This window comes from Ruminiclostridium cellobioparum DSM 1351 = ATCC 15832 (assembly GCF_000621505.1).
Taxonomy (GTDB): Bacteria; Bacillota; Clostridia; order Acetivibrionales; family DSM-1351; genus Ruminiclostridium; species Ruminiclostridium cellobioparum.
Map to the genome: position 1 here is coordinate 115343 of NZ_JHYD01000023.1, position 44814 is coordinate 160156.

At 38.8% G+C, this 44814-nt stretch carries 37 protein-coding genes and 1 other annotated feature (1 of these 38 running past the window's edge); of the genes, 3 read left to right on the plus strand and 34 right to left on the minus strand.

Translation table 11 applies throughout. The annotated features are described in order from the left end of the window. From T344_RS0109155 to T344_RS30980, 3 genes are all read right to left on the minus strand, one after another. Positions 1 to 1026 carry the 5' portion of a 2-isopropylmalate synthase gene (locus tag T344_RS0109155; protein WP_027628452.1) on the minus strand. 531 nt of this gene lie to the left of the window's left edge, so 1026 of the gene's 1557 nt are visible here — the first part of the coding sequence; its start codon is at positions 1024 to 1026; the stop codon falls past the left edge of the window. Positions 1027 to 1167: 141 nt separating this feature from the next. Next, positions 1168 to 1392, minus strand: a binding site (T-box leader). 68 nt (positions 1393 to 1460) lie between these two features. After that, complete coding sequence (locus tag T344_RS0109160) at positions 1461 to 2141, minus strand: hypothetical protein (RefSeq protein WP_027628453.1); 681 nt, start codon at positions 2139 to 2141, stop codon at positions 1461 to 1463. Positions 2142 to 2265: 124 nt separating this feature from the next. Then, positions 2266 to 2577 (minus strand): hypothetical protein, encoded by a 312-nt coding sequence (locus T344_RS30980; protein WP_154669432.1) that lies wholly within the window; start codon positions 2575 to 2577, stop codon positions 2266 to 2268. A 330-nt stretch (positions 2578 to 2907) separates the two neighbouring features. Here T344_RS30980 and T344_RS31715 point away from each other — a divergent pair, with 330 nt between their 5' ends. Further along, positions 2908 to 3036: a hypothetical protein gene (locus T344_RS31715; RefSeq protein WP_004629594.1), complete on the plus strand. Its 129-nt coding sequence runs from the start codon at positions 2908 to 2910 to the stop codon at positions 3034 to 3036. A gap of 137 nt (positions 3037 to 3173) precedes the next feature. Here T344_RS31715 and T344_RS0109175 read toward each other — a convergent pair whose 3' ends face one another. The 11 genes from T344_RS0109175 to T344_RS31910 form a co-directional block, all read right to left on the minus strand. Then, positions 3174 to 7466 (minus strand): hypothetical protein, encoded by a 4293-nt coding sequence (locus T344_RS0109175; RefSeq protein ID WP_027628455.1) that lies wholly within the window; start codon positions 7464 to 7466, stop codon positions 3174 to 3176. 21 nt (positions 7467 to 7487) lie between these two features. Further along, positions 7488 to 9890 (minus strand): hypothetical protein, encoded by a 2403-nt coding sequence (locus T344_RS0109180; protein WP_027628456.1) that lies wholly within the window; start codon positions 9888 to 9890, stop codon positions 7488 to 7490. 8 nt (positions 9891 to 9898) lie between these two features. After that, complete coding sequence (locus T344_RS0109185) at positions 9899 to 11167, minus strand: S-layer homology domain-containing protein (protein ID WP_027628457.1); 1269 nt, start codon at positions 11165 to 11167, stop codon at positions 9899 to 9901. A gap of 530 nt (positions 11168 to 11697) precedes the next feature. Continuing rightward, positions 11698 to 13767: a recombinase family protein gene (locus tag T344_RS30310; protein WP_162178028.1), complete on the minus strand. Its 2070-nt coding sequence runs from the start codon at positions 13765 to 13767 to the stop codon at positions 11698 to 11700. Between the two features lie 180 nt (positions 13768 to 13947). After that, positions 13948 to 14232 (minus strand): hypothetical protein, encoded by a 285-nt coding sequence (locus tag T344_RS0109200; RefSeq protein ID WP_034860940.1) that lies wholly within the window; start codon positions 14230 to 14232, stop codon positions 13948 to 13950. 54 nt (positions 14233 to 14286) lie between these two features. After that, on the minus strand, positions 14287 to 14667 hold the full coding sequence (locus tag T344_RS0109205; protein WP_027628459.1) for a type II toxin-antitoxin system HicB family antitoxin: 381 nt from the start codon (positions 14665 to 14667) through the stop codon (positions 14287 to 14289). Positions 14668 to 14707: 40 nt separating this feature from the next. Continuing rightward, a complete protein-coding gene (locus T344_RS27910; RefSeq protein WP_051571711.1) occupies positions 14708 to 15292 on the minus strand; it encodes an HD-GYP domain-containing protein in 585 nt (194 codons plus the stop codon). A gap of 75 nt (positions 15293 to 15367) precedes the next feature. Next, positions 15368 to 19660, minus strand: coding sequence for a hypothetical protein (locus T344_RS0109215; protein WP_027628460.1), 4293 nt, complete (start codon positions 19658 to 19660; stop codon positions 15368 to 15370). 14 nt (positions 19661 to 19674) lie between these two features. Next, a complete protein-coding gene (locus tag T344_RS0109220) occupies positions 19675 to 22083 on the minus strand; it encodes a hypothetical protein (RefSeq protein WP_084331167.1) in 2409 nt (802 codons plus the stop codon). Positions 22084 to 22099: 16 nt separating this feature from the next. Continuing rightward, positions 22100 to 23380, minus strand: a complete 1281-nt coding sequence (locus tag T344_RS29680) for an S-layer homology domain-containing protein (protein WP_051571713.1) — start codon at positions 23378 to 23380, stop codon at positions 22100 to 22102. Between the two features lie 163 nt (positions 23381 to 23543). Then, positions 23544 to 23624 (minus strand): putative holin-like toxin, encoded by an 81-nt coding sequence (locus tag T344_RS31910; RefSeq protein WP_422784861.1) that lies wholly within the window; start codon positions 23622 to 23624, stop codon positions 23544 to 23546. Between T344_RS31910 and T344_RS31720 the strand changes: the two genes are divergently transcribed. Beyond that, positions 23599 to 23724 carry a hypothetical protein gene (locus T344_RS31720; protein WP_278246147.1) on the plus strand — a complete coding sequence of 42 codons (126 nt, stop codon included), beginning with the start codon at positions 23599 to 23601 and terminating at the stop codon, positions 23722 to 23724. The two genes, T344_RS31910 and T344_RS31720, sit on opposite strands and share 26 nt — an antisense overlap. A gap of 162 nt (positions 23725 to 23886) precedes the next feature. Here T344_RS31720 and T344_RS0109235 read toward each other — a convergent pair whose 3' ends face one another. The 12 genes from T344_RS0109235 to T344_RS0109290 form a co-directional block, all read right to left on the minus strand. Next, positions 23887 to 24552, minus strand: a complete 666-nt coding sequence (locus tag T344_RS0109235; protein WP_027628463.1) for a hypothetical protein — start codon at positions 24550 to 24552, stop codon at positions 23887 to 23889. Continuing rightward, positions 24545 to 24991, minus strand: a complete 447-nt coding sequence (locus tag T344_RS0109240) for a hypothetical protein (RefSeq protein WP_027628464.1) — start codon at positions 24989 to 24991, stop codon at positions 24545 to 24547. Before T344_RS0109240 ends, T344_RS0109235 begins: the two co-directional genes overlap by 8 nt. A gap of 73 nt (positions 24992 to 25064) precedes the next feature. Then, on the minus strand, positions 25065 to 25220 hold the full coding sequence (locus tag T344_RS31240; RefSeq protein ID WP_169738698.1) for a hypothetical protein: 156 nt from the start codon (positions 25218 to 25220) through the stop codon (positions 25065 to 25067). Positions 25221 to 25251: 31 nt separating this feature from the next. After that, positions 25252 to 25455: a hypothetical protein gene (locus T344_RS0109250; RefSeq protein WP_154669433.1), complete on the minus strand. Its 204-nt coding sequence runs from the start codon at positions 25453 to 25455 to the stop codon at positions 25252 to 25254. A 70-nt stretch (positions 25456 to 25525) separates the two neighbouring features. After that, entirely contained in the window at positions 25526 to 26653 is a 1128-nt protein-coding gene (locus T344_RS0109255) for a hypothetical protein (RefSeq protein WP_027628466.1), read from the minus strand. Between the two features lie 36 nt (positions 26654 to 26689). Then, on the minus strand, positions 26690 to 27625 hold the full coding sequence (locus T344_RS0109260; RefSeq protein WP_027628467.1) for a hypothetical protein: 936 nt from the start codon (positions 27623 to 27625) through the stop codon (positions 26690 to 26692). Further along, the gene (locus tag T344_RS0109265; RefSeq protein ID WP_027628468.1) at positions 27618 to 29150 is read right to left on the minus strand and encodes an ATPase, T2SS/T4P/T4SS family; all 1533 of its coding nucleotides are present in this window, start codon (positions 29148 to 29150) and stop codon (positions 27618 to 27620) included. The genes T344_RS0109260 and T344_RS0109265 overlap by 8 nt, the downstream gene beginning before the upstream one ends. After that, a complete protein-coding gene (locus T344_RS27920; protein ID WP_051571715.1) occupies positions 29143 to 29943 on the minus strand; it encodes a CpaE/TadZ family protein in 801 nt (266 codons plus the stop codon). The genes T344_RS0109265 and T344_RS27920 overlap by 8 nt, the downstream gene beginning before the upstream one ends. 28 nt (positions 29944 to 29971) lie before the next feature. After that, positions 29972 to 30664 carry a CpaB family protein gene (locus tag T344_RS0109275; RefSeq protein ID WP_027628469.1) on the minus strand — a complete coding sequence of 231 codons (693 nt, stop codon included), beginning with the start codon at positions 30662 to 30664 and terminating at the stop codon, positions 29972 to 29974. Next, positions 30649 to 31959 (minus strand): hypothetical protein, encoded by a 1311-nt coding sequence (locus tag T344_RS0109280; RefSeq protein WP_154669434.1) that lies wholly within the window; start codon positions 31957 to 31959, stop codon positions 30649 to 30651. The genes T344_RS0109275 and T344_RS0109280 overlap by 16 nt, the downstream gene beginning before the upstream one ends. A gap of 36 nt (positions 31960 to 31995) precedes the next feature. Then, positions 31996 to 32958 (minus strand): M23 family metallopeptidase, encoded by a 963-nt coding sequence (locus T344_RS0109285; RefSeq protein WP_051571717.1) that lies wholly within the window; start codon positions 32956 to 32958, stop codon positions 31996 to 31998. After that, positions 32955 to 35330, minus strand: a complete 2376-nt coding sequence (locus T344_RS0109290; RefSeq protein WP_027628472.1) for a CD3337/EF1877 family mobilome membrane protein — start codon at positions 35328 to 35330, stop codon at positions 32955 to 32957. The genes T344_RS0109285 and T344_RS0109290 overlap by 4 nt, the downstream gene beginning before the upstream one ends. A gap of 262 nt (positions 35331 to 35592) precedes the next feature. Between T344_RS0109290 and T344_RS0109295 the strand changes: the two genes are divergently transcribed. Continuing rightward, on the plus strand, positions 35593 to 36765 hold the full coding sequence (locus T344_RS0109295; protein ID WP_027628473.1) for an IS110 family RNA-guided transposase: 1173 nt from the start codon (positions 35593 to 35595) through the stop codon (positions 36763 to 36765). A gap of 119 nt (positions 36766 to 36884) precedes the next feature. Here the strand turns inward: T344_RS0109295 and T344_RS0109300 are convergent, their stop codons facing one another. The 8 genes from T344_RS0109300 to T344_RS0109335 form a co-directional block, all read right to left on the minus strand. Further along, the gene (locus T344_RS0109300; RefSeq protein WP_242842046.1) at positions 36885 to 39398 is read right to left on the minus strand and encodes an ATP-binding protein; all 2514 of its coding nucleotides are present in this window, start codon (positions 39396 to 39398) and stop codon (positions 36885 to 36887) included. After that, positions 39388 to 39861 carry a TcpE family conjugal transfer membrane protein gene (locus T344_RS0109305; RefSeq protein ID WP_027628475.1) on the minus strand — a complete coding sequence of 158 codons (474 nt, stop codon included), beginning with the start codon at positions 39859 to 39861 and terminating at the stop codon, positions 39388 to 39390. Before T344_RS0109305 ends, T344_RS0109300 begins: the two co-directional genes overlap by 11 nt. A gap of 15 nt (positions 39862 to 39876) precedes the next feature. Next, entirely contained in the window at positions 39877 to 40206 is a 330-nt protein-coding gene (locus tag T344_RS0109310; protein ID WP_027628476.1) for a TcpD family membrane protein, read from the minus strand. Positions 40207 to 40224: 18 nt separating this feature from the next. Next, positions 40225 to 41151: a conjugal transfer protein gene (locus T344_RS0109315; RefSeq protein WP_242842047.1), complete on the minus strand. Its 927-nt coding sequence runs from the start codon at positions 41149 to 41151 to the stop codon at positions 40225 to 40227. 234 nt (positions 41152 to 41385) lie between these two features. Beyond that, positions 41386 to 41823 carry a hypothetical protein gene (locus T344_RS0109320; protein WP_027628478.1) on the minus strand — a complete coding sequence of 146 codons (438 nt, stop codon included), beginning with the start codon at positions 41821 to 41823 and terminating at the stop codon, positions 41386 to 41388. A gap of 144 nt (positions 41824 to 41967) precedes the next feature. Next, on the minus strand, positions 41968 to 42543 hold the full coding sequence (locus tag T344_RS27925; protein ID WP_242842048.1) for a DNA cytosine methyltransferase: 576 nt from the start codon (positions 42541 to 42543) through the stop codon (positions 41968 to 41970). A 147-nt stretch (positions 42544 to 42690) separates the two neighbouring features. Next, complete coding sequence (locus tag T344_RS27930; RefSeq protein WP_027628479.1) at positions 42691 to 43017, minus strand: hypothetical protein; 327 nt, start codon at positions 43015 to 43017, stop codon at positions 42691 to 42693. A 279-nt stretch (positions 43018 to 43296) separates the two neighbouring features. After that, on the minus strand, positions 43297 to 44241 hold the full coding sequence (locus tag T344_RS0109335) for a DNA adenine methylase (RefSeq protein ID WP_242842049.1): 945 nt from the start codon (positions 44239 to 44241) through the stop codon (positions 43297 to 43299). Between the last annotated feature and the right edge of the window lie 573 nt (positions 44242 to 44814).

Sequence of the window (44814 nt, forward strand, 5' to 3'; positions counted from 1 at the left end):
ATTCCGAAATGCGTGGCGGCCCGACCTGGCCGTCAGGATTATATCCATTTTCTCCACTCCCACATCTTCCGGGGCAATGACTTCATAAACCGCTCTGTCTTTGAGCAGACCGTCCTGATGTATTCCCGAAGAATGTGCAAAAGCATTGTCCCCGGTTATTGCCTTGTTAACCTGTATGTCCAGTCCCGTCAGATTGCTCACCAGTCTGGAAGTTCTGCAAATTTCTTTTGTATTGATATCGGTGTGGGCATCATAGTAGGCAGACCGCAGTTTCATGGCCATCACCACTTCCTCAAGGGCCGCATTTCCCGCCCTTTCCCCAAGGCCGTTGATTGTACACTCGATTTTGTCGGCACCGTTCTTTATGGCGGCCAGGGTGTTTGCTGTGGCAAGCCCCGTATCGTTATGGCAGTGAACGCTCAAAATAACCTTGTCATTAAGATTTTTCAAACGGTAATTGAGCTTTCCTATGAGTTCTCCGAACTCTTCAGGCACCGCATAACCAACTGTGTCAGGAATATTGATCATAGTTGCCCCTGCTTTTACAACGGCCTCAATAGTTTTCCACAAATATTCGAATTCCGATCTGGAGGCGTCTTCCGTTGAATACTGGACATGGGGCATTAATGTTTTGGCATACTTTACGGCATCCACTCCCATTTCCATTACTTCCTCCATTGTCTTGTTAAATTTTTTATTGACGTGAACCTCAGATGTCCCGAGCACTATATGGATTAATGGATTTTGAGCCATTTTTATACTCTGGTATACCGCATCAATATCACTTTTTACCGCTCTTGCCAGAGCAGTAATCATGATGCTGCCGTTACCGATTTGTGACGCTATTTCTTTTATTGAATTGAAATCTCCCTGGGATGAAGCAGCAAAGCCGGCTTCAATGATATCAACATTTAATGCCTTCAGCTGGTGTGCCAATTCAATTTTCTCATGCAGATTCAATTTGGCTCCGGGAACCTGTTCTCCGTCCCGCAAAGTTGTGTCAAGTACAAGTATCTTTCTGCTCATAGAAAAACCTCCATAAAATGATTTAATATTTAGTTTCAGTCAGCTGCTCAAACCCGGAATTTGAACAGCTGTTTTTCGTCTTGAAAAGCCTCAATTATAGAATTTTTTTACTTTTCAGGACAACAAAAAGCCCCCTCTCAGTATAGAGACGAGGCTGACTCGCGGTACCACTCTAATTAATTCTTAAGAATTCGCTCTTTCGACGGCTATTACCATCTATCCCTGTAACGGTGGAATTCCGGCTTACCCTACTTGTCGGGCAGCAGTTCGTGGATGAGTTCAAAATCATCAAGACTGCCGGCTCGCACCAAATGCCGGCTCTCTGTAAGCTTTCAGATTTCTAATATTTCCAGTCATTACCTTTAACATTTATTAAATGATAACCTAATCGCTTAAAATTGTCAATAACCAAATTAAGGAGATGTGCCGGCTGGTTAAATCATTCTGGTTACACTGGCCGGAGTTATGCCGAAATTTTTCCAGTCAATATATCTTACATCTTCACTCCAGCCGTCATATACCTGAACAAAGGTTCTGTTGTTACAATGCTCCCTGCTGCTGCCGAACTCTCTATAACCGGTAACTGTTACGGTATGCCCCTCATAATCACCGCAAGCAATGTTCAGCAATACAGGATTCATGTCATCTATACTGTTTTTAATTGCCTTTAATTTTCCAATATATATATTATTTGGCTTGCTGCGCTCATAACCAAACTTTTTCCAGGTATCTCCAACCATTGTCTTTATTTCAAAGGGAGTGTATATGAATAAATCTCTCAAAATTCCTGATTTCTCCGGGTCATACCCGTGCTTTACTCCTATTTCCCTGACTATGGCATATATCTCATGGATATCTGATGGAATCTCATGAAACCCCAACGCTGAGTAATACTTCATAATCCTGGTTATGGAAGCCAGGGTGCAGTTATTCCGATTATCCGGCCCAAAAATAGTTTGCTTGAAATTTAAAATTTGCTCTATTTTTTTACTCTTTTTTTGTTCCCAGCCTGTCCCAAGCTCAAAAACTACATATCTTTCAAGATCTTCAATCCCTCCGTAGCCGTTAAACTCCTTATGCTGACCGTTCTGCTTCAGATTGCCTGCCTCCGACATATTTGGCCTGCGACCTCCCTTCGGTTATTCATTTATATACCTTCTGACGGAAAATGTGTTCCATACTTCATAATATGTAAAGAATAACATTTGGGTTCAAATTGAAAGTCATTGGCACCATAGGCTATTTTTTAATAGTTATGGTTTTAATAATAGCTTCAACTTCATTAAAATTCTGTTTCTTATCGGCACTATAAATAGTTATATAGTATTGATCATTATAACTGAACAGCACATAGTAAACCCTTTCTCCAAGAAAATACTTATCAGCAGTTATTTCTTTATTTATCTTAAAAGACTTGGGTTCAATATTCTTTTTATCAAATTCATCTTCATAACTCTTTACAAATTCCTTGCCTTTCTTACCCTTCAAACCGATAATTACCAGCATTGCCGGATTCTTTTTGACAACATTAAGTTCTTCTTTTGACAACAAAATGTTTATTTGTTCCGGCAGCGAATCATCAGTAAAATACCAGTTCCCGGGATAATTTAGTGAGAACTTAAATTCTGTATTAGTATATATTTTACTCTCTGTAAGTTTTTTGCTATTCGCCGGTAAGAAACCCGCAAGTATCAATGATAGTGTTAAAAAACAACATAATATTGCTTTTCTATAGAAGAGCATTTTTAATATACCTCTCTAACTTATTTATATTTTCATTTTATACTAATTATCAACAAGTGATAAGTCCTGAATAAAATTTATCTATTTACAGATTATATTACTGAATATCTTGGAAAATCTCTCTCAAAGGAGTTATTTATGTTTAAAGGAAAAAAGAACAAGAGTACCTCAAAACCCAATGCACAAAACAAAGCAGAGCAAGCAGCCATTCAGAATCCTGATAATCCAAAGTTCAGTGATAAGTTTAAAGGAAAGCTGGATGATTGATGATGATTTCTTATTGGACAAAAGACCATGTAACAGGTTACGTGGTCTTTTAATGTAAATTCAAACCGGTAAAATAATTTTATACTCACTTTATTCATGTTTATGCAGCTGTGGATTTATTTAAATTACTCCTGCTGTTACTGGCTTTGAACATATATTATGTCATCAATTGCCTTACCCCTGATGTAGAAAACCATCCGGGAAGTATTTCTTGAATCCCAAACGTCGATCCACTTCTCGTTACCGTAGATACTGTCCCCTTTCCTCATTTCCAAATCAAAGCTGACAAAGGACCTGTCATCTGTTTCGGGCGGTATTATCCATTCAAAACCGTAGGTATCTCCGGAATTACTTGTCAGTCTCACGACATCAGTGTGTATTGTACCCTTAACCCAATAGTTTATTTTAAAATACGCCGCATCGGGGTTCCCTTGTATGTCAATTTTGCCTTTAACTCTGTAACCGGCCTTAACAGAGTATCTCTGATATGGAACAAGCTCATAGTAATTGATCGGCATTTTCACTGTACCGATATCGGTATTTGCCTTTCTGGGATACCGGTCGATTACGCCGTCATGATTGTCATCGATCCCGCCGCCGACATTGAAGTAATAGTCCCTCCAGCCCACATCCAGCATCATGGTAATAAAAAACTGTCCGGCCTTTACATTGTTGATAGTATATGGTCCGGTCATATTTTTGCCGGTTTGACCAGCTTTATCACAGGCTTCCATGTGCAAATAATATGTACCGTCTGTGTTTAGGGTAATAGTTCTTTCCTTAATCCCGTCAACTTCTTTTACCCACTGTGAAGCAGCCGGGGAATCGGTATTACCGGTGACGGCATAACGCATATATGCGAAGTCATTTTCACCATTATCGGAAGCCGTAATTGTTATGTTAACGGGTCCGGTGCCGTTATATTCAGTTGGAACAGCACTTATGGACGGCGGAACATTAACTGTATCAATTGTATCTATATATGGACTGCTCCAGGCACCTTCAATATCCTTAACGCTGAGTCTTATCTGATAAACACCGGAATTGTATGCAAGACTTGCCGGTTTTCCCTCAAGCCATGTATCTGATGAGGCTTTCTTGTACTGCCATACTCTGGCTGCAATACCTTTATCTGTTCTTGACAGGTTATGATCCGGATCATAAGACTTATCCAGATATGTCAGATTAACGATTGCCCCCGCTCTGCCTGCTGTCTGTGTGCTGAATAAGGCTATAGGCCTGCGGTGTACAATAATTGTAGCCGGAGCCGAAACATTTGACCAAAGCCTGTAGTTGTCAAACCTGTTATCATCCTTCGGATTGTCCCTGAATTGTGCAACTGCTGTATATTTTCCAACTTTGCTGAAGGTGTACAACGGTTCAGTGATCCATTTGCCTGAGTTGCCGTCCAGTCCATTTGAATTATCAAAATAGGTCGGGTCGTGGGTATACTGCCATTTGCCGGAATATTTCGGGTCGTGCTCAAAATCGCTGTAAATCTGGTTATAGCGGACACTTTCCTCGTTTATCAATATTGTTAGTGTTGTGCTGCCTTGCTTTGTAAATGTGTCATACTTCCTTGCAATAAGAGTTTTGACGGTGTTTTCATCCTTGCAGAATGCGCTGTCCATAACAGAGTTATATATCAATTCTCTTAAGGAATACTGCTGCCTGTTTACAGGAACATATGGATATTGCAGCTTTAAATCCCTGGCTTCGGCCGGAGAAACAACGTAAATATTGAATCTGTTAGCATTCAGATAATTTAAAACCGTGCTGTCCAAATTATCCAACAGCAAATAATCCGACGGAGCATGAAAGTAAGTATCTTTCTTGACATTATCGGAAATATATATAAAGTACCTCTCCGAACCTTCCCTTAACTGAGTATTGAATATTTTTGATTTTGAAAATGCCTTTACGGGCTTGCTGGTTATATCAAAAACTGAATCTGCCTTGCCGCAATTAACAGTGGTGTATTTAAATCTATGCATTCCAAAATCGTCCACACCCAAATAATCACAATTAATATAACAAATATTACCCTGCTTGTTCACATAGCAAAAACGGTTTCCTATTTGTAAATAATCGGCGGCAGTATCACCTGCTGAAGCGTCAAAGACTGTGGGTACTCCTCCCCCATTGTTTGCATAATATCTTGCAGCATCATAAGTAACTGTAATATCAGTCTTAAATATATTTTCGTAGTTAAGACGGCCTATGTAACCAATTTCACCGCTGAGAGTTCTTACTACAAGTCCTCCGGTTCCTCCGCTGTTATCCTGTACAAACAATATTTTATCGGCCACAGGTATATTATAAGTGCTCCAGCCTCCGGAAGTATTATTGTATATTTTGCCATCATCCATTAGCACGTAACTGACACCATATGTAGATTTACCAAGAATGGCCTGTTTTACCGGCGTACTGAAATATGCCTGTCCCTGCAGATTATACACTTTATTATCAGTGCAAAGTATAACCGCCTGTCTTGCCGTATCTCTGGTCGCTGATAAATCCTTTACCGGATAAGGTAATTTCCCGCTGTGATAAAGCGGTCTTTGCGGACTTCCGTTTGACCAGGATGTATAATCTATATTTCCGTCAGCAGATATATAATAAAGACTACTGCCGCCAACACCAAGTATATACTGGGTATTTGCCGGAGCATAAGGGTCTTTTGCCAGCGGCACCATGGAGTTATCCCAGTCCAGCACACGCTTGTATACACCTGTATCCGTTACCATGTACATTACCCAAAATTCATTAACATCAAAAGCAAGTGATCTTACACCGGTCCAATAAGTGTTTGTAAATTCCTGATACTGTATTGGCATGTCATATCCAAGACGTGAATTGAATGTCACTCCATTGGCACCGCAAACCCACAATGACCCATCATTTCTTATTATATAAATGGAATATCCACTGCTGCTATAGTAGAAATATGCATCTTTTACATCTGCAGCTATTTTAATAAAGCTGCTATAGGTTTTAGTTGTTGTACTCTGTCCAAACAGACCGTATACTTCACCCTGGCTGTTCCAGCCTATAAGATTACTGCCCCGTGCCCATAAGTCCCCATTTCCACAAAGTAAGAGCATGGCATCAGTATTAAATTGGGAAAAACTCTTATAGTCGCCTTTTGTTACATATTTTTTCCAGGTGTCCACATCTTCAAGAGAATCCATGTTTACAATATTTGTCTTGATATCCACATCGGAGCTGATGTTATCCTTTATGCTGTCAACAAAGCTGTTTGTACTTGATATATCCTTATCAGTAGTCACTATCATGTCAACCTTGTCAGACGGTCTTTTGACATTTTCTCTTATTTTATTAACAAGGCCGGTTATGTTTTTGTGTCCTATGCTTCTGCCGTCAAAGCTTGATTCAATCAAATCCCTTAAAGAAATATTCTGAGCTGGACCGTTAAATGTCACCGGGTACTGAGGATTTGCTGAAAGATTCACATTCTCCAGATTATCTGAGCAAATGGAATACACTCTTGCCTCACTATCTTTAACATACCTGCCAAGGCTGCTGTCACTCCTGAGCTGACCCAATCTGTAGTTTGATGCCAAATGAGAAGTGTAATAGTTTGTATCCTCATTGTTAAGAGCAAAAATTATAAATGTATCAGTATTACCTGTCAATTCATAGTTTAATTTTGATAAATCCCAGCCGGTTACGGAATTTGTTACCGGTGAATCCTGAGAGCCTTGAATTGACCAGGCTGTGTCATATGTAAATACAGGCTCGGCGTTCAATTCCTTAAAACCTTGCTGAGCAGCCCCATTGGGATAATAGTAATTATACTCCCTGTTATAGCTGAACTGTCCCTCGCATATACCTGAATTATTGATAAATGTATACGTATAATAAGTACGCTGTCCAAAGTCATAGACTTGTGTCTGCAGGGCAGATCGGGTATATCGTGTTGGCACACCATAAGGCTGGGTTGGGGTTTGGCCTTCCGGCAGTTCTATTACATTGGAGTAATTAAATACTTCGGTTTGTAATTCGTTACTTGCATTATGCTGCTGTACCTGGCCATAGGGTGTTATATTCAAGGTATATCCCGACCATCTGTAAGTAGCATATCCGGTTTTGGCCCAATAATTCTTAACATAATTGCCCCGCTGTGTTCCTATGGTTATATCAGTTGGACTTGCATATTCCATGCTGATTTTCGCATAGTTGGCAAGCTCGCTTTTCATACTTGTTAATGCATTTTTTAGATTGGCGTTATCTGTGCCGGCATAATCCGTTAATACAAGCAATTTAACTTCACGGCTTTTTTCAACCGTGAAATTTGCTACAGGAGGGGTGTTTTTTAAATCCTGTACATTCACTGCCAAAACCCCGCTGCTGTGTAACAATAAAATTAAAATTATAATCCAGATAGCAGATATATACTTTTTGCTCATTAAATCCTCCGTTTAATTCCTTTACCACCCTTTCAAGTAATCGCTCTTATAATCACCTGGCAGCAGCAATTCTTTAACCGTTTCAGAATCAGGAATATCTTCATACACCTGCAATGCTTCGGTATATTTTCCAACCTCATAGGACCAGATTTCAGCTATTGAATCGTATTCACCATCAACCACCAATCTCACCCCGCTTATAAACGGATCGGCACCTGAGTAGGGATATATGGTTGTTTCATCTGCGAAGGCGGCAGAAACACCGGCGCCCTGGGCCATATCGTTATCACTGTCATACCTGGCAGACCAGATTCTTTTGCCTATGGGATCACCATCTGGTGAGGTTGAAGTGCAAATAACAGTGATAATACCGTATTTTTGCGAGGTTTCATCGACAGGGTTTTCAAATTCACGTATATTGCTTTCCGATCCGCTGAAATCTGCTACAGGCGCCAAATCCTCAACTACCGTAATGATTCTGTCAAGGGTATTTGAATAATGGACCGCACTGTTAAATGCAAAAGTATTGGTCATAGAGACAGTAATTTTGTACTGCCCGCTGTCCCTGGCCTGAAAATATACAGTTTTTTGTCCCTTCAGCACGGAATTGAAGTCTAGACCCGTATTTGTCCATAAACCATTATTATATGACTGAGCTTTTCCGTTAACGTTTTTATATACCGTACCGTTTGACAGCCTTACTCCGTAATCGCCGGTAGCTCCGGTGCCGTTTACAGGCTGTATGCTCCATGCAGTCAGGTTCCAATCAATAGGAAATCTTGCAGCTGATTTGCTTTTAGAGGTGTCAATTGTTATTTTTCGATTTTCTTTCATCTTGCCGGCTGAAATATCTATCACTACTTCCGGTTTGGGTTCTATTATTTGAATGCTGCTCCCGGCATAACCGGAGCAATTACCATCATCCACTACCTCCAGGTCAATATCATATATTCCAGCTCCGGGATACCAGGTGGTCCCCTTTTCATTGTCACCTAAACTATTTTCATATGTATTGTAAGGATCATAACCATATGTACCCGGCAAATCCCAATAATAGTGTTCTATATAGCCGTCTTCATCATAGGACCGGCTGCCGTCAATTAACACATCATCTCCGGCATATGCAACAGGTGGATTGTTGATAATGGCTATAGGGTCATAATTAATTTTTGGGGGCGGTTTTGGCGGGATGGTCGGGTCAGATTTATACCAGAAGTAAATATAGGCATTTTTATTTGTTGATGATAATGTCACTGTCTGGGAAGCAGCAGTTCCCATTTTTGACTTGTCAGGTATTACCGTGGAAAATGTTTGATATGAACCTTGAATCTTATACGCTGATACGGGAGGATAAGTAACGGTTTTAGGTTTTCCGAACGGAACACCCGGAATAATCTGGGAAGTATCGGGAATTTCGGTATTGGTATCCATGTTAAGACATCTAATGTAAATAGTCCCTGAATCAGGAGGTGGTTTTATCACATGGACGGTATGTATGGCCGAATCGGCAAGCTGTGAACCTTGACCGGTTGAATCCGGTGTATTTCTTCCCTTTATCTGAAACTTGTAATCTCTGACCTCGTCAAGAGTTACTGTTGTTTGATAGGTCATTTCTTCTCTTATTCTGTCATTTGGGTTGCCTTGTTCATCAAGAAATTGGCCGTTCACAAATCCGCTTATATGATGTACACCTGTTCCCGTACCTTTAAAAACTACCGTGGTTCCCTGTAAAACTGTAGAACCGTCAATTGGTAAAATCAGCTTTACAGCCGGTTTTGGCAGTTCGGGCTTATTCTGGGGGATATGAAATCTTATGTTGAAATATTGACTCGTTGTATTGGATAAATATGAAGACGTATACTCTTTAAAATAGTCAAGCAGTTCTTCAGCCGAAGCTGAAATGGAGTATGGATCTTCTGCTGTCGAAATGGGCGTATAGGCAGCTCTGCCTGTTTTGGTCTTATCATACCAATATTTTTGGATTTCTGCATTTGCTGTTATATCACAGCCGCCAGGATCTTCAATTATTTTTCTATAGTATGCTTTATATTCATCGGTTACAAAGTCTTCTACCGAGTTTCCCCCAAGCATTCCGCTTGCTGCAGTGCCTTTCCACTCATCAGTGAGAGGGTAGGTATAAGTTCTGGGCTGAGAATCCCATGAAGTCATGGCACGTGGAACATTAATAGTAACATGTTTTCCGTCAGGAGTCTCAAACCTGATGTTCCAGGCAATGACAAATGCTTGCTTTGGTGCAGTTGAACTTATACCCTGAACTGTCCACTCGAGAGCTTGGTGTTGTTTACCATCACTTTTAGGTATAAGAACATCATTTTCACCACCTCCAGCATATATATTTCCATATGGATAAAACAACCCTAAAAAAATTACTAAACCTAAGAAAAATGATAGAAATTTTTTCACATTAAACCTCACTTTTCAGTACGTGTTTTAGTAAGTTGATACCAAAACCCATTAGCTTTCATTCCTGAATATTGTGGGTAAAAACTTAACTTTATATCTTCCTCATACCAGACTCCAACTTTATTTTCACCGGTATTTTGGGATGGATTTATCCATCTATAGCGGATGGTACCTCTCAAAGTTGGCTGATCTACTGAATCGTATGTTAAAAGACTTTTTCCGGTATAAAAATATCCTTCTCTTACCCATGTATTATCCTTGATCTTTTTAATTTTACTGTCCACATCGTAGCCTTCAATCATTACACCTGCCCAATCATTTTTTATGATATCAGTTTTTCTATAATCAGCATTTATCCATAGTTCAACTACCCTTCTACCAATACTTACCAGCTCATCTGCAAGTGCACCTCCGGCTAATCCTGACTTTTCATTCCATTCGGGCCATTCACCACCGATTTCCAAATCATCCATAAGCCTGAAATGCTGTTCCTCCAGGGAATAATCACCCAATAGATCAGTACAGCTGAGTAATTCCTTACTCACACCCTTATCCATGCCGGCAAGCCATTCCTGATGTCTCCTTGCTTTAGTTTCAGCTTCATCTTTTTTTTCTTTTTCTTCACTGATTTTTTTATTGAGATAATCCAGCTTATCAATATTGTAATCATATGCATTGACAATAATAGCGGCAGTTTCAGCCCTGGTAAGCTTGTCATCCGGCTTGAAATAAAACTTATTATTTTCAATTGATCCCCTCATGATATAGTTGTAATATGCCGCAGCAGAATAACCTGCATCGTTGGAAACATCTACATAGATCGATTCCGCTGTTTCGTCGGGAGTTATATTCAAAGCCCTGCATACCATTTCAGCCGCCTCCTGCCTTGTTATTGCATAATTGGGGTTGAATTTCTGATCAGCAGGCAGATCAATTATTCCGTTTGCCAAAGCAGCTGTTATATAACCTGATGCCCAGCTTTTCTGAGAATCGGCAAATGGATTTCCCTGCATTTGTTCATATCCCTTGACATTGCACAGGAAAGTAACGAATTCAGCCCGTGTAACAGACATATTCGGTCCAAACATGTTATTGCCGATGCCGGCAGTTATCTTAAGTTCCATAAGTTTCGTGACATAGGAATAATACCAGGAAGTAGCTTTTACATCAGAAAATTTCAAATTATCAACTGGTTCTGCAAATGTACAGATTTCAGTAACCGCTAAAATTGATACTGTCAAGATCAGTGTCATTATTCTTTTCATACATTCTTTCATGATTGTATTCTCCTTTATTATGTTAATTTAATTATTCTTGCGATGTTTTTATTTGGCAGAATACCAAAGCTGTCACGAGTTTTCATGCTGAAGCCATACCGTAAAATGTGAGCTTTCTTATGATTTATTTCCATGTTTTCATTAAATTTCGGAATGTAAAAAATCCTGTGCGTGCATATTAATTTGACCGATTGGATAAAAAAGATTTTTGTTAAAAAGGATTTTTATATTTAAAATACTTTCAAGAATTGCTGTCATATTAATCAGACTATGACCTCAAGTTATTCCAAAAGAGACAGTCTCTTGACCTTTTAGCGGCCATGTCATAACTTATATTGCATACTATACCAAAATAATCCAAAATATTCAATAGCATATTATAATTTTTATAATATTAATTGTAAATTTTTACATCAAACGACTGAATTAATTAAGTATTTCGAAGTGACTCTCCAAAATAAGCCAGCTCCGAAACCTGTGAAACAGTCTCAAAGTTGGCTTATTTTAAATTTATTCTATTGTTTATTTTTTTACCCTTCCCTCCAATTGTTATAGTTATATTCAATAACTATCAGCCCGTTCTTTATTTCCTCCCTGTTCATACCTGTGTTCCTGAGTTCAGCACTGTCGCTGCTGTCGTAAACAATTATCCTGTTGACCATTTGCTCAATAATATTCTTATTGATCCCCTGGGTTTTTATCCTGTTAATAAAATTTTCTACCACATGCATTTTGTCAAGCTGCTTTTTTTCTTCCTCCAGCAGCTTTTCCGTCTCTTTTCTCAGAGTACTTATACGCTCTTCAATATTTTTATTCATTCTGATAAAAAGCTGCTCCGATATTTTTGCTTCCAGCCTGTCAAGATACAATATGTCCTGCTGCTTTTGCTTGGCAGCTATCTGCTGCTCCAACTTCTGCGCCATTTCATACCTCTTCTGCCTGTCATCTTCCTCATTACAGTATTTCAGGCTGAAGCTGTCTATAAACTCTCTATTTGACAGCATTTCCAATAGTTCATCGGAAATGACATCGATTATTGTCTGTTCGGTAACGTAATGACTGGAGCAGCATTCACTCCCATTCTTTGAATAGGAACTGCATATGTACCCTACAGGTCTGTCCTTGCGGACTCTCACATACATTGCCTTACCGCATTTTCCGCAATAGAGCATATTGCTCAGCAGATGGGATATATTCCTGTTATACCCTTGATTTGAGCGCTTTTTTGCTCTTATTTTCTGGACTTCCTCAAAATCCTCGTTCTTTACTATGGGCTCATGGGTATTCGTTGTAATAATCCATTTATCAAAGGGAAGTCTTCTGGTTTTCTTATTCTTAAAGCTTATTTTTTCACTTACACCCTGAACCGTATCGCCAATGTATACACGGTTGCAGAGTATTCTCTGCACAGCCACCTGATTCCATGGAGTTATGGGAATGTCGGAGTTTTTTGAAGACGGTGAAGGATACCCTCTCCCGTTCAGCATATTTGCAATTGCCGCATAGCCATAACCCTGCTTATACAGTCCGAATATCTCCCTGACTACCGGAGCGGTTCTTGTATCCACTACCAGCTTGTTTTTTTCATTAACAGACTTGACATATCCGTAAGGGGCATTTCCTATATATTCACCCTGTTCTATTTTAAACCGCAGATTTGCCCTTATTTTTTTTGAAATATCCCGCACATACCGTTCGTTATACCTATTATCATGGACATTTATTGATATATTGCTGAAAAAGCCATTTTCATAGTACTCCCGGGGATATTCCCTTTCTTCAAAATTAGACCTGTTACTGTTGCCGGTGCCTTTGGGAGGACACCTTTGAGTTTGAACCTTGTAGCCTTCGGTAACCGCTCTTACAAAAAAGCTTTCGACACTATCTATTTTCTGGGATCCGATAATACCCAGCCAATTATATAAACAAAAACGAATTTTTTCAATACCTTTTTTATTTAATAAACCTGTGAGTACTTTTATGTTAACATCTCCGCCTATGGTTTTATCAACTTCTTTTTTCAGATCATTGATATTTATGGGCTGATCAACAACAACATCAGCTTTGTCCGGTGTTGTTGTTACTTCATATGGGTAGTACTTATTTATGGGTAGTACTTCGTGTCCATTTGCTGGACACCCCCCTGTCCATTCAGCGGACACCCGGGTGTCCATTAAATGGACACTATCATTTTGATTATTTGTACACTCACTTTCAGAGCAGGCGGCATTTGCTTCGGCAGCCTCCTCCTCATTTCCGGATTGTTCCTTAATGTCAGCTGCTTCGGGGGTATTATTCCGTGGGGTGTCATAAATATAATAGCAATTTGAGGTCTGTCTGCCATCCGAATTATATTGAGCGGCCCGTTCTATCAGTCCTGCGTTTTCAAGCTCCTTTAATGCGGTTGCAATAGTTGTTCTGCTTTTTATACCACATGCCTCACCTATATAATTATAGCTTGGAAAACATTGAGTCTCTGCATCAGCGGATCTACAAAGAAAAATATAAATAAGTTTCGCATGCTCACTGATTTTTAAGCTAAAAATCATATTGTAGCTGTAAAACCAATTTTTTCTTTCCTGTTTTCTGATTTTATCCATTGTAAGTACCCCCATATATGTGCAATTTGAGTTCTTTTAAAAAGCTTTTTTATGAAATCAGCCCTCAAATTTATATTTTCATACAAATTTGAAGGCTGATTCCGGGTAATAAAAAACAGCCTATTTCTAAGCTGTTAATTTTTAATCATCGTGTTATTTTTAGAACAGGACAACAGGTGTTTACTTGCCGCCCTTTATGACCTTTATCTCAACTTCCTGTTTTTCAACTTTTGAGTTAAGATTATCTACTTTACTTTCAAGCGTATTAAGTTTCTCATAAATAAGTGAATATCCCTCAAGTGCCGTTTCCACTTTTGGTTTCAAATCATTTTCCATTTTTGCAACTTGATTTCCAATACCGGAAATATCATTTTGCATTGAAGTCATTTTATTTTCAATACTATCAAATCTGGCATTAATATCCGAATACATCCTAGTCATCAATTCAAAAACTTTGTCTTCCACTGTTCCACTCCCCTTTATAATAATCATTATACCATATAAAACAGTTAATAAAAATTATTCTTTGATTTTTTCGAGTAAAGCTTCCTGCAGTACAGATGAAAAATTTATATGTTTATTTTCTGCTTCTTCATTAAGCCATTCAGGAATAGTCAATGTTTTTTTAATTGCCTTGGTTTTTTTCCTATACTTGTTAATTTCACAGGAAACATAGCTTACAACTCCATTGGATGTTTGTAATTTTGTAATGTCTGAAGCCTGCGGAATTGGTTCTTTATTATCTAACTTAGATGCTATATAAAGTCCTAAAGCCTCCTGCGCAAGTTCCATAGTTTCAGGTAAATCCTTTCCACAGCTTTGGCAGCCTTCAAGATCCGGAAACTCAACCCAGTAGTTACCATTTTCATTATGAAAAATTGCCGGGTAAATCAATAACATAAACACACCTCCCAAATTTCACAAGGAATAGAACTTAATTCTAATACGTGTTATACGTATAGTCAATATACTTAAAAAACTTTTCTTCCTTGATTATTTTTTTCAACTCATTAAAAACTTTTTTGTCATACTTTTGCTGCTCATTTTCCATGATATCCAAAGCTTCTTTCATACTGAAAGCACTTCTGTAGGCTCTGTCTGATGTTAACGCATCAAAAACATCTGCCGCCATAATTATTTTGGAAGCCAGAGGTATCTCATTTTCCTTTAACCTGTAATACCCCATTCCCCGGCAATCTTCATGATGATAAAGAATATAGTTCGCTAAATTATTAAAACGTTTATCTTTTACCAGTGCATTAAAGCCATAGAGAGTGTGCTTGCGCATTTCTATCATTTCATCGCCGGTTAATTTGCTGGGTTTATTTAAAATTTCCAAAGGTACATCTTTTTTCCCAATATCGTGAAGTGCTGCTGCAGCAGAAATAATATGAAGCTCTTTATCTGAAATTCCTAAATTCAATGCAATTTTGGTGCTGATAATCGAAACATTCTGCCCGTGAATAAATACTTCAACCATCGCATTCTTTATTCCTGCTTCCCTGGTCATAACAATATTCTTCATAGGGTTCTCCAATCTAAAAGGAGCCCCCTTAAGAAAGCTCCTTTTCATAACAATCCATCTTTAATTCTATTTTTTTTATTGACTCTGTACATAGATCAAATCATCCGTTGCCTTCCCCTTTACGTAAAAAACCAATCGTGACGTATTCCGAGGATCCCAGGTATCATTCCATTTTTCATTACCATAAGTTAAACTGCCTTTTTTTATTTGCAAGTCAAAGCTTATAAAAGACTTATTGTCTGTTTCTAACGGTATGGTCCATTCAAAATAATATGTATTACCGGCTCCTTTTGTTAATGGGACTTTATCTGTATATGTTCTGCTGCTCATTAAATAATTGATATGAAACTCCGCATAATCAGGAGCTCCCTGGATGTCAATTTTTCCTTTAACTCTGTATCCGGCCTTAATATATGTTTTTGGATGTCCGACTAAATTGAAATAATTAATCGGCATTTTCAAAGTGCCGATATCGGTATTTGTCTTTCTGGGATACCGGTCAATCTCTCCGTCATGATTATCATCAATGCCATTTGATATGTCAAAATAATAAGACTGCCAGCCCGGATCAAACATCATGGTAATAAAAAATTGTCCTGCCTTTACATTATTGATAGTATACGGCCCGGCCATGTTTTTTCCGGTTTGTCCCGCTTTATCACAGGCTTCCATGTGTAAATAATATGTACCGTCTGTGTTCAGGGTAATAGTTCTTTCCTTTATTCCATCAGCTTCCTTTATCCACTGTGAAGCCGCCGGGGAATCGGTACTGCCGGTTACGGCATAACGCATATATGCAAAGTCGTTTTCACCGTTATCGGAAGCCTTAATTGTTATATTAACCGGTCCCGTCCCGTTATATTCAGTAGGAGTGGCAGTTATGGACGGGGGAACATTAACAGTGTCAATTGTATCTATATATGGGCTGCTCCATGCACCTTCAATATCCTTAACACTGAGTCTTATCTGATAAATGCCGGAATTGTATGCAAGACTTGCCGGTTTCCCCTCAGTCCAGGTATCTGATGAGGCCTTTTTGTACTGCCATACTCTTGCTCCAATACCTTTATCTGTCCTTGACAGGTTATGATCCGGGTCATAGGACTGATCCAGATATGTCAGATTAACCATGGATCCTGCTCTGCCTGCAATCTGCGTGTTAAATAAAGCTACAGGTCTGCGGTGTACAATAATTGTAGCCGGTGCCGAAACATTAGACCAAAGCCGGTAGCTGTCAAACCTGTTATCCTCCTTCGGGTTGTCCCTGAATTGTGAAACCACTGTATATTTTCCAACTTTGCTGAAGGTGTACAACGGTTCTGTGATCCACTTGCCTGAATTGCCGTCAAGCCCATTTGAGTTATCAAAATAGGCCGGATCATGGGTGTACTGCCATTTGTCTGAATATTTCGGGTCGTGCTCGAAATCGCTGTAAATTTGGTTATACCGGACACTTTCCTCGTTTACCAATATTGTTAGTGTTGTACTGCCTTGCTTGGTAAATGTGTCATACTTCCGTATAATCAGGGTTCTGACCGTGTTTTCATCCTTGCAGAATGCGCTGTCCATAACAGAGTTATAAATCAGCTCTCTTAATGAATACTGCTGCCGGTTAACAGGGACATATGGATATTGCAGTTTTAAGTCCCTGGCTTCGGCCGGGGAGACAACGTAAATATTAAATCTGTTAACATTCAGGTAATTTAAAACCGTGCTATCCAAATTATCCAACAGCAAATAATCCGACGGATCATGAAAGTAAGTATCTTTTTCTATGTTATCAGAGATATAGATAAAATACCTCTCTGATCCATCTCTTAACTGGGTGTTGAATATTTTTGACTTTGAGAATGCTTTTACAGACTTGTTGGTAATATCAAAAGCTGAATCTACCTTGCCGCAATTGACAGTGGTGTATTTAAATCTATGCAATCCATAATCATCTACCCCCAAATAATCGCAATTAATGTAACAAATATTGCCTTGCTTTGTTACATAGGCAAAATGGTTGCCTATTTGCAAGTAATCGGCCGCAGTATCACCAACTGAAGCATCAAATACTGTAGCATATCCTCCGCCATTGTTTGCGTAATACCTTGCAGGATCATAAGTTGATGTAATATCTGTTTTCAATATGTTTTCGTAGTTAATACGGCCTATATAACCAATTTCACCGCTTGGAGTTCTTACTACCATACCTCCGGTAGCACCACTATTATCCTGTATAAACAATATTTTATCAGCTGCAGGCACATTATAGGTGCTCCATCCCCCGGAAGTATTACTATATATTACTCCATCAGTGGCCACTAAATAAGTAACACCATATGTCGATTTACCCATAATAGCCTGTTTTATAGGTATATTTATAGATACCTGTCCTTGCAAATTATAAATCTTATTATCTGTACATAATATAGCTGTCTGCCTTGCCGTATCCCTGGACGTTGAATAATCTTTTACCGGATAAGGCAATTTCCCGCTGTGATTAAGCCCTCTTTGCTGTGTACCGCTTGACCAATATGTAAAATCTATATTACCATCATCAGATATATAGTACAGCATAGAATCACTAACACCAATAACATACTGTGTGTTGGCCGGAGCATAAGGATCTTTTGCTACAGGCAGGTAATAATTATCAACTCTTAGTGATCTCCTATATACTCCTGTATCTGTCACCATATACATTATTCCGTATTCATGGACATCAAAAGCAAGTGATCTTACACCGGTCCAGTATGTGTTTGTAAATTCCTGATACTGTATTGGCATGTCATATCCAAGATATGAATTAAATGTCACTCCATTGGCACCGCAAATCCACAATGAACTATCATTTTTTATTATATAAATAGAAAGACCACTGCTACTATAGTAGAAATATGCATCTTTTACATCTGTAGCTATTTTAATAAAGCTACTGTAGGTCTGAATTGTGGTACTCTGTCCAAACAGACCATATACTTCTTTTCCCTGGTAGTTCCATCCTATGAGATTACTGCCCCGTGCCCATAAGTCACCATTTCCACAAAGTAAGAGTGTGGCATCAGTATTATATTGAGAAAAACTCTTATAATCACCCTTTGTCACATACTTTCTCCATGTATCTACATCTTCCAGAGAGTCCATATTGACCACGTTTGTCTTGAAATCCACATCAGAGCTGATATTATCCTTTATACTGTTAACAAAGCTGTTTGTGCTTGAAATATCTTTATCGGTAGCCACTATCATGTCTACCTTATCAGACGGCCTTTTGACATTTTCTTTTATCTTGTTTACAAGGCCGGTTATATTTTTTGGCCCTATGCTTCTGCCATCAAAGCTTGAATCTATCAAATCCCTTAAAGATATATTTTGAGCTGCACCGTTAAATGTCACCGGGTACTGAGGATTTGTTGAAAGATTCACATTCTCCAGATTATCTGAACAAATGGAATATATTCTTGCTTCACTATCCTTTACAAACTTTCCAAGATTGCTGTCGTTCCGAAGCTGGCCTAGCCGGTAATTCGATGCCATGTGTGAAGTGTAATAGTTTGTATCCTCGTTGTTAAGAGCAAAAATTACAAATGTGTCTGTATTGCTGGGGACATTATAATTTAATTTTGATAAATCCCAGCCGGTTACGGAATTTGTCACCGGTGTATCCTGGGAGCCTTGAATTGACCAGGCTGTGTCATATGTAAATACAGGCTCGGCGCTTAATTCCTTAAAACCTTGCTGAGTAGCCCCATTGGGATAATAGTAATTATACTCCCTGTTATAGCTGAACTGTCCCTCGCATATACCTGAATTATTGATAAATGTATACGTATAATAAGTACGCTGTCCAAAGTCATAGACTTGTGTCTGCAGGGCAGATTTGGTATATCGTGTTGGAGCACCATAAGGCTGAGTTGGTGTTTGGCCTTCCGGCAGTTCTATTACATTGGAGTAATTAAATACTTCGGTTTGTAATTCATTACTTGCATTATGCTGCTGTACCTGGCCATACGGTGTTATATTTAAAGTATATCCGGACCATCTGTATGTCGCATATCCGTTTTTAGCCCAATAATTTTTAACATAATTGCCCTGTTGTGTTCCTATGGTGGTATCAGTTGGGCTTGCGTACTCAATATTAATTTTTGCGTAGTTAGCCAGTTCGCTTTTCATACTTGTTAATGCATTTTTAAGATTGGCGTTATCTGCGCCGGCATAGTCAGTCAATACAAGCAATTTAACTTCACGACTCTTTTCAACCGTGAAGTTTGCCACAGGAGCAGTATTTTTCATTTCCTGAATATTAAAAGCCAAAGCTGAGCTTTGGCTTATTAGTGTTATTATTAAAATCCATATAGGTAAATATTTAAATTTTTTCATAGGTGCTCCTCCGTTTACCACCCTTGCACGTAACTGCTTTTATAATCACTCTGCACTAGAAGTTCCTTAACCGTTTCGGAATCAGGAATATCCTCGTATACCTGCAATGCTTCGGTAAATTTTCCAACCTCATATGACCAGATTTCTGCTGTAGAATCGTATTCACCGTCAACCACCAACCTGATACCGCTGGTAAATGGGTCGGTACCTGTGTATGGATATATGGTTGTTTCATCTGCAAATGCAGCTGCGGCTCCGGAGCCCTGGGCGAGATCATTGTCACTGTCATACCTGGCAGACCATATCCTTTTACCTATGGGATCACCATCGGGTGAGGTTGAAGTGCAAATAACAGGTATAACACCATATTTTTGCCGGGTTCTATCAATAGGATTTTCAAATTCACGTATATTACTTTCCGATCCGCTGAAATCTGCTACAGGTGCCAAATCCTCAACTACAGTAATAGTCCTGTCAACAGTATTTGAGTAATGGACTGCACTGTTAAATACATAAGTATTAGTCATAGACACTGTTATTTTATATTGTCCGCTGTCTCTGGCCTGGAAGTATACAGTCTTTTGTCCCTTCAGCACAGAATTGAAATCCAGGCCGGTATCTGTCCATGTGCCGTTATTATATAGATGGGCTTTGCCATTGACATTTTTATATACCGTACCATTTGATAACCTTACCCCGTAATCTCCGGTAGCTCCAGTTTCATTTATAGGTTGTATGCTCCATGTGGTCAGGTTCCAATCAATTGGATACCTGGTAGCCGACTTACTCTTTGATGTATCAAGTGTTATTTTTCTGTTTTCTTTCATTTTATCCGCCAGGACATCAACATTTATCTCAGGCTTAGGCTCGATAATTTCAATTATGCTTTGATCATATCCTGAGCAATTTCCATCATCAATGACTTCCAAGTCTATACCGTAAACTCCTATTTGGGGATACCAAACCGTACCTTTTTCAATATCTTGCTCAGCGTTATTCAGTTCATTAGCCCACGAGTTGTTGGGGTCACTTAAATATGTTCCTGGTACATCCCATATCCATCGTTCAACATATCCGTCTGTGTCGTATGAACGGCTGCCATCTATTAACACATCATCACCGGCATAAGCTACGGCTGGATTATTAATAATTGCTATAGGGTCATAGTTTATCTTTTCAGGTGGCTTTACGGGCGGCATAGTGTTGTCAACCTTATACCAAAAATATACGTAGGCATTTTTATTCGTTGATGATAAAGTTACAGTCTGAGAAGTAGCAGTTTCCATTTTTGACTTGTCAGGTGCGGACGCTGAAAATGTTTGATATGAACCTTGAACCTTATATTGTGTCACAGGAGGATATGTAACGGTTTTTGGCTTCCCATATTCAACACCTGGTATTTCTTGTGCAGTATCAGGAATTTCCTTGTTAGTGTCTATATCAAGGCATTTTATGTATATGGTTCCTGAGTTGGCAGGAGGCTTTATTACATGGACTGTATGTATAGCTGATTCTGCAAGCTTTGAACCTGCATCCGTTAAATTAGCTGTATTTCTCCCCTTAATCTGGAACGTGTAATCCCTGATCTCATCAAGTTTTACTATTGTTTCAAACTTCATTTGATCGTTATAATCCTCAGAGGGGTTTCCCTGTTCTTCCATGAACTTACCATCAACAAAACCGCTTATGTGATGAATACCCGTACCAAAGCCCTTAAAAGTAACTACAGTACCCTGTAGAACGGTTGAATTGTTAATAGGCAAAGTTAGATTTACTTTTGGGTCGGGTATGGGTACAGGCTCAGGCTTCAATGTTAAAGTAAGGTCAAAGTAATCATTACGAGTATTACTTATAAACGCCGATGAAAATTCTGTAAAGTTACCACCTATTATTTTACCATTATTATCGTACTCAGCTATTTCATCTTTAGTATATGCATATGTGCCTAATGGTGTAAACTTGCCGTTGAAATAACTGTATTTTCTTATGATTGCATTTGCTGTAACAGTGCAGCCGTCTTTTATTATCCTGTCAAAAGTAGCTTTATCGCTCACCATGTCCCGGAGACTATTTCCACCCTTAATCCCTGTAGATTCTTTAGTCCATCCTGTAGTAATAGGGAAAGTATATGTTCTGCTTCCACCATTAGTTTTTACTTCCCTTAGGTCAATATCAATAGATATGGAACCATTTGAATTACTGAACTCAAACTGCCAACCTATACAAAAAGCTTGCAAAGGAGAAGTTGAAGCTACAGAATTCACAGACATAGTTAATGCTTGATGTTCTTTCGGTGAAGCTCCATCACCAATGACACCTAAAACGCCTGTCGGGTCACCTGCAGCATATATTGGAATGTTAATACTAAAGAGAATAGCAAAAATGCAAATCAAACTTAGTATTGTACTTAAAGTTTTCTTCATAATTGCAGTACTCCTCTCATTTCGATATTCTTATTTCCGATATTGGTTGTAATCTTGTACATTTAATTCCATTATCTTCAGCTATAAAGTGTATTTCAAAATCTTGTTCATACCATACTCCAAGTTGTGAAGGTTTTTTAGTTGAACCAACAATTTCGGATTTAAGAATATTAACGCTTGTAGGACTTGAATATCTATATTTTATTGTTCCTCTTAGAACAGGATTTCCCCATTCTGCATAAACCAACATGCCTTTACTGGTTATAAACTTTCCTTCTGAAACAATCGTATTGTTTTTAACATAATCAAGTTTTTTTTGAAGATATCCATCAAGAGTATTAAAGTCTAGTACAGATTTTAAAGTAGATTCATATATATCCACTTTTTTGTAATTTGCATTTGCTATTAGGGTTGCATACTTTATTCCAACTTCAACTAATTCGTTCTCAAACTGTTCAGAAGTCATTCCGTACTTTGCTCCCCAATTCTTTAAGTAGTCAGTTTCCTCCTTCAGATATTTGTTACTCTCATATACAGAATCCTTGTACAAACCTTCTTTGTTGTTCAAAAGTGTTGAAGAGATACCTTTTACACTTTCCTTCCACGCTGAGGCTTTTTCGGCTTCAGCTTTTTTCAGCTTTTCCTCAGCCTTTTTTTTGTTAAGATACTCCATCTTATCCAAGTTGTAATCATAAGCATTTACCGTTACGGTAGCTACTTCAGCCCTGGTTATATTGGCTTTTGGGTTAAAATATGTCTTATTATCTTTAAGAGATCCTTGCATCAGGTAATTTGAGTATGCAGCAGTTGAATAGCCTGGATTAGTGGTAACGTCTGCATATGGTGTTTTTGCTGTTTCGTCTGGAGTGATGTTCAAAGCTCTGCACATCATCTCAACCACTTCCTGCCTTGTTATTGCATAGTTGGGGTTGAACTTCTGATCCGACGGTAAATCTATTATTCCGTTTGCCAGTGCAGCAGTTATATATCCTGATGCCCAGCTCTTCTGAGAATCAATAAAGGGATTCCCCTGCATCTGCTTATAGCCCTTGACGTTGCACAGGAAAGTAACAAATTCAGCCCGTGTTACCGGGTTGTTGGGTTTATATGTACCATCTGTATATCCGCCTGTAATTTTCAGGTCAGCCAGCTTTGTTACATAGGAATAATACCAGGAGGTTACTTTCACATCTTTGAATTTATTGCCCGGATCGGCTGAAATCATTAAAATGTTTGTTGTGATTGAGACTGACATAATTATTAATACTGCAATTGTTCTTTTCACTACAGATCTCATAGTTATTCTCCTTTTGACTTTAAAATTTGATTTGACATATGTTTACTTTTGAAAGGAATTTGGTATAATATTATTAAGGAGATTGAATGTCCACATTGTGGCAGTCACTCTACATCGTGAAAAGTTTAAGCTTTAATCACTCTGTAGTGCGAGTACAGGGTGATTATTTTTTCCGCTCATTTAACTTGATTATTGTGATAACCAAGGAGAGAAAAGATATGAGAAACATCGAGAACATTATCATTAAGGATATTGTTTCGTATATATCCATACCTGCCACCTCCTTTCTCTTTTGTAAAAGAGATGCAGATGACTATCACCCTGTTTTCATTCAATCCCCTTAAAATTGGCATTGAATAATTTTATTTGTTAATTGTATTTTTGAATAAGATGTGATTATGGCAAACTCTGCCATACCCACTCACCAAAACCGGTGAAAGACAGCAAGGCTTTTATGCATTATACCATATTATTACAAAATTATAAAGATTTTTTAAAAATTAATTTTATTCTTCTAAACCGTTGCCGTTTTTACGCTCTATATTTGCACCTTTGAATGCTATAAAGGTTGCCAGCCTTTTTTTAAATAATCCGTCAATTTCATAATTTTTTATAAAAACCATGTAATAAGGTCTCTTTTTAAACTCATTAGTTTTCGGATTACCGTTGACGTACACAATTTCCTTATCCGGCTGCCCGGCATCCCAGAATTGTGCCGTATTTGTGTTTATTACGGCTTCAAGATCGGCAGGCTCGGAAACACTTCCGGTAATTCTTTTTGTTGCGTTCTTTATTATGTAGTTTGCTGAGCCGGTTGCCGGGTTTACTATTATAATCATTGTGTTGGATATGACCTCTGATTTTTTTATGCCGGCATTAAGCTCCAGTGTACTGAAAAACGCATTTTCGGCACTGGTTTCATCAATAAATATATTGTCGGTGGAAAGAGTGCCGGCTGACTCATCTATCCCTATGGAGTAACCATACCTGCTTAATTCAATATTGTTTTCCTGGGCAGCTGCCGAAACTGAAAAATCAATTGCACCGGCTATACATTTCTTTTTATATGAGTACAGAGAATAATCCGCCGTACTGAGAAGCAGCAGTGACAATACCAAAATTACCGACAAGCTGAAAAACGTTGTTCCGGCTGCCCCGCCCCTATTATCCATTATACACCTCGATCCGGCATTCGGCCCTGGCCTTGTAATACAGGTTTTTTGTATCATCCGGGCTGATTCCGCCGTTTTGTATCCTGCTGAAGGTGGAAACCTCCTTTGATTTGATGTAAATTATAAAAGCCTCGCCTTTATTTAGAACTTCTCCCATACTGTAGTCAGATAATGCTACTATTAAGCCGTTGGAATACATCCCTTTTATTAAAACAATACTCTCTCCGTCTGAAAAATCAGCTATTTTATTTATCTTCGCAGAAAATTGACCATATGCATCCTCTGTGAGCCTGCCGGTTAATTTTACCTGGTAGGCAACCAGGTCTACCTGGTCTTTCAGGTACCTCTGCTTCAGATCATAATTTGATATTGCGATTGCCTTGAACATAAGCAGCGCAATTATAGGAATTACAATAATAGATACAAAAATTTTATTCATTGACTTACCCCATTTTCTATACCTCAAGATGTGTCCCAGTCGGACACATCTTGAAGCCTTAACTTACCGGCAGCTATGGTGCAGACGCTATATTGTTGTTTGTTTGCCGGACAACCTCAAAGGTTTTGTCTCCGCCTGTTTTTACTTCTGCTGCAATCGGAATTATTACCGATACTACCAATGCCACGCAAATAGCAAAAAGGATTATCGTCATAATTACCTTGTTCATTTTTATCAGCTCCTTAAACTTAAAAACTCACTTATATTTCAGTAATTATCTGTATCCCGGCTGCTTCATATGTAACCGGTGTACCAAGTGTGCCGATATTGGTTTTTGTTTCATCAAGCTTGTCCTTCGCTTCCTGCCCGGATGACTTGCTGGTGGTCATTACCGGGATAATTACCCCTATTACCAGAGCTATTGCAAGTGCAAACAAAATAATTGTCAGTATAACCTTATTCACTTTATCACCTCCCCGCTTTATAAATAATGAATATATAAGCTTAACACCCCCAATCCGGTTTAATTGATAGTCAAATATATTTGAAGGCATCAAATATCATATCAAGCATTGGCTTCATCAAAAGATTGGCCAGTTCATACAAAAGCGGAGTTATGCTTATAAAAGCAATAATATCGATCCAGTCCATATCTTCATCGGCTGTTATTAAAATTCCATCATTCCTGCTCTTGCGGTTTTTTGCCAGGATATCCATGGCAAGCTTTTTATCAACTATGGAATATATTCTGAGGGTATCTACCAGCTCAGACATTTTTTTGTTTTTTGTTGCCGCCTTCAGGTTTTGAACTGCAAGCTTTCTGTCTACCTGGAACAGGCTGCGGCATTCCGTCATATTCTTTCTGTAGAGTGAAGAACCTTTGGACATTTGCTCCAGAATGTCGGTAGTTTTAAAGCCCTCCATACTGCCCAGCAGTTCAAAAATATTTTCAAGCTTTATTACCTCTTTTCTGTAGATGCTGCCTAATAAAAGTCTCTTAAGCAGAAGCAGCAATTCAGGCACAAAGTAAGCAATAAACGCAATTAAATATACTTTCCGGTCCACCAATTTTACTTTTTTCAGAGCCTCATATGTAGAAATGAATTTTTCGGCATTGAATTCCACATCCTGTTTTTGTACAGTATGAATCAACACAGGAAGAACTTCCGAAACCATCTGTCGTTTTTCAGCATCGTCAGCTTTTTCAAAGTCATTACTATCTATTTGATTCAGTATTGAATGATATAGAGAATAGTTATATTCAGCATCCGACTTGTCTTCCTGATAAACCCCAAAAATATTTATGCTGTTGGAAGCCTTTGAAATGATGTTCACTTTGGTTATATCCATGTTGGTATAATTAATAATCAAAGCTGATAAAGTTATCAGGATAAATGAAAATATTTTTACAAGATAAAATGCCTCCAAAGAAATTTTTGTTTCCGAACCGTTAATTACCGACAAGCTGATCCTGTTTAATATAAATGACTTATCCCTGGTGAAAACTCCAAGAATCCTTTTAACAACCCTGTTTTCAGCTATACTCTCCAGGGAAAACCCCTTTAAAGTCAAGTATCTGGATTCTCTCGGATACTTGCTTGTAAAAATGCCTGTCAGAAGTACAAGCAGGCCGACTGCAATTAAAACAAATAATATATGCATATAAATACCGTCCTTTTCAAGATGTGTTCAACCTGGTCACATCTTTCTTAAAACTCTTACAACAACTAAAGCAATTACCGAAAAGATTATTACTCTGCAAATAGCAAGGTTGGTATCCGGATCAAGTGTGATCCCATTCCCAAGAATGATTTTGTTAACCCAGAGTACAGCCGGTATACTAAGAACCGATGCACATACGGCAAATACCTCATACCAGACAAGTCTCCGGTTTTTCTTTTTTTCTATGCTGTTTTGAGTTGACATGGTGTTATTGAGCTTGTACAGTTGAGCAATCAGTTCTCCGCCGTTTTCCTTATAATTTGAAAGCATTACGATAAAAATGCTAAACCAGATATTATCTATTTTTCCTCTCATATCCTCAAAGGCTTTCTGGGTATCGGAACTATCTGCGGCATGCAGAATCAGCCTGCCTATATTTTTATTTACATGCCTGCTGCATTCTCTCAGGGCAGGTTTTATTTTGTTATGTTCGATAAATGCACTTCTGAATTCATCTATTACTTTAGGAATCTGGGCATTCATTTTGTATTTATATAAATCAAGCAGCAGGGCCATCAGGTAATAGGGCAATATAACACTCATAACAATGATCATTACTTTTACATACCATAGCTGTCCGATCTTATTGAGGAATACTACAAGCAATATACTTATTACAGCAATTACAAAAATCATTATGTCCGAGATAACATTCAGTACAGCATCCTTTGAAAAGGTGAACTCCAGACTCACTTTAAACTGCTGCTTAACTCTCCGGAGCAAAGGCAGTCCGGAAAACAGCGAAAGTACTGTTCCAAAAAGTCCTTTTATAAAACTGCTGTTAAGTGAATATGGTCTCAGGTTTTTGTTCTTTTTATATGCGCTGAATAATAATCCCGAAAATAAAAAAATTACACCGGTGAAAAGTGTAATAATGAATTCCATATTATTTATGATATAATCCTTACTCATTAGTCCTCCCCTGATCCATATATGAGAAACTATCCATCTCATCAGGCTTAATAGTGAAAAGAGAGTTTAAATATTCCCTGTCCCTGGCTGTAAGTTCAAATTCCATACACGAAGCCAGCGTAGCTTCATGTATTCCCTCCCTGTTTACAAGATACTTCCCTGAATCTCCGTCATATTTGAACAAGTCCCTTATTTCATAGCTCATCTCGGCCTCATGGGCAATTATTTCAGAAAACTTGTAAACGTACCGGCTACCGGTATTCCTGTCCAGCTTGATTTGTATGGCAATATCAATTGCATCGGCTATATCAAATCTTGCTTCCTTGTAATCGGTATAATATCCGGTTTGCATCAGTAGCTTTCTCAAGTCATGTATGAGCCTGGCTATACCGGAAGAGTGGAAGGTACACATACTCCCTCTGGCTTGCCTGAGCATGGCATTTATCATTTCAAAAGCTTCCATATGGCTTCTCACCTCGCCGAAGATAACAATATCCCGGTTCAATCTGAAGAAAATCTCCATAATATCGGTGGGAGTGAACTTATCTGCATACTGCAGCTCTATTACATTTTTCCCGGGGTATTTGCCGGAGGTATTAAGCTCATGAATGTTCTCGGCCAGGCCGATTGCCAGATCATCATCAAGGGGCCTGATAACAAGCTCGTCTGCCGCCGTGGTTTTGCCGGAGCCCATTTCTCCTATAATGGCGGTATTCCTCCTCCCCTTGCTGCTGAGAATTTTTAAAACTTCCAGCATCTTTTCGGGCATGAATTGATTACGATCCTGTTTATTCAATGATTTATAAATAAATATACGTATACTTACAATATAGTATCTTGAAAGCGGAGGCCTGAGCGCGGTTATCCGGGTACCGTTCTCAAGAGTGCAATATATCAGGGGATTTCCTTTATTCATCTCGGTATTTGCGGTTGAAACAATTCTGTCTTCAATTATCTTATTATAGGTTTCATCGTCAAAAAATTTAAAACCGGGGTTTGGTATCCTTCTCTTAATACCTTTATACTGAATCCATATATAATCGCTTCGGGTGGTTGCAACCTCATTTAATTCACTTTCAAACACCAGCTCGTCAATAACACTATACCCGTATAGTTCCTGATATACTATTTGAGCCAGCTTTTGAAGCTTTTTTTCAAAGTGATCGTAGGAGCTTATTGAAAATTTTTGAAGATAGCTCTCAATATCCTTGTCTATGGGCTTTCTGATATTAGCAGAGTTATCGTTTGTGTAAATATTCCTGTAATAGTCAATATGATATTGAGAGATTATCTGATCGATATTTTTCCGGTTGATTTCATTCGTTTCACCGAGAATAAAATATATCATATTCCTGGTTATATCCCTGGCCTGATCACTGCCCTCGGTGGCTTTTATTTTTAATTCCTGTTCCCTTAAGGATATACGCTCAAGCTCCCGTTGCTTCTCCTTATCATTTGTATTCGCTTTTTTAGCATTTTTCATCTTTTCCTCAATGACAGCTATCAACTCATTCAAATTAACCATTTTTCCTCCTCCTCATCAGGAACTTCAGCAAGCCTGCTGCAATATTTTTACCGGAGGGATTTTCAGATGCAATATCCCCCAGGCCGGCTTTATTAATAATGAATTTTGTAATACGGTCTACAGCCCGGTTATACTCAGTTTGGTATTCAGGATAATAAGCCAGTTTTGATTTGTTTTTCATTTCCATCAATTCACCGCTGTCCGGAACCTCATAAATTTCTTTCAGCTTATATATTGATTTGATGTCACCAAGCTCAGGATAAATATCACGATACTTATTTACCACATATACCAGATCCTTATCTGTAGCAAAGTCATTGGAATCAAGTATATCCTTATCCTGGTTGATAACATTAACAACATGATCGCTTTTATCCAGTATCATGTTGGTCAGGATATTTTCATGCCCCCATATGGTATCCACAAGTATAAGATCAAAAGAATTCCTTAAATCTTCTATCAGGTTTTCATACTCCTTTATATTTCTGCCGACATAATTCATATTTGTTTTCTTGCTTCCTAAAAAATAGAGGTTATTCTTCTTTCCCAGAGTTTTAAGCAAATCAAATTTATTATCGGGAGATATTTTAAGATTAACTAAGTCCTCAATATTCAGCTCGCTGTCACTGATTTCGAACAGATTCAATAAATTGCCATAATTAAGGTTACTGCAGCACACTAAAATTCGTACTTCATTATTCAGCAGCTTTACCATACTGTTTATTAACATATATAAAAAAACCGTTTTACCGGTTTTCCCGGTAACCGACCATATTGAAATAATTTTCCCCATACATTCACATCCTCAAGTTTCTAAATTATTATTTTTCCGGAGTTTGATCCTCCGGTTCAGGTATTTTATAGTCTTCCCTGGAAGGCTTCTGAGTTTCATCACAATATAATTCATAACTGAGGTTGCCGAAAATTTTCGCCGAATATATTCTTTCTCTCTGGGATTTATTTAAGAGCAGCTTGATGAAGCCCTTTCTGCTTCCTATTTCATTTCCTTCAGCATTTATTCCCGAGTCATCAAATACCTCATCAACTCTTACCTTTGCCAGAACCACCTGAGGGGTGTGTAATGAATCTGCGGGATATACGATCACATCTATCAGTGAACCTCTGTGTACAAGATTGGCCAGCCTTTCCTCAATGGTGGCCGGGAGAACTATGGCCCTTATATCATCGGAGTAGATTTTATTTTTTGGAATGAGGTTGTTTTTATAGATGTAATCCCCCTTCCGTATCTGCCCTATAGATTTATATTCCAGGCATTCACCCATATCGGTAACCATATTATCTGTGGCAGAAGATATTTTGATGGTTTTAACCCCAAGCATACTTTCATTTATAATACTGCCGGAATTAATTGTAGTTGAAGCTACGAAAACTGTTGTATCCGGTTCGGTATCAAGCTTATAAGTGTTGAAAATGCAAAACCAGCCAACCGCGGATATAATTATAAAAATACCAAGGCATATCAGAACCGTTTTTATTACTAACTTTTTACCCATTTTACCCTCCTGTATAGCTTTCTCGTTTTAAACTTAAGCAGCCTGAAAAATAAATTCTTTTTCTCTTTAAATCGTTCTCTTGCTCCTCTTTTGCCTGAAATACCAAGCATGAGAAGTATACCAAGATACTCATCCAGGTATTTGCCCCGGATTTTTAGAGCAAACGGAACCTTGCTGTTTCTCCTCCGTATACGCTTTTCATTCCGGCTTATATATCCTAAAAATAATTCACCCGGTATATTAGCTTTGAAATAGCCTTTTGGTGCATCGGTGCTTTCATCGTATTCAAACACCAAATAGCGAAGCTTGTCACGTGACACACCGCACGACTCCTGCATGTAGAGAGCATAATTTTCGCCCTGCCTTCTGCTGATCCTGTCACCCCTGATACTGATTATTGCGTAATCGGAACAGTTTATTGCCACAATGGTTAATTTATCAAGAGCCGATCCGTTTACATTTACAAAAGTCAAATCATAATTTCGATATGTAAAATCAATAAGCTTGTCTATCCTGCTTCCGGAAAACATTTTATAGTTATCATGCCTGTAGGTAATATAAAATACGTGTGCAGGTACTCCCCTCAGCTGAAGACAGTACCTTTCAAAGCTGTCTTTATCCAACCGGATTGTTCCTGCATTATCAAGGATATGTCTCTGAGAATCAAATTTTTGATCTCCGTTATGTTTTCCTTCAAACCCCAGTCTCGAATCCAATGCCGAATCAAGAAAATCAATATCGATAACACATACATTTCTTTTGCAATGTATTGCAGCCACTGCCGAAAGCTCTGCCGTAAGCTCCGAATTGCCAATTACAGTTATAACCTTGTTATGGAAATTTACAATACTTTCAACGATTCTTTCTTCTATCACCGGGACAGCTTTTTCCTTGACAATTGTCTCTGCCAGAATACTAAAATCAAATCTTTCAGGATAATTGAAGATACTTTCTTCTATCAATTTTCCTGAAAGGTTGTCAAAGGTCTTGAAAACAAAAACAGACAGATTTGCCAGACTGCTGATCAATTGTCTTTCTTCGTAGCTGTCAATTTTATCAGTCAATACCACAACATTTATTTTTTTTGCTTTTGCCGCCTGTGCCAGCTTTACCAGCAGTACTCCCTCCTGATCATCCAACAGGCGATTGACCACAAGAGAATCAACAGTCACATAATTCAGCAAATCCAGCAGTTCGCTCAAATCACCAACATTGTCGACTATTGTACACTTTTCACTAAGCTTAATTTGTTTGTCAATCCCGGGACTTCCCGTAGCAAGAATTACTTTCAACAACGTCACCTCTTTCCCAAGTGGTCTGTAACACCTGATTTAATTGCTGATTTCTTCATAAATTGTTACTCTGTAGTCATCAAGAAAGGTTACAATATTGTACGGGCTTACATAGAACCGTTCCTTTAAACCGTCAATTTTAATTCCGATCTGCAAATGCAGATGGTTTACAAACATCCCGGTTGTTCCCGGAGGGCCATATCCGCTGTTACCCACGTATCCCAGCAAATCTCCCGCATTGACATAATCTCCTTCGTGCAGGTCGGGATTAAATGACTGCATATGAGCATAATAAAAGTAGGTGTCCGGACCGGTAATCACACCTACTATATTTCCGCCAAAATCATTCCAGTTCATGTCCCTGACAATTCCGTCCGATATTGATACAATCGGTACACCGGCACTCGCTATTAAATCATTTCCCTCATGAGCACGGTTACCTCCAAATGTTCTCTGAGCTCCAAAGTCATCGTAATGGCTATAACTATAAAAAGTTTCGGTTGTGCTTGTTTCATATTCATACTCCTCCGGATTAACAGATTTAAGTCTTTTTGTCCTGGTGGTAGTTATTTTTGACTTTGGTATAGGGCTTGCATTCAGATAATTGTAATACCCGGAGTACATGTCATATATGGTTTTGGATGATTTATTCAGTGATGCGGGACTCCCCGTCCTTGCTCTTTCGAGTACCTTCGGAATCAAATCACTCTTATATTTATCAGGGTTAAATTTAGCCATTTCAGCCGATAAGGTTAAAAAATATGCAAAATCTATCTCGTTTTCATCCGAAGACTGCCTGGCCAGCGTAAGATAAGCAGCCGGTATATCGATGCCCTTTGCCATTGCCATAGGATTCTTGTTTATTCCCGTCCCCTGCATGAAGAACATCATCAGCAGCAGGATAAATAAAGCCGGTACTATGGCTATTATAGCCGCAGCAATCACCTTTTTAGCAATTGCTGCTTTAATTTTCTCCTTTACGCGGGGGGAATTCTGTTTCACTTCACATCCTCCCCTCTGTTTATTGCAGTTACACTATTTTCCTTGATTTTGTTTTTCAAGCTTTGAGTAAGATAACCGGCCGGATTTTTTATATTTCCCTCCTTCTCCTTAATTTCCTTCATTCGATTCATGATCTGACGTACGTTTTGCTGCCCATACCGCTTGATCAGCCCATCGAAAAACTTATCGTCATACCTTTTGCCATAAGCCTGGTTAAATTCCTGTGAATATTCCTTTGATGCCTCCTGGACAATGATTTTATAAGCCTCATTTCTGTCAAGCGATTGCTGCTGTCCATTCACAACCAGACTTATAACATCTCTGGGACGGTCATGCCTGTTCTGAGCTTCACCTTTTCCATCGCGGCGCAGCAGCTCTTCAGGCTTTCCTCCCGAAGCAGATATCCTCTTTATGTTTTGGGCTGTGGCGATAATCTCCCTTTGATCAAATTTGGGAGCTCCGAGGGCCTCTCTGGTATCTACCTTCTGAACAAACGGTGAATACTCGGGTTCTTTGTTAAGTTTTTCGGCCTTATTCTCTGATTCCAGCTTTGATATCTCGTACTGTTTTTGGAGAATTTCTTCGGCTTTCTTCATAAGCTGCCTGAAATTATTGTTATCTTCCGATTGATCCTGGCTCATTTCGCTGAACACACGGTTGTAGTCCTGCCCCGCCGGCACACCGGTTTGCTTTCTTTCTGATGATGGGTGGACAGCCTTGACACTTTTAACTCCGGCCTCAATTTTTTCAGTTTTACCCTTACCGATGGTACCGCCCGACCCGGCTTTATCCGCTTTATCCTTAACAACTGCACCAGCTGCTCCTACTTTATCCGTCTTACCTTTATCACCTGCACCGGCTGACCTTGCCTTTTCGGTTTTGCCATTACTGACGGCATTCCGCGATTTAATTGTTCCGGTCTTTTCACTATCAACCGTACCGTCCGGCTTGACTTTTTCGGTTTTGCCGTCAGAATTCTCCGGAATTGCTTTGCTCAGCTTTTTATCGGCCTTATTTTGTTTAGGCGGCATTTCAGCATTACTTTCCCTGTCTTTAAGTGACTTGCGGTCTCTGAAGCCGGTTAATCTGGCTCCCATAAAATCATTTATTTTACCTTCCACATTGGCATCACGCCGGATTTGCCGGTTAATCATTGAGGGATTCTGAGGCGCAAGCCTGATCATTGTAAACAACTCCACAAGCTCATTCCTTTTCCAGAAGATTGTCACAACAACCATTACTTCAAGAATCACGGTTAATAACCAGCCATATTGGTCGGATATGCTGAATATTGAAGATATAAAAGCCAGCATGACACCCAGGGCAAAACATACTATAACCTTTATGAAAGCAAAACCAAGTACTTTGGATAACCAATTCTGAATCAGCCTCATACCGAAAAACGGTACAAGTGCAAGAATAAATACAAATACGCCAAGAAGGGTAAATAGTAATGTCAGCACCTGATATGCAAGCATTAGCAGGCTAAGTACAACAATTACCGCAAACATGACCAGAATAGGTATTAAATATAACAGGATAAGTCCGATTCTAGACCATCCCCACCCGAAGGTAAAATGTACTTCATCCTCTGAAAGCTTTTCAATGTATTCCTGCCGTTCTTCAGAGTCCGGAGAATATTTCAGTATATTCTGCTCTTCTCTTTTAGCCATTTCAATATTGCCGAATTCAAGCATTTGCCATGGCTGATGCACATAGATGTACCAAATATTATTGCAGGCCGCCATTACTGCCGAATCAGGAGATGCACCATTATTAACGGATTTATATGTCCCTGTAAGCACTGATGTGGAAATCGCCTTTGATCCCTTATCCACCTGCTGCAGCATCTCGGTAGGGCTCGTAAAAAAATACATGGCAATGGCTACGATTATGGCAGTCTGTAGTATTGCCACCCATACCTGAGTTTTCTGATCCTGGACTACCTTTATGACAAAATATATACCCAGGAACACTATGGCCAGCAGCGACAGCTCATCGAAAAGAGAGGTTTTCATTTGTGCTACAAAGGTCTCCATTACTCCTGACAGCATACCGTATATATCTAATTCAAAAGCATAATAAAATATTGTTATCAGCAGGTACCCACATTCAACCTGAAGATAAAACAGTACATTTGCAAATGAATTTGCCATGCTTCCCGCCTGCTCCGAAAAACTGAACATTCCCGGTTCTTTTAAGTCCAGTTTATAATTTTCACGGTATTGGAGGTAAGTATCGTTATTCTGACCGTCAAAAAGGTCTTCCAACCTGGGTAAGGCCGCCGAGCTGGGACTGTCGGCGTAAACGCCGGCAGGAAGTACTGCTGCAAATAAAACAACCAGCATCAGAATTATAAGCTTCCTGCGCATTATGTCACGCCCCTCGTATTATATAGTAGTAGTTATTTACATCCCTCTCCAAGGATGAAATGCTATAATTCATACAGACGCTGTGGATTAGTCTCACGCTCCTAACGCATGACGTTTTCAGAAAGGCCATAACCACAGCCGTTTGTTCAATTGGTAATTAGTTGGATAACGCATGACGTTTCATTTAGCACGAGGTTACATTCGACAAACTGGTCTGTGGAATAAAGCAGTGTCAAATATATCGCACAAAGGAGTAACTGCTATGATTTATGCTGGTATTGATGTTGCCAAGGACAAGCACGATTGCCTGATTATTGATTCTGATGGTGTGATCCTCTTTGATCCGTTCACCATCCCTAACAACCGCATTGGTTTTAATGATCTTTTTGGAAAGCTGGAAGCCTGCTCTGCAGATTTATCCAATATGAAAGTAGGACTGGAAGCTACCGGTCACTACAGCGATAATCTTCTAGAGTTCCTGATTTCCAAAGGTCTCCACACCACGGTAATCAATCCGTTACATACCAATCTTTACAGAAAAAGTCTAAGCCTTAGAAAGACGAAAACGGATCGGGTCGATGCCCACTCTATTGTGACTATGCTCAGGACGGAATGCTTAAAGCCCTACTCACAGTCATCTTATCACGTTCGTGAATTAAAGTCACTCACAAGATACCGTTTTTCCCTCGTTCAGGATTGCTCCAGACTGAAAACTTCTTATGTCAGACTTTGTGTCCTTCTCTTTCCTGAATTGGAAAAATTGGTTCCATCCCTGCATATAGCTTCTGTTTACACTTTGCTTTCTGAATTGCCAAATGCCAAAGCCGTTGCTGAATGCCATCTTACCCGCCTTACAAATCTTCTTGTAAGTGCCTCGAAAGGTCGTTATGGTAAGGAGAAAGCAGTTGAAATCCGTAACGCAGCAAGAGTATCTGTTGGATCTTTCAGCGAAATGAAGTCACTTGAATTACAACAGACCATTGGGCTAATTCAAATTATGGAAAAACAGATTGAACAGGTGGAATCTAAAATCAATCCGATTGTGGATTCCCTACACAGCCCAATCATGACCATACCAGGCATTTCTTACCGAATGGCCGCGATCATCATTGCAGAAACGGAAAACCTTACAAGCTTTGATTCTGCAGAGCAGGTGCTCGCCTATGCCGGATTGGAGCCTTCGGTCCACCAGTCAGGACAAATGACGTCCACTCATGCGAAGATGGTAAAGCGGGGCTCGAAATACCTGCGGTATGCTTTGTTCAATGCCGCGAAATATGTCTGCCGCTGGGATGAACATTTTGGTCTGTATCTCGCAAAGAAACGCTCCGAAGGCAAAGCCTACAACGTGGCCGTTTCCCATGCTGCAAAGAAGCTGACACGGGTCATCTTCCACCTGGTAAAAACAAACCTGTCTTTTGTTAGTCAGGTATAGTCAAACTTCTCATAGCTATTTTTAGAGCAGCTCCTTGAGGTGCTCTGTTTTGTCATGCAATTATCAAGGTTCAAAAATATCTAAAATCCATTCCTGCACTTTGTTCCAAAAGTTTCATTTTAGGACTTGACTTTTAATAGTTGGTCTTTCTCAACCGGCGTAGTCGAAAATGCATGGATTAAATGCTCGAATACAGCATCGAATTTTAATTTGCCGACTCGACGGTCAAGATCCATAAACAGACATTCACGGTTTTCAAGACTTTGAACCTCTTTGATGTTGTCATCTGTAATTTCAAGATCAAGGAATTCCAAAACACGTTTTACCTCATTTATTTCTGTGGTCTTAAAGCAAAACTTATATGTAATGGCATTTTTAATCCCCTCGCCTTTCAGATCATTCACTGAATGCCCGATAAAAATGCAGCCGGCATTCAGTGATCTTCCCATTCTTGCAAGAAAATTCATCAGCTTTATACCCATTTGCGTTGACGACAGTGCCCAGGATTCGTCAAACAGCACTATTTTAAAAACACCGCGGTCACTCATGGCAAACTTCTTTGCAAAACTGGCAATGGGGAGCATTAAAACTGTGGACACCGTTTCCTCCTGTGTATAGTCATCCTTTGGAGTGGAAGGATCCGGCATGACGAGATTCTGAATCTGAAGAATATTTATTCTGTTCCTGATATTCAGACCTTCCTCATCACCGGTTCCAAAAAGTAAACCGGCCATCCCTGCTTCCCGCAGAAGTGCAATTCTCCTCCCGACCCTCCTGGCGACATTGCGGAATTCATCATCTTCCGGAAAATTCATCAATCTGTCGGCAAGCATGCTCATACTTGGCTTTTCCTGCTGCTTGGTCCATTTGATGGCCTCAAGCACCACCAGATATTCATCATCCTTGGGGTTAAGCTTATATAACTCCGCCAAAATATTAAGCGCCAGTTCCCCTGCCTCCTCCAGGTTTTCACGGTAGATAATAAAAGGATCCAGTTTACCGCGGTCCTCTGTATTTGACGATAGGGTGATAATATTTATATATTCGCTTAACTCTGGAAGATCCTCTAACCATTTTGACCTTTCGCCCTTTGGATCAAAAATCAGTCCCCAGCCCCCATATAGCACATTCAAATACAGAAGCAGGTTTGCATTAAAGGATTTCCCTCCGCCCAGTGTTCCCAGGAAAGCAGCCGAAGCTGATCTGTCCTGCATGCAGGCAGCTCCCATTGACAGGAAAACCTGCTTTTCCAGAATACCGGTTGTCCCGATATACGGGCCTTCGGTGTCTCCAAGCAACCTTGTTGCTCCAATCATCCCTCCGGCTAAAGTGCGCGGGGGAAGTGGCTGAATATAGTCGTTCATGTACCTTCCTGCGCCCGGGATAAATTCCATAAAAAGCTTAAGCTGATCTGCCAGCGGCCTCTCTATAACGAAATTAAAATCCTCGTATACTTCTTTTATGAAGCTTGCCCTGTCCTCCAGGAGTTCCTTATTGTCGGCAGCCAGACAAAAAGTGATGGATGCTCTGGTTATCGGTGCTCTGGATGCTTTCAGCTCAGCTTCAAGAGCATCCGCAAATTCTCTGGAATCAGCCAGTTCATCAGGCACATCCTCATTATTGTCTTCAATATGCTTAATCTGGCTTTGGATCTCCCTTCTTTTCCCACCGATATTCCGTATGCTCTGTTTGTGCTCAACCGTTTCAATATGGATGCAGACTTCCGTTTGTATGGGGTAATCCTGAAGAATAAGCAGCCATTCGGAGCCGGGAAATTCTATACCATCCGGTATGTGATTGACCGCTAAAAAAGTTTGCCACGAGGTTCTGCCATCCCCATGCTCTATGGTGATACATTTTTTGTTACTCTTATGATCCAGAAGTCCCTCGCTTAAATTCAATATATCCTTTGTATGCGGTCTTACCGCCAGCTCTCCGTTTCGTGTTACAATACCGGCAAAGGGACTCCACGAAACTGTCTCACCCTCTCTGATGCAATTCTTTAGTTTTACTTCTCCAAGGCCCCGTCTGAACATCCTCTTATAGAGCCATTGACAGTCCATTGCCGTGGCCTTTTTGAGTGAAATTCTTTTTGACTGCTCTTTCATGTAGGTATTGGCCAACGCTGCAAAGGCTTCTATTTCTCTTTTTAATATTTCCCTTGTTTCTGTTGAAAAGAGTTCGGAAATGAACCTTATGGGACTTTTTACAAAATATTCAAACCCGTCTTTTATATCCTTGATAATACTGTCACTGCTTTTAAGCTTTGTAATAACGTAAACAACGTAGTCATTGCTGCTGCCTTTTTTCTCTACCTTCTCCTTCAAATAAACACCGGTTCCCTTCGCATGTGCCTGTGCCCGGACATACAGCTCATCTTTTTTCTGCATCCTTCCAATAATATTTTTATAATGTTCATCAATATCCTGAGAGGTAGGAATTATCAGTATCTTGGCCTCTATTCCAATATTTGCGATAAATCTGGCCAGACTGTTCAGTATAGTGATTTTATTCTGATCGGATTTATAGTCATAATTAAAGCCTGTCATTTTGTAACAGGCCCAGCATTCCTTATTACTATTATTGAAAATCAGATTGTCTTCATAATATTTAACCGGAAAATCAAACACCATTTTTCCCTCCCTTCTTTTTGAGCTTTTTCATTCTGTTATTCAAGGCCTCCTCCGTCTTATTTACATAGTGTGTGTATCTGCAAATAATCCTTGAAGAAAATCTGACATTTTTTAGCTTAAGCTCCCCGGCTGTCCTGAATCGCACAAACTGTCCCGGAGACAGCAGGAATACAACAAGGTCGGCGAAGAATTTGTGAGGAAGCTTTCCATCAAGCTTCTGCTTTGTGAAAAATTTCATTAATCCGTATGGAAGTGCTATGTACTTAAACACAAACGGCAGGTTTCCCAGAAAGGGCAGTATATTTAACAGTATGAACGTTATTCCCAGACTCGCAATAAAGTACATTGCCTGGTCAACATCAACAGGTACAAAAAGCTTTATATTATCTATTGAATATATCTTTCTGGGAATCTTCCATACCGACTTGTAGGTTCTGAGTATGATCCTGTTTTCGTTCTCCATATTCATGCCCGCTTTCTATCCGATTAACTTGCTCCATATTGTAGACCCCAATGTTTTTAAAGACTCAGGAGTATAAACAATATATAGCACTATGGCCGCCAGTACCAGAAATCCCACCAGTTGCATCCACATCTTTTTCATAATAAACGGTACGCATATAACCGCCACAACCAGAAGTGCAATCCATTGAACCTGTTCGGACAGCCAGTCATATGCCTTCTTTCCAAAATCTCCTCCGCCTGAGGTTTCTCCGGCTGCATAAGCTGCTGTAGAAAACAACACCAGTACCGCTGTTATCAGTATTACTGAAATGACTCTCGGCATTATTCTTTTTAATTGATTCATAATAATTATCCTCCCGTATTAGATATTCATTTTGCTGATATAATAGCGTTCCTCTTTTCTGACAAGTTCAAGCCTGTACATCTGCGCAACCACAGCACCATTCAGGCTATCCTTGACAGATAGTTTAGCTATTACATAAAAACCGGTATTGCCCTGGGATTGATAAACTGAAATTTCCTCCAAATTCACAAATTCATAGCGTCCTTCAAGGCCTTTAAGCGCATTTGCAGAATCAAGCATATAGTAACTTATCTCACCTGAGCTGCCGGAATAGTATATCTTGAAAAAGCTCTCTATTACCCCTGATATTGTTTTTTTAACTTCATTTGATACTTCATTGCCCGAATACACTTCAACTGCCATATCTGCTTTATCAGCAGCAGGAATAAACGCCGGGTAGCCACAAACTACAAAGCTGCCTTCCTTTTCTTTCAGAGGGATCCGCAAGCAAACATCTTCAATTTTATAATTGCTGTCTAAATTAGATTGCTTCATTGGATCCGGTGCTTGATCGGTTATGTTAAAGTATTTAACTCTGACTTTAACATCTGCATTCATTGAAGTTTCGTCAAGCCAGGTTATCTTATATGCAGCTGCACTAAAGGCCTCTGTTTTCGTATCAGTATTGAGTTTGGTGTTTATATCGATACCGGTCTGAAGATATTTTGAAAGCCGGGTTTTATATTCTTCCCTGCTGCGTCCCTCCATAGAAAGATATTCCAGAGCAAAGCCCTCTGCGAAGGCCTTTCCCTGCTGCTCCAGGTCACTTTTCAATTCAAAGGTTTTAATGAAATTATCAATCATATTTTGAGCTTTAACAGAATCATCCTCCTTGAATATTGATCCCATCCCTCTTAACAGCAGAAATCCTACAAGCGTCCAAAGCAAGACTTTGCCAACTTTCTGAGGTAAGGTACTTTTTAATTTTGCTATCTTTATCTTCACGATTTCACCTCCTTTCACTTAGAATATGGCAATAAAAAAACACCTTTTCAGGTGTAAAAATATATTAGATTTGAGAACATTAACATATTTTTTGTTCATAAGTTCTCAATGTTCAAAATACCTTCCGTCGTTATTTTCTTATATTGCGGCTTAAATGCGGATATAAAAAATACCGCAATTCATTTGACTGAATGTGCGGTATATACAAACTAACCTTTTTATTCAAAACAAGTATTAAGAACCTCTTATATCAAAAAGTGCAGGATGTCCACTATCATATATCATGACAACGAAGTAATTTTCATAGTTTGTAACATCTTTAAGTTCAGAATAGTATATCTCTCCGTGTTCTAAATATTGACTATCAAGTTTTCTCCCTTTTTGTTCTATGACTTTTGCGAAAGAATAATGTTTTTGTAATTCCTCTAAACTTAAATCTGACTTAATAAGTATTGTTGTTAAAAAATCCATACCATTACCGTTCCCATTTAATTTGCCACATACAGAATCGTTTTCTAGAACCTCTGTTTGTGCTGGAAGAGTATAGTCCATTAGTTGTTTAGTAAGAAAAAAGAGTCTTAAATTATTAATTAAAGGATTTATTAACCATGGTAGAATAATTAATGAAAACAAAATACAAATTACAATTACTGTCTTTTTTAGTTTAATCATCTTATCCTCTTCAAAATATACAAAATTCCTTTGACGTACTTGCTATTATGTTATATTATGGGAAACCCCAAGTCAAGATTTATACTACCGCACGATTGAGTCAATTTACTGTAGGGAATTGAAAAACAGATTATCATCCTTGGATTATGCGGTGTCTCCAGTCACGACCTTGACAACAGGCATCCCCCATATGATGATATTAATAGGTTCTACAATATTTGTTGGCCTTAATGCTGGTAAACCTTTAAGCCATAACCTTGTTTTTTTAGTAAACGGATGCCCAAACTGATAAGGTTGAATTTCTTGGGTATGTTTTGGCATTTCAAACACTGAGCTGATAATAGGATTTTCAATTGCTATTTTAGTGCAATCCGCATTGTAGAACATCATAAAAAACTCTTTGCCTTTTAACCCTTTTAGGTATCGTTCTTGATTGAGTTTGCCACCTTTGTATAAATGCCTTGCTCCGGCATTACTAAGATATGTGCATGGAGGAAAAGCAATAATCATATCCCATGCAGATCCCAAAATAGTGAATTTTCCATCGCATGTACAAAAGTGACACCATCCATTAATCAATGGTAAAACATCTTGTCTTATGTGCCATTCCGGGTGACCTCCGCTGCATGGTTCTATGTCGCAACTATATGCTTCATGTCCTAACACTCTCAATTCCTTTGTCACCGCTTGGCTTTCTTCACAAGCAACTAGTATTTTCATTCGTCATAGTCCTTTCCCGTCGGAAAGGCCGGCACCGTTTAAAAGCTTACCTACGACGATTCAATTTAATTTATTAATTCGCAATAGACCCCATTTGTGCAATAAAAAAGCACATCCGATTAACCGAATGTGCGGTGTGTATAATAACTATAAATATTTTTTAAAGTAATAATAGTTGGACCATATTTCGATTTTTTCTATAACTATTGCAGGATTTCTTGTTGATACAACTTCTAATGGCTCCTCCCAATTATAGTTTTTAACTAGATATAATTTATATGTTCCATTTATATCTCCATACCACCCTAAGTCAATAACTAGATTGAACCTATTATTAGACAGTTGAAGTAAATCCTCTTTAAAGTAACTATCAAAATTAGGACAGTTATTAAAGTCACATTGATAAAATTCATTGAATTCTACAGTCCATCCAGCTAATAATCTCAATGGTTGAATTTCGAATTGTTCATACATATTTAATACCTCTCAATATTTTGAAGTAATTAAAATATATCTCGAAATCAAAAAAGTTTCAATCTTTACCACACTATTCAGGTGTCAATGTCAAATTTCTCACTATTCTATCCCGATATTTATTGACTTGCCATTCTGTCAAAGCAATTCCAAAAAGTCGGGAATTTTTAGTGAATTCAAAGTGTCCAAAAGCTTTACGATATGGAACTTATATGTTCCATTCACCCGCATATTTTTGTACAGAATCAAATCCATGTTGTTCACTATTATACATTCTAACTACTCAAATAAATCAAGTTGCCTGTTGTTCGGTTGATAATTCATCCAGAGAGTTTCCGTCGCTTGTAATCCTGCTTCTTTTAAGCAGTTAATGCTCTCCTTGTGCCACTCACTTAAGATGTTATTATATATTTCGTTATCGTAACCGGATAAAATAATTTTTCCTTTGTGATTTTTAAGCAAATTCAAAAGTTCCAAATGATCCTTTTCAGCCATTTCGTGCTTGTATATCCTCTTACTTCTTGTAGATAGCAAATATGGAGGGTCTATATATAACAGGACATTTTCCCTATTGTATCTTTCAATAAGTTTTGTCGCCGGCTGATTCTCAATCTGTACTACGCAAGTATCAGTATGTTTCAGTCTCTCTGCCGTTTCAATAATCCGGCCTGGAAGTCTATTATGCCAATGTGGAATATTCCCGTTAACTCCCTTGATTATATTTCGAAATCCTGTTATGTCTGAACTTTTTGCGCCTATGGCCATCCACATACGGACAAGGAATCTGCGAGCATCTTCTATGGATTCACCAGTCTGTTCGTAACTATCTTTATACTCCTGGCGCGCCCATGGGGTATTTTTAATCAAGTCAGCCAGCTTATCCGGATACTCTCTTATGACCCTAAAAAGATTTACCACATTTCCATCAATGTCGTTGATAGTTTCTATCACAGAACGTTTTTTATTAAAAAATACTGCTCCAGACCCAAAATAGGGTTCTCCGTATGTAAGCTTTTCGTAATTCTCCGGAAAGAAAGAAATAATCCATTCTGATGTGCTCCACTTACTTCCCGGGTACTTTAATACCGCATTCAACTTGCCACCTTCCTTCTTAAAAATACTCTTACTATGTTCATATTCAACACTCACCCTACTACGGTATTTTAATTGCATTTCCGGCAAATCCGCAGTCCCAGCTTTACTTTGCGGCTGAACTGCGGACATAGAAAAACCGCCATTCAGTTTCTTAATGTGCGGTATCCTTGATATTATCTATGGTTTTAAATTGTATCTCGCATAATCATTATTTGTAGGTAGTCATTTAATAACGTTTCTTTGTCATCCTTCAAATTGTAATCATTGTTTGTTTTAAGATATTTATTAGATAGAAATACTATCGATTCTAGACACGTTTGAGCGTTAACTAATTTATTATAGGTATCTCTTCTCCCCCTACTAATAGTGTAATACTCTCGAAAACTCCAATAGCTTTCGAGCTCTATGTTTTAAGATGCAATTTTCTTCTCGCACCTCTAACATTCTCCAGTTTTTTACTTTAAATTTTCCAACAACATTTACCAGTAGTAACCATATATGGTTACTGTACACCTTGACATTAGCTTCCAAAAATTTGAAAACCACAGCGTATGGTATTAATTGCCATAACACTGGTTTTGGAGGCTATATTAATGTTGTGTAATTGGAACTCTCATGTAGACTATCAAAAGAAACTTCTGCTGGATTTGATTCTGTTTTCTGAAATTGAAAAAAGCAGGGTGGTCTCTTTGGAAAAGTCTC

Excerpts from the sequence above, each read along its gene's own strand:
- T344_RS31715 (WP_004629594.1), top strand. The coding sequence starts at position 2,908 with ATGTTTAAAGGAAAAAAGAACAAGAGTACCTCAAAACCCAATGCACAA.
- T344_RS31720 (WP_278246147.1), top strand. The coding sequence starts at position 23,599 with ATGAGAAACATCGAGAACATTATCATTAAGGATATTGTTTCGTATATA.
- T344_RS0109220 (WP_084331167.1), bottom strand. The coding sequence starts at position 22,083 with ATGAAGAAAACTTTAAGTACAATACTAAGTTTGATTTGCATTTTTGCT.
- T344_RS0109305 (WP_027628475.1), bottom strand. The coding sequence starts at position 39,861 with ATGGAGAACGAAAACAGGATCATACTCAGAACCTACAAGTCGGTATGG.
- T344_RS0109320 (WP_027628478.1), bottom strand. The coding sequence starts at position 41,823 with ATGATTAAACTAAAAAAGACAGTAATTGTAATTTGTATTTTGTTTTCA.
- T344_RS0109235 (WP_027628463.1), bottom strand. The coding sequence starts at position 24,552 with ATGGATAATAGGGGCGGGGCAGCCGGAACAACGTTTTTCAGCTTGTCG.
- T344_RS0109290 (WP_027628472.1), bottom strand. The coding sequence starts at position 35,330 with ATGCGCAGGAAGCTTATAATTCTGATGCTGGTTGTTTTATTTGCAGCA.
- T344_RS27920 (WP_051571715.1), bottom strand. The coding sequence starts at position 29,943 with ATGGGGAAAATTATTTCAATATGGTCGGTTACCGGGAAAACCGGTAAA.
- T344_RS0109310 (WP_027628476.1), bottom strand. The coding sequence starts at position 40,206 with ATGAATCAATTAAAAAGAATAATGCCGAGAGTCATTTCAGTAATACTG.
- T344_RS27910 (WP_051571711.1), bottom strand. The coding sequence starts at position 15,292 with ATGAAGAATATTGTTATGACCAGGGAAGCAGGAATAAAGAATGCGATG.
- T344_RS0109265 (WP_027628468.1), bottom strand. The coding sequence starts at position 29,150 with ATGGTTAATTTGAATGAGTTGATAGCTGTCATTGAGGAAAAGATGAAA.
- T344_RS27930 (WP_027628479.1), bottom strand. The coding sequence starts at position 43,017 with ATGTATGAACAATTCGAAATTCAACCATTGAGATTATTAGCTGGATGG.
- T344_RS0109300 (WP_242842046.1), bottom strand. The coding sequence starts at position 39,398 with ATGGTGTTTGATTTTCCGGTTAAATATTATGAAGACAATCTGATTTTC.
- T344_RS0109205 (WP_027628459.1), bottom strand. The coding sequence starts at position 14,667 with ATGTTATTGATTTACCCGGCAATTTTTCATAATGAAAATGGTAACTAC.
- T344_RS31240 (WP_169738698.1), bottom strand. The coding sequence starts at position 25,220 with ATGAACAAGGTAATTATGACGATAATCCTTTTTGCTATTTGCGTGGCA.
- T344_RS0109260 (WP_027628467.1), bottom strand. The coding sequence starts at position 27,625 with ATGAGTAAGGATTATATCATAAATAATATGGAATTCATTATTACACTT.
- T344_RS0109335 (WP_242842049.1), bottom strand. The coding sequence starts at position 44,241 with ATGTCCGCAGTTCAGCCGCAAAGTAAAGCTGGGACTGCGGATTTGCCG.
- T344_RS0109185 (WP_027628457.1), bottom strand. The coding sequence starts at position 11,167 with ATGAAAGAATGTATGAAAAGAATAATGACACTGATCTTGACAGTATCA.
- T344_RS0109240 (WP_027628464.1), bottom strand. The coding sequence starts at position 24,991 with ATGAATAAAATTTTTGTATCTATTATTGTAATTCCTATAATTGCGCTG.
- T344_RS27925 (WP_242842048.1), bottom strand. The coding sequence starts at position 42,543 with ATGAAAATACTAGTTGCTTGTGAAGAAAGCCAAGCGGTGACAAAGGAA.
- T344_RS29680 (WP_051571713.1), bottom strand. The coding sequence starts at position 23,380 with ATGAGATCTGTAGTGAAAAGAACAATTGCAGTATTAATAATTATGTCA.
- T344_RS0109215 (WP_027628460.1), bottom strand. The coding sequence starts at position 19,660 with ATGAAAAAATTTAAATATTTACCTATATGGATTTTAATAATAACACTA.
- T344_RS30310 (WP_162178028.1), bottom strand. The coding sequence starts at position 13,767 with ATGGATAAAATCAGAAAACAGGAAAGAAAAAATTGGTTTTACAGCTAC.
- T344_RS0109275 (WP_027628469.1), bottom strand. The coding sequence starts at position 30,664 with ATGGGTAAAAAGTTAGTAATAAAAACGGTTCTGATATGCCTTGGTATT.
- T344_RS31910 (WP_422784861.1), bottom strand. The coding sequence starts at position 23,624 with ATGATAATGTTCTCGATGTTTCTCATATCTTTTCTCTCCTTGGTTATC.
- T344_RS0109295 (WP_027628473.1), top strand. The coding sequence starts at position 35,593 with ATGATTTATGCTGGTATTGATGTTGCCAAGGACAAGCACGATTGCCTG.
- T344_RS0109175 (WP_027628455.1), bottom strand. The coding sequence starts at position 7,466 with ATGAGCAAAAAGTATATATCTGCTATCTGGATTATAATTTTAATTTTA.
- T344_RS0109160 (WP_027628453.1), bottom strand. The coding sequence starts at position 2,141 with ATGTCGGAGGCAGGCAATCTGAAGCAGAACGGTCAGCATAAGGAGTTT.
- T344_RS0109255 (WP_027628466.1), bottom strand. The coding sequence starts at position 26,653 with ATGCATATATTATTTGTTTTAATTGCAGTCGGCCTGCTTGTACTTCTG.